Annotated in this window: 54 protein-coding genes and 2 tRNA genes (2 of these 56 running past the window's edge); 17 read left to right on the top strand and 39 right to left on the bottom strand. The window is 66.3% G+C overall.

Going from position 1 to position 55,963, the window contains the following annotated elements; genetic code table 11:
• Both TVD_RS05855 and TVD_RS05850 read right to left on the bottom strand, forming a co-directional pair.
• Positions 1 to 439 carry the 5' portion of a cyclin-dependent kinase inhibitor 3 family protein gene (locus TVD_RS05855; protein ID WP_047251059.1) on the bottom strand. It extends 107 nt beyond the left edge of the window, so the window shows 439 of its 546 coding nt (coding positions 1–439); it begins with the start codon at positions 437 to 439; its stop codon lies off the left edge, out of view.
• A gap of 34 nt (positions 440 to 473) precedes the next feature.
• Positions 474 to 1,742 (bottom strand): phospholipase D-like domain-containing protein, encoded by a 1,269-nt coding sequence (locus TVD_RS05850; RefSeq protein WP_047251058.1) that lies wholly within the window; start codon positions 1,740 to 1,742, stop codon positions 474 to 476.
• Between the two features lie 183 nt (positions 1,743 to 1,925).
• On the opposite strand from TVD_RS05850, the gene TVD_RS05845 reads away from it, so the two are divergent.
• Complete coding sequence (locus TVD_RS05845; RefSeq protein WP_047251057.1) at positions 1,926 to 5,084, top strand: error-prone DNA polymerase; 3,159 nt, start codon at positions 1,926 to 1,928, stop codon at positions 5,082 to 5,084.
• A 17-nt stretch (positions 5,085 to 5,101) separates the two neighbouring features.
• On the opposite strand, the gene TVD_RS05840 is transcribed toward TVD_RS05845, so the two are convergent.
• The 5 genes from TVD_RS05840 to TVD_RS05820 form a co-directional block, all read right to left on the bottom strand.
• Positions 5,102 to 6,151: a glycosyltransferase family 10 domain-containing protein gene (locus TVD_RS05840; RefSeq protein ID WP_205622089.1), complete on the bottom strand. Its 1,050-nt coding sequence runs from the start codon at positions 6,149 to 6,151 to the stop codon at positions 5,102 to 5,104.
• Positions 6,148 to 7,113, bottom strand: coding sequence for a GDP-L-fucose synthase (gene fcl / locus TVD_RS05835; RefSeq protein ID WP_047251056.1), 966 nt, complete (start codon positions 7,111 to 7,113; stop codon positions 6,148 to 6,150). Before fcl ends, TVD_RS05840 begins: the two co-directional genes overlap by 4 nt.
• Positions 7,106 to 8,191, bottom strand: coding sequence for a GDP-mannose 4,6-dehydratase (gmd, locus tag TVD_RS05830; RefSeq protein ID WP_018145793.1), 1,086 nt, complete (start codon positions 8,189 to 8,191; stop codon positions 7,106 to 7,108). The genes fcl and gmd overlap by 8 nt, the downstream gene beginning before the upstream one ends.
• Positions 8,192 to 8,277: 86 nt before the next feature.
• Complete coding sequence (locus tag TVD_RS05825) at positions 8,278 to 9,708, bottom strand: mannose-1-phosphate guanylyltransferase/mannose-6-phosphate isomerase (RefSeq protein ID WP_047251055.1); 1,431 nt, start codon at positions 9,706 to 9,708, stop codon at positions 8,278 to 8,280.
• Between the two features lie 5 nt (positions 9,709 to 9,713).
• The gene (locus tag TVD_RS05820) at positions 9,714 to 11,057 is read right to left on the bottom strand and encodes a phosphohexomutase domain-containing protein (RefSeq protein ID WP_047251054.1); all 1,344 of its coding nucleotides are present in this window, start codon (positions 11,055 to 11,057) and stop codon (positions 9,714 to 9,716) included.
• A 183-nt stretch (positions 11,058 to 11,240) separates the two neighbouring features.
• On the opposite strand from TVD_RS05820, the gene TVD_RS05815 reads away from it, so the two are divergent.
• Positions 11,241 to 12,002, top strand: coding sequence for a class I SAM-dependent methyltransferase (locus tag TVD_RS05815; RefSeq protein WP_018176861.1), 762 nt, complete (start codon positions 11,241 to 11,243; stop codon positions 12,000 to 12,002).
• Between the two features lie 109 nt (positions 12,003 to 12,111).
• Here TVD_RS05815 and TVD_RS05810 read toward each other — a convergent pair whose 3' ends face one another.
• The 4 genes from TVD_RS05810 to TVD_RS05795 all read right to left on the bottom strand — a co-directional run bounded on the left by TVD_RS05810 (position 12,112) and on the right by TVD_RS05795 (position 15,737).
• Positions 12,112 to 13,386, bottom strand: coding sequence for a sensor domain-containing diguanylate cyclase (locus TVD_RS05810; protein WP_047251053.1), 1,275 nt, complete (start codon positions 13,384 to 13,386; stop codon positions 12,112 to 12,114).
• An 84-nt stretch (positions 13,387 to 13,470) separates the two neighbouring features.
• Complete coding sequence (locus TVD_RS05805) at positions 13,471 to 13,863, bottom strand: CBS domain-containing protein (RefSeq protein WP_018145798.1); 393 nt, start codon at positions 13,861 to 13,863, stop codon at positions 13,471 to 13,473.
• 11 nt (positions 13,864 to 13,874) lie between these two features.
• The gene (locus TVD_RS05800; protein ID WP_018145799.1) at positions 13,875 to 14,222 is read right to left on the bottom strand and encodes a P-II family nitrogen regulator; all 348 of its coding nucleotides are present in this window, start codon (positions 14,220 to 14,222) and stop codon (positions 13,875 to 13,877) included.
• A gap of 3 nt (positions 14,223 to 14,225) precedes the next feature.
• Positions 14,226 to 15,737 (bottom strand): DUF1538 domain-containing protein, encoded by a 1,512-nt coding sequence (locus tag TVD_RS05795; RefSeq protein WP_047251052.1) that lies wholly within the window; start codon positions 15,735 to 15,737, stop codon positions 14,226 to 14,228.
• A 345-nt stretch (positions 15,738 to 16,082) separates the two neighbouring features.
• On the opposite strand from TVD_RS05795, the gene TVD_RS05790 reads away from it, so the two are divergent.
• Positions 16,083 to 16,787, top strand: coding sequence for an SDR family NAD(P)-dependent oxidoreductase (locus TVD_RS05790; protein ID WP_047251051.1), 705 nt, complete (start codon positions 16,083 to 16,085; stop codon positions 16,785 to 16,787).
• 94 nt (positions 16,788 to 16,881) lie between these two features.
• Positions 16,882 to 17,544: an OmpW/AlkL family protein gene (locus TVD_RS05785; RefSeq protein ID WP_047251050.1), complete on the top strand. Its 663-nt coding sequence runs from the start codon at positions 16,882 to 16,884 to the stop codon at positions 17,542 to 17,544.
• Positions 17,545 to 17,571: 27 nt separating this feature from the next.
• Here the strand turns inward: TVD_RS05785 and TVD_RS05780 are convergent, their stop codons facing one another.
• From TVD_RS05780 to TVD_RS05770, 3 genes are read right to left on the bottom strand one after another with little or no spacing between them, the layout of a single operon-like run.
• Complete coding sequence (locus TVD_RS05780) at positions 17,572 to 17,994, bottom strand: HIT domain-containing protein (RefSeq protein WP_019568331.1); 423 nt, start codon at positions 17,992 to 17,994, stop codon at positions 17,572 to 17,574.
• Positions 17,984 to 19,948, bottom strand: a complete 1,965-nt coding sequence (locus TVD_RS05775; protein WP_047251049.1) for a M1 family metallopeptidase — start codon at positions 19,946 to 19,948, stop codon at positions 17,984 to 17,986. Before TVD_RS05775 ends, TVD_RS05780 begins: the two co-directional genes overlap by 11 nt.
• Before the next feature lie 3 nt (positions 19,949 to 19,951).
• Positions 19,952 to 21,109, bottom strand: a complete 1,158-nt coding sequence (locus TVD_RS05770; RefSeq protein WP_047251048.1) for a ChaN family lipoprotein — start codon at positions 21,107 to 21,109, stop codon at positions 19,952 to 19,954.
• Between the two features lie 160 nt (positions 21,110 to 21,269).
• Between TVD_RS05770 and TVD_RS05765 the strand changes: the two genes are divergently transcribed.
• Together TVD_RS05765 and TVD_RS05760 are read left to right on the top strand one after the other, a co-directional pair.
• A complete protein-coding gene (locus TVD_RS05765; protein ID WP_047251047.1) occupies positions 21,270 to 22,049 on the top strand; it encodes an FkbM family methyltransferase in 780 nt (259 codons plus the stop codon).
• 45 nt (positions 22,050 to 22,094) lie between these two features.
• A complete protein-coding gene (locus tag TVD_RS05760; RefSeq protein ID WP_047251046.1) occupies positions 22,095 to 22,898 on the top strand; it encodes a creatininase family protein in 804 nt (267 codons plus the stop codon).
• A 16-nt stretch (positions 22,899 to 22,914) separates the two neighbouring features.
• Here TVD_RS05760 and ribA read toward each other — a convergent pair whose 3' ends face one another.
• Positions 22,915 to 24,060, bottom strand: a complete 1,146-nt coding sequence (gene ribA, locus TVD_RS05755) for a GTP cyclohydrolase II RibA (protein ID WP_047251045.1) — start codon at positions 24,058 to 24,060, stop codon at positions 22,915 to 22,917.
• Positions 24,061 to 24,209: 149 nt separating this feature from the next.
• Here ribA and TVD_RS05750 point away from each other — a divergent pair, with 149 nt between their 5' ends.
• A complete protein-coding gene (locus TVD_RS05750; protein WP_018145809.1) occupies positions 24,210 to 24,995 on the top strand; it encodes a RibD family protein in 786 nt (261 codons plus the stop codon).
• 52 nt (positions 24,996 to 25,047) lie between these two features.
• On the opposite strand, the gene thrC is transcribed toward TVD_RS05750, so the two are convergent.
• The 3 genes from thrC to alaC form a co-directional block, all read right to left on the bottom strand.
• Complete coding sequence (gene thrC, locus TVD_RS05745; RefSeq protein ID WP_026289478.1) at positions 25,048 to 26,190, bottom strand: threonine synthase; 1,143 nt, start codon at positions 26,188 to 26,190, stop codon at positions 25,048 to 25,050.
• Positions 26,191 to 26,229: 39 nt separating this feature from the next.
• A complete protein-coding gene (locus TVD_RS05740) occupies positions 26,230 to 27,543 on the bottom strand; it encodes a homoserine dehydrogenase (RefSeq protein WP_047251044.1) in 1,314 nt (437 codons plus the stop codon).
• A 73-nt stretch (positions 27,544 to 27,616) separates the two neighbouring features.
• Positions 27,617 to 28,840 (bottom strand): alanine transaminase, encoded by a 1,224-nt coding sequence (gene alaC, locus TVD_RS05735; protein ID WP_019563739.1) that lies wholly within the window; start codon positions 28,838 to 28,840, stop codon positions 27,617 to 27,619.
• 189 nt (positions 28,841 to 29,029) lie between these two features.
• Between alaC and TVD_RS05730 the strand changes: the two genes are divergently transcribed.
• A complete protein-coding gene (locus TVD_RS05730) occupies positions 29,030 to 29,404 on the top strand; it encodes an Mth938-like domain-containing protein (RefSeq protein WP_018145813.1) in 375 nt (124 codons plus the stop codon).
• Positions 29,405 to 29,426: 22 nt separating this feature from the next.
• On the opposite strand, the gene rpoS is transcribed toward TVD_RS05730, so the two are convergent.
• Genes rpoS through surE form a run of 5 tightly spaced genes read right to left on the bottom strand, consistent with a single transcriptional unit; the run spans position 29,427 to position 33,368 of the window.
• On the bottom strand, positions 29,427 to 30,503 hold the full coding sequence (rpoS, locus tag TVD_RS05725; protein WP_018937713.1) for an RNA polymerase sigma factor RpoS: 1,077 nt from the start codon (positions 30,501 to 30,503) through the stop codon (positions 29,427 to 29,429).
• 23 nt (positions 30,504 to 30,526) lie between these two features.
• Positions 30,527 to 31,297 (bottom strand): peptidoglycan DD-metalloendopeptidase family protein, encoded by a 771-nt coding sequence (locus TVD_RS05720; protein WP_018169644.1) that lies wholly within the window; start codon positions 31,295 to 31,297, stop codon positions 30,527 to 30,529.
• 1 nt (position 31,298) lies between these two features.
• The gene (locus TVD_RS05715) at positions 31,299 to 31,883 is read right to left on the bottom strand and encodes a YqaA family protein (protein ID WP_047251043.1); all 585 of its coding nucleotides are present in this window, start codon (positions 31,881 to 31,883) and stop codon (positions 31,299 to 31,301) included.
• A 59-nt stretch (positions 31,884 to 31,942) separates the two neighbouring features.
• A complete protein-coding gene (locus TVD_RS05710; RefSeq protein WP_018169643.1) occupies positions 31,943 to 32,608 on the bottom strand; it encodes a protein-L-isoaspartate(D-aspartate) O-methyltransferase in 666 nt (221 codons plus the stop codon).
• Positions 32,598 to 33,368: a 5'/3'-nucleotidase SurE gene (surE, locus tag TVD_RS05705; RefSeq protein WP_018145818.1), complete on the bottom strand. Its 771-nt coding sequence runs from the start codon at positions 33,366 to 33,368 to the stop codon at positions 32,598 to 32,600. Before surE ends, TVD_RS05710 begins: the two co-directional genes overlap by 11 nt.
• A gap of 110 nt (positions 33,369 to 33,478) precedes the next feature.
• Here surE and TVD_RS05700 point away from each other — a divergent pair, with 110 nt between their 5' ends.
• The 3 genes from TVD_RS05700 (at position 33,479) to TVD_RS05690 (ending at position 35,528) form a co-directional block, all read left to right on the top strand.
• Positions 33,479 to 34,036 carry a Smr/MutS family protein gene (locus tag TVD_RS05700; protein WP_018650212.1) on the top strand — a complete coding sequence of 186 codons (558 nt, stop codon included), beginning with the start codon at positions 33,479 to 33,481 and terminating at the stop codon, positions 34,034 to 34,036.
• 251 nt (positions 34,037 to 34,287) lie between these two features.
• Positions 34,288 to 34,896: a Tll0287-like domain-containing protein gene (locus tag TVD_RS05695; RefSeq protein WP_047251042.1), complete on the top strand. Its 609-nt coding sequence runs from the start codon at positions 34,288 to 34,290 to the stop codon at positions 34,894 to 34,896.
• Between the two features lie 200 nt (positions 34,897 to 35,096).
• A complete protein-coding gene (locus tag TVD_RS05690; RefSeq protein ID WP_018169641.1) occupies positions 35,097 to 35,528 on the top strand; it encodes a PAS sensor domain-containing protein in 432 nt (143 codons plus the stop codon).
• A 7-nt stretch (positions 35,529 to 35,535) separates the two neighbouring features.
• Here TVD_RS05690 and truD read toward each other — a convergent pair whose 3' ends face one another.
• From truD to mrcB, 5 genes are read right to left on the bottom strand one after another with little or no spacing between them, the layout of a single operon-like run.
• On the bottom strand, positions 35,536 to 36,591 hold the full coding sequence (gene truD, locus TVD_RS05685; protein ID WP_047251041.1) for a tRNA pseudouridine(13) synthase TruD: 1,056 nt from the start codon (positions 36,589 to 36,591) through the stop codon (positions 35,536 to 35,538).
• Positions 36,592 to 36,605: 14 nt separating this feature from the next.
• Positions 36,606 to 37,289: a tRNA (adenosine(37)-N6)-threonylcarbamoyltransferase complex dimerization subunit type 1 TsaB gene (tsaB, locus tag TVD_RS05680; RefSeq protein WP_018169639.1), complete on the bottom strand. Its 684-nt coding sequence runs from the start codon at positions 37,287 to 37,289 to the stop codon at positions 36,606 to 36,608.
• Positions 37,280 to 39,241, bottom strand: coding sequence for a DNA repair helicase YoaA (locus tag TVD_RS05675; RefSeq protein ID WP_156167565.1), 1,962 nt, complete (start codon positions 39,239 to 39,241; stop codon positions 37,280 to 37,282). Before TVD_RS05675 ends, tsaB begins: the two co-directional genes overlap by 10 nt.
• 19 nt (positions 39,242 to 39,260) lie before the next feature.
• Complete coding sequence (locus TVD_RS05670) at positions 39,261 to 39,833, bottom strand: tetratricopeptide repeat protein (protein ID WP_047251039.1); 573 nt, start codon at positions 39,831 to 39,833, stop codon at positions 39,261 to 39,263.
• The gene (mrcB, locus tag TVD_RS05665; protein ID WP_156167508.1) at positions 39,830 to 42,184 is read right to left on the bottom strand and encodes a penicillin-binding protein 1B; all 2,355 of its coding nucleotides are present in this window, start codon (positions 42,182 to 42,184) and stop codon (positions 39,830 to 39,832) included. Before mrcB ends, TVD_RS05670 begins: the two co-directional genes overlap by 4 nt.
• A gap of 140 nt (positions 42,185 to 42,324) precedes the next feature.
• On the opposite strand from mrcB, the gene TVD_RS05660 reads away from it, so the two are divergent.
• From TVD_RS05660 to TVD_RS05645, 4 genes are all read left to right on the top strand, one after another.
• Entirely contained in the window at positions 42,325 to 43,887 is a 1,563-nt protein-coding gene (locus TVD_RS05660; protein ID WP_047251917.1) for a bifunctional aminoglycoside phosphotransferase/ATP-binding protein, read from the top strand.
• A 166-nt stretch (positions 43,888 to 44,053) separates the two neighbouring features.
• A complete protein-coding gene (locus TVD_RS05655) occupies positions 44,054 to 44,854 on the top strand; it encodes a hypothetical protein (protein WP_047251037.1) in 801 nt (266 codons plus the stop codon).
• Positions 44,832 to 45,383, top strand: a complete 552-nt coding sequence (locus TVD_RS05650) for a C40 family peptidase (protein WP_167540811.1) — start codon at positions 44,832 to 44,834, stop codon at positions 45,381 to 45,383. Before TVD_RS05655 ends, TVD_RS05650 begins: the two co-directional genes overlap by 23 nt.
• A 99-nt stretch (positions 45,384 to 45,482) precedes the next feature.
• Positions 45,483 to 46,001, top strand: coding sequence for a DUF302 domain-containing protein (locus TVD_RS05645; RefSeq protein ID WP_047251036.1), 519 nt, complete (start codon positions 45,483 to 45,485; stop codon positions 45,999 to 46,001).
• A 115-nt stretch (positions 46,002 to 46,116) separates the two neighbouring features.
• On the opposite strand, the gene secF is transcribed toward TVD_RS05645, so the two are convergent.
• The 5 genes from secF to queA form a co-directional block, all read right to left on the bottom strand.
• A complete protein-coding gene (gene secF / locus TVD_RS05640) occupies positions 46,117 to 47,064 on the bottom strand; it encodes a protein translocase subunit SecF (protein WP_047251035.1) in 948 nt (315 codons plus the stop codon).
• Positions 47,065 to 47,078: 14 nt separating this feature from the next.
• Positions 47,079 to 48,947 (bottom strand): protein translocase subunit SecD, encoded by a 1,869-nt coding sequence (gene secD, locus TVD_RS05635; RefSeq protein ID WP_018937723.1) that lies wholly within the window; start codon positions 48,945 to 48,947, stop codon positions 47,079 to 47,081.
• A 21-nt stretch (positions 48,948 to 48,968) separates the two neighbouring features.
• Entirely contained in the window at positions 48,969 to 49,298 is a 330-nt protein-coding gene (yajC, locus tag TVD_RS05630; RefSeq protein ID WP_018145833.1) for a preprotein translocase subunit YajC, read from the bottom strand.
• A gap of 84 nt (positions 49,299 to 49,382) precedes the next feature.
• Positions 49,383 to 50,498 (bottom strand): tRNA guanosine(34) transglycosylase Tgt, encoded by a 1,116-nt coding sequence (gene tgt, locus TVD_RS05625; RefSeq protein WP_018937724.1) that lies wholly within the window; start codon positions 50,496 to 50,498, stop codon positions 49,383 to 49,385.
• Complete coding sequence (gene queA, locus TVD_RS05620) at positions 50,488 to 51,564, bottom strand: tRNA preQ1(34) S-adenosylmethionine ribosyltransferase-isomerase QueA (RefSeq protein ID WP_047251034.1); 1,077 nt, start codon at positions 51,562 to 51,564, stop codon at positions 50,488 to 50,490. Before queA ends, tgt begins: the two co-directional genes overlap by 11 nt.
• Positions 51,565 to 51,668: 104 nt before the next feature.
• On the opposite strand from queA, the gene TVD_RS05615 reads away from it, so the two are divergent.
• A tRNA-Leu gene (locus TVD_RS05615) sits at positions 51,669 to 51,755 on the top strand.
• 68 nt (positions 51,756 to 51,823) lie between these two features.
• Positions 51,824 to 51,899, top strand: a tRNA-Thr gene (locus TVD_RS05610).
• 51 nt (positions 51,900 to 51,950) lie between these two features.
• Here the strand turns inward: TVD_RS05610 and TVD_RS05605 are convergent.
• From TVD_RS05605 to TVD_RS05580, 6 genes are all read right to left on the bottom strand, one after another.
• Positions 51,951 to 52,514: an RDD family protein gene (locus tag TVD_RS05605; protein ID WP_047251033.1), complete on the bottom strand. Its 564-nt coding sequence runs from the start codon at positions 52,512 to 52,514 to the stop codon at positions 51,951 to 51,953.
• A gap of 85 nt (positions 52,515 to 52,599) precedes the next feature.
• A complete protein-coding gene (gene tadA / locus TVD_RS05600) occupies positions 52,600 to 53,094 on the bottom strand; it encodes a tRNA adenosine(34) deaminase TadA (RefSeq protein ID WP_047251032.1) in 495 nt (164 codons plus the stop codon).
• Positions 53,084 to 53,593, bottom strand: a complete 510-nt coding sequence (locus TVD_RS05595; protein WP_047251031.1) for a glutathione peroxidase — start codon at positions 53,591 to 53,593, stop codon at positions 53,084 to 53,086. Before TVD_RS05595 ends, tadA begins: the two co-directional genes overlap by 11 nt.
• Positions 53,590 to 54,261 (bottom strand): PqiC family protein, encoded by a 672-nt coding sequence (locus TVD_RS05590; protein WP_047251030.1) that lies wholly within the window; start codon positions 54,259 to 54,261, stop codon positions 53,590 to 53,592. Before TVD_RS05590 ends, TVD_RS05595 begins: the two co-directional genes overlap by 4 nt.
• 3 nt (positions 54,262 to 54,264) lie before the next feature.
• Positions 54,265 to 55,278: an MlaD family protein gene (locus TVD_RS05585; RefSeq protein WP_019594098.1), complete on the bottom strand. Its 1,014-nt coding sequence runs from the start codon at positions 55,276 to 55,278 to the stop codon at positions 54,265 to 54,267.
• On the bottom strand, positions 55,275 to 55,963 hold the 3' portion of the coding sequence (locus tag TVD_RS05580; RefSeq protein ID WP_019563526.1) for an ABC transporter ATP-binding protein. Its footprint extends 115 nt past the window's final position; the window shows 689 of its 804 coding nt (coding positions 116–804); the start codon falls outside the window, past its right edge — the gene reads right to left on this strand; its stop codon occupies positions 55,275 to 55,277. Before TVD_RS05580 ends, TVD_RS05585 begins: the two co-directional genes overlap by 4 nt.

Raw genomic sequence — 55,963 nt, 5'->3', positions numbered from 1 at the left:
CGCGTTCGATGAGGGTCAGGGCGGCAATGGTGCCCGCACGGCCCTGACCACCCCCGCAGTGGAACACCACGCGCTCGCCGGCCCGCAACCGCTGGTGGACCTGCGGCCCGACATCCTGCCAGCCCTCTTCCCAGGGCCGATCGGGGGCGGCCATGTCGCCGATCGGAAGATGCAGCCAGCGCACCCCCGCCGCCTGAACGCTCTTCCCGAGATCCGGGACACCCAGATCAGTTAGCTCGGACCCCTGATTCAGGGTCACGAGTACGCTCGCACTCCAGCCCCACAGCGCCGCCAGATCCGCCTCCACGTCCTGCGCCGCGCAACTCGTTCCATCCGGCCGCTTGCCGGGGCAACGAGTCATGCCAATCGCCCCGCCCTCGGGCAGATGAATGACCCCGATGTCGAGCGAAGGGGTCTGGCCGGCCTTGGGGGATGTCATGGCGTGCTCCTGCCGTGGGGGTCGAAATGGCGCATCAAAGATAGGGACCAATCAGGTGCGTAATCCACCCCGCCAGGCGGCGCCGCAGCGGCCGGTTCTCCCAGTCCTCGATGGTCAGGCGCTCGGCATCGGCCTTGTCCACCTCGATCAGTTCGCGGATCTCGCGGGCGAAGCCTTCGTCCCAGATGTTCAGGTTGGCCTCGTCGTTCAGCCGAAACGACCGGTTGTGCAGATTCGCGGAGCCGATACTGGCCCAGCGGTCGTCGATCGCCATCAGCTTGGAGTGGTACATGCGCGGATGATACTCGTACAGTTCCACCCCGGATTCGAGCATCGGCCGCCAGCGATTAACCGATGCATGACGGAAGAAACCGAAGTTCATGCTGTCGCCCGGGACCAGTACGCGAATACGGACGCCCCGGTCGGCCGCCTCCTCCAGCACCTCCAGGAACCGCGGATCGGGATAGAAATAGGCCGTGCCGATCGTGATGTGCTCTTCCGCCGCGGCAATGGCATGCAGAAACATCAGGCGTACCCGGTGACGCCCCTCGCGCGGGGCACTGTTAACCATCTGGGCGTCGCGATCCCCCATGTCGGACAGCTCGGGGAAATACGCCTCGCCGGTGGGCATCCGCCCCGTGGCGTCCAGCCAGGTCTCCAGGAACACCGCCTGCAGATTGCCGACCACCGGGCCCTGGATGCGGAAGTGATTGTCGCGATAGCCATCGCGGTCGTCACCGTCAACCCAGGGATCGGCCACATTGGCTCCCCCGATGAAGCCGGTATGACCGTCCACCACCAATAGCTTGCGGTGCGTGCGGTGATTGAAGCGCGACAACTGGTACCAGGACGGCTCGCGCCAGCGCACCAGCTCCACCCCGGCCTCTTCCATGCGCTCGAACATCTCCGGGTCAGCATCGCGCGAACCAAGGAAATCCAGCATGGCATGCACCCGAACTCCGCGTTCCGCCGCACGCGCCAGGACCTCGGAGAAGATCGCCGCCTGCTCGCCCCAGTACTCGTACACCTCGAAGGTGACCGAATGCTCGGCGTTTTCGATCGCCTCGATCTTGGCCGCGTAGATGGCCTCGCCGTCCTGTAACAGGTCTATGCGGTTGCCGCTCACGATCGGCTGCTGCAGGAGCAGGCCCATGTCCCGCCGGAACTGCTCCGACGAAGTCCCGTACTCCAGCGCCAGCGGCTCTTTCAGCCGGTCGGGTTTCGGCAACGCATTGAACAGCACCACATTCCCCAGCGCAAAGATCAGGGCAATCAGCACCACCGGAAGCAGGACGTAGCGCATGGGGTCTCCAGGCACGCAGCGAATACATGAGGATTTTCGCTCAGTGTACACAGCCGATTACAACAAACTGGGGAGCGGTTCGTCAGAGGCCTGGAATCCCGGCACCACGCTCAAGCGTAATGGGTTGGCGATCCCTGCGGTCATTGTGGAACGGATTCCATATACTGTATATATCGACAGTATATGGAAATCGAAGCCCATACCCCCACTCGCAAGCATCCTGTCGCCCCCCCGGCCTATGCCGAACTGACGACGCTCAGCAACTTCTCGTTCCTGCGCGGGGCTTCGCACCCGGAGGAACTGGTCGAACGGGCGCAGGCGCTGGGCTATCGCGCGCTGGCGCTGACCGATATCGCCTCGCTGGCTGGTGTAGTACGAGCACACTCGGCAGCAAAGGAATGTGGGTTGCACCTGATCCTGGGGGCGACCTTCCGGCTGGCCGATGGCCCCACCCTGACGCTTCTGGTGCGCAATCCCACGGGATACGCCGCCCTGTGTCGATTGATCACTCGGGCCCGCGGCGCGGCGGACAAGGGACACTACCACCTGACGCGCGCCGACCTGGATGCCCTGCCCGCCGAGAGCCGCACCGGCTGGCACAGCCTGCTGCGGGTCGACGCCGACAGCCCAGGGACGGCGCTCGCCGCAGCGGCCCACTGGCTGTCCGGATGGGCCGCCCCAGGTCAGGGCCACCTGGCCGTGAGCCAGTTGCGTACCCCCGAAGATGCCACCCTGACGGCCCGCGCCCGGGCGCTGGGAACCGCCACTGGACTCCCGCTCGTCGCCTGCGGCGACGTGCACATGCACCGGCGCGGCCGGCGCGCCCTGCAGGACGTGCTGACCGCCCTGCGCCTGCGTACGATGGTCGCGGAGGCGGCGCAGGAACGCTTCCCCAATGGGGAACGCTGCCTGCGCCCGCAGGCCGAGCTGGCCACGCTGTATCCCGCCGCCTGGCTTGAGGCCAGTGTGGCCATCGCGCGGGACTGCGACTTCTCGCTGGACGCGGTCACCTACCGCTACCCCACCGACCCGTTGCCGAAGACCATGACCCCGTCCGCCTACCTGCGCGAGGAGACCCTCAAGGGTGCTCGCCAGCGTTGGCCCGACGGCATCCCGCCGACAGTGCAGGAACAGATCGAACGCGAACTGGGCATCATCCGCGAGCTGGGCTACGAACCGTACTTCCTGACCGTCTACGACATCGTGTGCTTTGCCCGCGGCCGCGGGATCCTGTGCCAGGGGCGCGGCTCGGCCGCGAACTCGGCGGTTTGTTACGCACTCGGCATCACCGCGGTCGATCCCTCGCGCTCCAGCATGCTGTTCGAGCGCTTCGTCTCCGCCGAGCGCGGCGAGCCGCCGGACATCGACGTCGACTTCGAGCACGAACGCCGCGAGGAGGTGATCCAGTACATCTACCGGCGCTACGGCCGCGAGCGCGCCGCGCTGGCCTGCACGGTAATCCGCTACCGTCGCCGCAGCGCCCTGCGCGACGTCGGCCGCGCGCTGGGCATCTCGCGCGCGCGGCTGGATGCGCTGACCGCCAACCTCGCCTGGTGGGACGACGGCATCCCCGCCGAGCGCTTGCGCGAGGTCGGGCTGGACCCGGACGGCGCTCTGGCCCGGCAGTGGCAGACGCTGACCGCCGAGCTGCTCGGCTTCCCGCGCCACCTGTCGCAGCACACCGGCGGCTTCGTGATCGCCGACGGCCGGCTGGACGAACTGGTGCCCATCGAGAACGCGGCGATGCCGGAGCGCTCGGTGATCCAGTGGGACAAGGACGACCTGGACGCGGTGGGCCTGCTGAAGATCGACGTGCTGGCGCTGGGTATGCTCTCCTGCGTGCGCCGCGCTCTGGAGCTGATGGCGCATCACCGGGGCCGCGACTGGGGCCTGGCCGACATCCCCGCCGAGGACCCGGCCGTCTATCGCATGCTGCAGAAGGCCGACACCCTGGGCGTGTTCCAGATCGAGTCGCGCGCGCAGATGAGCATGCTGCCGCGCCTGAAGCCCGCGAACTTCTACGACCTGGTGATCGAGATCGCCATCGTGCGCCCCGGCCCGATCCAGGGCGAGATGGTGCACCCGTATCTCAAGCGCCGCGCCCACCCGGAACGGGTGCGCTATCCGAACGAAGAGGTCAGGCGCGTGCTCGGCCGCACCCTGGGCGTGCCGATCTTCCAGGAGCAGGTGATCGAGTTGGCGATGGTCGCGGCCGGTTTCTCCGCTGGCGAGGCGGACGGGCTGCGCCGCGCGATCGGCGCCTGGCGCCGCACCGGCCAGCTCGCGCGTTACCGTGAACGCCTGATGGACGGCATGCGCGAACGCGGCTATCCGGAGAAATTCGCCGAGCAGCTGTACAAGCAGATCCTCGGTTTTGGCGAATACGGCTTCCCCGAGTCGCACTCGGCCAGCTTTGCGCTGATCACCTATGTCTCGTCCTGGCTCAAGTGCCACGAGCCCGCGATCTTCGCCTGCGCCCTGCTGAACAGCCAGCCGATGGGCTTCTACGCCCCGGCGCAGATCGTCGCCGACGCCCGCCGCCACGGCGTGGAGGTCCGCCCGGTGGACGTGCGCCACAGCGACTGGGAGTGCACGGTGGAACCGCTGGCCGGGAGCGACGCGCTGGCCCTGCGCCTGGGCCTGAACCGCGTCAGCGGGCTGGCGCGCGACGTCGCCGAGCGCGTGGTCACCGCCCGCGTTGAGCGGGCCTTCGCGGACGTGCCGGACCTGGTGGCCCGCGCCAGGCTCACCCGCGCCCAGGCCAATCGCCTGGCCCGCGCCGACGCGCTGAAGGGCCTGGCCGGCAACCGCCACCAGGCGCGCTGGGCGACCGAGGCGGTGGAGGAGCCCCTGCCACTGTTCGCCGAGGGGCCGGGCGAGACCGTGCGCGAGGCCGACGTGACCCCGTTGCTGCCCCGCCCGGATGCCGTGGACGACCTGGTGCAGGACTACGCCACTACCGGGCTAAGCCTGGGTCCGCACCCGCTGGCACTGATGCGCCCGTTCCTGGAACAGCACCGGTTATCCACCGCCGCCCGGCTACTCGAACAGCCCGGCTACAGTGGCGCGCGCTACGCCGGGCTCGTGATCACCCGCCAGCGCCCCGGCTCGGCCAACGGCACGGTATTCCTGACCCTGGAGGACGAGACCGGTACGTTGAACCTGATCGTCTGGCCGGACCGGGTGGAACGTTTTCGCGCCGAGGTCCTGCACGGCCGCCTGCTGGAGGCCCACGGCGAGTGGCAGTACAGCGAGGGCGTCGGCCACCTGATCGTGCAGCGCCTGATCGACCGCAGCGCCTGGCTCGGCGAACTCGCCACCCACTCCCGCGACTTCGGCTGAACCGCAAAGCGGCCAGTTCAGATACGTCCGGCGAGGTGGCCAACGCGCTGGCTGACCTTCTCCCAGGCTCCTTCCAGAGCGGCCAGCGGATCGCGGCGCCGCAGGGCGCGACGAGAATGGATCCACTGCCCCGTGGGACCAGCCGGCTCGGTGTCGTGTGCAGCCTCGATAATCCGCGAGACCACGGCGAACTGGTTGTACTCCTCCAGCACCCGGCGCCGGGCCTCGAGGATGTGTGGCAGGCGCTGTTCATACTCGTTGTCGCGGATGGCGCGGCGAATGCGTTCCGCCGTCCCCTCCACGTCATCGATATCAACCGCGATGAAGCTTTCCGGCGGAAAATAGTCCGCCGCATTGGGCGCACCGTAGTAAAACGGGAGCGTCGCGCCGAGAAAGGCGTCCGCCAGCTTCTCGGTCCAGTGGTGCGCACCCACGTAATTTTCCACCGCCAGATGGTACCGGTACGCGTCCAGGCACTCGGCCTTGTCATCCAGCGGCTGCACCCCCTTGCCGAAGATCTCCAGTTCCGGCAGCTCGGCCTTCAGCGCCCAGGTGAAGTCATAGCGCCGCCGGTGCAAGGTGTGGCGCTGGCGTTTCGCCGAACACATGGTGGCGATCTCGCGGGTCTTCTCCAGCGGCGGCTTCGCGTGCATCTCGTTGTACGCCCGCTCGCCCTGACTGCCGAAACCGTAGTACCAGAGCATCCCCTGCTGGGAATGGATACGCCGCCGGTGCTTGAGAGCCCATTCCGGGTGCGAGGTCAGCACGCGCCCGAACTGCCGGGTAAAACGCCGGCCGTAGGACTTGATGGACGGCGGCTCCATGGTTACCAGGAGCGTGCGCTCGGCCCCACAGGTCAGCTGTTCGCTGTAGTGCCGGTTGCGCCCGGTGTTGGAAGGAAATTCGTCGTAGACCACCAGCCAGTCGTAGTCCGTTACCGCGGGGTCGAAAACGAACTCGCAGCGCCCCCAGCGCGCCTCGCCGTCCGGCAACTGGTGGCGCCAGATACCCTCGCGCATGGTCGAGAGAAACTTGACCCGAATCGGACGCGAGGTGGGCTCGGTCACGGCCGATCTCCGCCGCGTTCCAGGAACTCGGCATAGGCCCCGGAGAGCCCCTCTTCAAGTTCGATTCGGGCCTTCCATCCCAGCGCCGCGAGTCGCGAGACATCCAGCAGCTTGCGCGGCGTCCCGTCCGGGCGCGAGGTGTCAAAACGCAGTTCGCCGGCAAAGCCGACCACCCGCGCCACCAGCCGCGCCAGGTCGGCGATCGCAAGATCCTCGCCGGTGCCGACGTTGATATGGCTCAACATCGGTTGCGTGTGTTCTGCGTAGGTCACGTGATCGAGGTTCATCACGTGTACACAGGCCGCCGCCATGTCATCCACGTGGAGGAACTCCCGGCGCGGGGTGCCACTCCCCCAAACGGTCACATGCCCGGCTCCGGCCCGCTTCGCCTCGTGAAAGCGCCGGATCAGCCCGGGAATCACGTGGCTGTTCTCCGGGTGATAGTTGTCACCCGGGCCGTAGAGGTTGGTCGGCATCACCGAGCGGTAATCCGTTCCGTACTGCCGGTTGTAGCTCTCGCACAGCTTGATGCCGGCGATCTTGGCAATCGCGTAGGGCTCGTTGGTCGGCTCCAGCGGCCCGGTCAGCAGGGCCTCCTCGGGGATCGGCTGCGGCGCCTCGCGCGGATAGATGCAGCTGGACCCGAGAAAGAGCAGCCGCCGCACGCCCGCGATGTGCGCGCCATGGATCACGTTCGTCTGGATCGCGAGGTTGTCGCGGATGAACTCGGCCGGATAGGTGTTGTTGGCATGGATGCCCCCGACCTTCGCCGCCGCGAGGTAGACCCGATCCGGACGCTCCACGCGCATGAAGGCCTCGACCGCCGCCTGATCGGTCAGGTCCAGCTCCGCATGGCTACGGGTCAGCAGTTCCACACCCGGCCAGTCCTCGAGCTGGCGACAGATCGCGCTGCCCACCATCCCGCGGTGTCCGGCGACGAAGACGCGTTGCGAATTACTCATGGCGGCTCAGGGTCCGGTAGCCGTGGTCGCGCACCAGCTCGTCCCGCTCGGCGCTCCTGAGGTCCTCGCGCACCATCTCGGCCACCAGTTCGTCAAAGCGAATGCGCGGTTCCCAGCCCAGCTCGCGCTTGGCCTTGCTGGCATCCCCCAACAGGGTCTCGACCTCGGTGGGACGAAAATAGCGCGGGTCCACCGACACGATGCAGCGGCCCTTTTCGTCGAATCCCTGTTCGTCCACGCCCTCGCCGCGCCATTCGATACGCATGCCCAGCTCGCGCGCCGCGGCATCCACGAAGTCGCGCACGCTGTGTTGTTCGCCGGTGGCGATCACGTAGTCGTCCGGGGTTTCCTGCTGCAGCATCAGCCACTGCATCTCGACGTAGTCACGGGCATGCCCCCAGTCCCGTTTGGCATCCAGGTTGCCCAGATAGAGCCGTTCCTGCAGCCCCAGCTTGATGCGGGCCAGGGCGCGCGTAATCTTGCGGGTGACGAAGGTTTCGCCACGCACCGGCGATTCGTGGTTGAACAGGATGCCGTTGCAGGCATACATCCCGTAGGCCTCGCGGTAATTCACCACGATCCAATAGGCATACAGCTTGGCCACCGCATACGGGCTGCGCGGATAGAACGGGGTGGTCTCGTCCTGCGGGGTGGCCTGAACCTTCCCGTAGAGCTCCGAGGTGCTGGCCTGATAGAAGCGCGTGGTCTGCTCCATACCGAGGATGCGGATCGCCTCCAGCACACGGAGCGTGCCCAGGGCATCGGAGTTGGCGGTGTACTCCGGCTCCTCAAACGAGACCGCGACATGCGACTGCGCGGCGAGATTGTAGATCTCGTCCGGCTGCACCTGCTGAATGATGCGGATCAGGCAGGTCGAATCGGTCAGATCCCCGTGATGCAGGATGAACCGGCGATCACTCTCGTGCGGATCCTGATACAGGTGGTCGATACGATCGGTATTAAACAGAGAGGAGCGGCGCTTGATGCCGTGCACCTCGTAGCCCTTGTCCAGCAAAAACTCGGCCAGGTAGGCCCCGTCCTGCCCGGTAATCCCGGTGATCAATGCCACTTTGGCCATGCCAACTCCCGCTCGCAGGCCACGCCCCGTCCGCGCGCCGCCCAAAAGGGCGGATCATAGCATTCCCGGAACCACCCGATGCCCGGTCACGCGCGGCCGTACACGTCCTCCAGGCGGACAATGTCATCCTCGCCGAGGTAGCTGCCGGATTGCACCTCGATCAATTCCAGCGGGAGCGCGCCGGGGTTCTCCAGGCAGTGAACCTGGCCAATCGGGATGAAAGTCGATTCGTTCTCGGTGACCAGGTAGTTCTGCTCGCCATTGGTCACCCGCGCGGTGCCGCTGACTACTACCCAATGTTCGGCCCGATGATGGTGCATCTGCAGGGAAAGACGCGCACCGGGGTTCACGGTGATGCGCTTGACCTGATAGCGCGCCCCGGTATCGATGGATTCGTAGCACCCCCAGGGACGATAAACCGCTGTGTGATTGACGTGCTCGCTGCGGTTGTCGGCTTTCAGGCGCTCAACGATGAGTTTGACGTCCTGGACGCGGTCGCGGTCGGCAACCAGTACGGCGTCACGGGTGGCGACCACGGCCAGGTTGCGCAGGCCAATGCCGGCGACCAGCAGGCCGTCGGCATCCACCACGCAGCCTTCGCTATCTTCCAGCAGGCAGTCCCCGCGCAGGGTGTTGCCCTGCTCATCCACCCCACGCACGCCCGCCAGAGCGGACCACGAGCCGATGTCGCTCCAACCGGCGGCCAGCGGTGTGACGGCGGCGTGTTCGGTGCGCTCCATCACCGCGTAATCCACCGAGATGTTCGGGGCCGCGGCGAAGGCCTCCGGGTCCACCCGCAGGAAGTCGAGGTCCTCGCGGGCGCCCTCCAGCGCAGCGCGACAAGCCTCGACGATGCCCGGTTCGAAACGCTGCAACTCCTGCATGTACAGCGAGGCGCGGAACACGAACATGCCGCTGTTCCAGAGGTAATCGCCACTGTCGACGTACTCGCGCGCGGTGGCGGCATCCGGCTTCTCGACGAAACGCGCCACTCGCGCCCCGGCCTCCCCCAGGGACTCACCCTGCTGGATGTAGCCATAACCGGTCTCCGCAGCGGTAGGCACGATCCCGAAGGTCACCAGGTGGCCCGCCTCCGCCAGCGTCATGGCTCGCGCCACGGCGGCCTGGAAGGCCTCGGGATCACCGATGTGGTGGTCCGCCGCCAAGATCAGCAACAACGGGTCGCGCCCTTCCGCCTGCGCCTGCAATGCCGCCAGGGCGATCGCCGGGGCGGTATTGCGCCCCTCCGGCTCCAGCACGATGCGGGCATGCTCCACACCTGCCGCCCGCAACTGCTCGGCCGCCAGGAAGCGATGCTCGACGTTGGCCAGCACCAGGGGCGCCGACGCGCCCAGGCCGTCGAGCCGTTCGGCCGTCTGCTGCAGCAACGTCTGCTCCCCGGTCAGGGGCAGGAACTGCTTGGGGTAGTGACTGCGCGATACCGGCCACAGCCGAGTCCCCGATCCGCCGGCCAGTATCACCGGCTGCAGTTCCGTCCGGCTTTGCGTAGGTTCCATCGGCCTTACCCCCGTATCAGGCGTGAAATCTCGTCCACGCGGCGTTCCAGCAGGGCCGGATCGGCGCGGGTCTCCACATTCAACCGCAACAGCGGCTCGGTATTGGAACTGCGCAGGTTGAAGCGCCAGTCCGCGAATTCCAGGCTGACGCCATCCGTATGATCCAGCCCCACGGCTTCCGACGCGTAGGCCTGCATCACCCGATCGGTGGCGGCGGCGGCGTCCTCGACCTCGAAGTTCAGCTCGCCGCTGCAGGGGAAGCGCGCCATGCGCTCGGCTACCATCTCGCCCAACGCCTGGCCGCGTCGGCCCATGAGCTCGGCCACTCGCAACCAGGGCAGCATCCCGGTATCGCAGTAGTAGAAGTCCCGGAAGTAGTGGTGAGCACTCATCTCGCCCCCGTAGATTCCATCCTCGTGGCGCAGCCGCTCCTTCATGAAGGCGTGTCCGGTCTTGGACTGGATGGGTTCGCCCCCCGCGGCACACACCATCTCAATGGTGTTCCAGGTCAGGCGCGGATCATGGACGATGCGCTCCCCGGCGTGCCCCTCCAGGCATGCCTCGGCCAGCAGGCCCACGATGTAATACCCCTCGATGAAGTTGCCTTGGGCGTCGAACAGGAAGCAGCGATCAAAGTCGCCGTCCCAGGCCACGCCCAGATCGGCGCCGTGCTTGCGCACCGCCTCCGCGGTGGCCGCGCGGTTTTCCGGCAGCAATGGATTGGGAATGCCATTGGGGAAACGCCCATCCGGTTCGAAGTTGACGCGGATCAGCTCGAACGGGAGATGCGGCTCCAGGGCCTCCAGCACCGGCCCCGCCCCCCCGTTGCCGGGGTTCACGACCACCTTGAGTTTCGGCAAGGTCTCGCGGTCGACCGAAGCCAGCAACCGGGAGATGTAGTCCGCCCGATGATCCAGGTGCCGGACCTGCCCGTGGGGCATGGGCCGGAAGTCACCGCGCTCGGCGCGAGCGCGAATCGCCTGCAGCCCGGAATCCCCGCTGATCGGGCGCGCATCGCTGCGAACCAGTTTCAGCCCGTTATAGTCCAGCGGATTGTGGCTGGCCGTCACCATGATCCCGCCACCGGCCCCATAGTGCGCGGTGGCGAAATACACCTCTTCGGTGCCACACATGCCTATATCGGCAACATCACTCCCGCCCGCCGTAAGCCCTTCGGTGAGCGCCCGCGCCAGTTCCGGGCTGGAAAGGCGGATATCGTGCCCGACGACCGTCCGTCCCGGCCGGATCTCCTCGGCAAAGGCCCGCCCGATCGCTCGCACCACCTCCGGATTGAGCTGGTCCGGCACCCGGCCACGTATGTCGTAGGCCTTGAAACAGTCGATCTTCATGCACGCCCCTTACCGGCATCATTCGATTCCCGCATCGGACGGAAACCCGCTGCGTATACCTTCATGATACATAGCCAAAGGGCTCCGCGAGGCGATGCCAGCATCACTGGCGTGAGTGCCGTTACTTGACGCTCTACACGCATACCCCCGAGCATGGTGGGTTTATACAACGAGGAAAAGCCGATGAGTGAGCCGCAAGTGAAGACCGAGGAGAAGAAACAGCATTTCGACGATATCTACGTCGCCGAGACCCCGGTGCCGTTCAAGGAGCGCATCATCGACGCGCTCGACTACATCTCCGACGACTTCAACCGGCAAACCTTCGACCGGCTGATCCTTCCCTGGGCCGAGCAGCAGGCCGCCACCGGCAAGACCCTGAACTACGTAGATCTGTGCTGCTGTTTTGGCAACACCACCATGGCCGCCATCCACAATATGGATGTCGAGGCGATCCGCGCCAACTGGGCCGACGAGCAGGCCTGCAAGACCGTCGCCGCCCCGCGCCGTCTGCCGATGAAGACCACCGGCATCGATATCTCGGGCAACGCGCTGGCCTATGGCAAGAGCGCCGGGCTGTTCGACGAAACCTTCGAGGCCGACCTGAACCAGCCCGCACCGGAGACCCAGGCCGCGATCGAAAAATCGATGGCCGACGCGGACATCGTGATCTCCACCGCATCGCTGGTCTATCTGGACCCGCCGGCAATCGAGAAGCTGATCCGCTCCTTCGCCGAGACCCCGCGCGAGGGCTACATGCTGGTCAACTTCCTGAACCCCTTCGCCCTGGAAAAGGCCGACGCGACCAAGCGTCTGCTGCTGGAACACCTGGAATTCGTCGGTAGCACCGCCAGCCGCCATCGCCGCCTGTCGCCGCTGGAGCAGGAGAACTATCCGGGCGAAGACTGGGCCCTGCTGGAGATCTGGGTGCTGCGCCGCCGCGCGTAGTCCGGACGCTGCCAATCTCGGGGCATGGCATCCCCGACAGGACGGGCCGGCCCTTTTGGGGTCGGCCCGTTTTCGTTGGGGCCGCCGCCGCACTACCGGAACCACGGCCTTAGAGCAAGACGACGCGGTTGCGCCCCGCCTCCTTGGCCTGATACATCGCCTCGTCCACGCGGCGGGCGAAGGTCTTGGGGGTATCGCCCTGGCGCATCTCGGTCACCCCGAAACTGGCCGTAACCGACACCGGGCACGCCGTTTCCATGACCGCCACGGCCTTGCGCAGCTTTTCGGCCATGGCCTCGGCGCCCGCGCCAGGGGTCTCCGGAACGACGACCATGAACTCCTCCCCGCCCCAGCGCCCCAGGGCATCCGCCTCGCGCAACGCGCCCTGAACCGTATCGGCCAGCCGCTTGAGGACGTCATCTCCGGTCTCGTGGCCGTAGTCGTCGTTGAAGTCTTTGAAATGGTCGATATCGAACATGATCAGGGAAAGGGGCCGTCCGTAGCGGCGGCTGCGCTCCATCTCCGCCTCCAGCGTGTTGCCCAGGCTCAGGCGGTTGGCCAGCCCCGTCAGCCAGTCGGTATGCGCCAGGCGCCGGATCTCGTCCTCCATGCGCACTCGATCGGTCACATCCTTGCTGATCGACACGTAGTGCGTCACCCGGCCATGGGCATCGGTCACCGGACTGATGCTCTGCTCCATGTTCATCAGCGTGCCGTCGCGGCGGCGGTTCACGAACTCGCCACGGAAGGCTTCGCCGCGCGCGAGTGTTTCCCACATCCCGCGATAGAACCCGGGCTCCTGCTGACCGGACTGAAGGAACCGCGGATTCTTGCCTACCGCTTCATTCCGGCTGTATCCGGTCTGCTCCTCGAAGGCCGCGTTCACATAGGTGATCGTGCCGTCCGGGTCGGTGATCAGCACGGGGTCCACCGACACCTCAAGCGCGGTCGACAATAGCCGCAGCTCGTCATCCCGCCGCCGCTCCTCGGTAATGTCCTTTTGCACCGAGACAAAGTGGGTGATGTCACGGTCGTTATCGCTGGCATATACGGGCGAGATGTGCCAGCGAACCTCGTACGGGGAGCCATCCTTGCGGTAGTTGACCGTTTCGCCCTCGAAATACTCGCCACTGACGAGGGCCCCGCGCAACCTGTCCAGAACGGCGCGCGAGGTTGCCGGGCCCTGAAGGATACGCGGGGTTTTCCCCAGGGCTTCCTCCCGCGAATACCCGGTCATGCGCTCAAAACCGGCATTGACGTAAACGATCCGCGGACCGCCGTCCAGATCGGCGTCGGTAATGACGACCGAGTTGTACGATTGCTCGATAGCGGCATCCAGCAGTCGGAGTTTCTCGAACCCCTCGATGATCGACACGGACGCCATATCGGGCCTTCTGCAAAAAATGAACGCACGACACGGGGTCATGCGCGAGGTCACTGAAATCCGACCCGCTTGGGGCTGCGCGGTTCAGTCCATGTCCGCCATCTCGAGGATCGACCCGACAATGTCGCTGGTCGTCACGATCCCTTCCAGCTCGTTGCCCTTCAGAACCACCAGCCGCCGGATCCCCTGGCTCACCATGAGCCGCGCGACGTACTTCACATCCATCTCGGCGGGCACCGTGATCACCGGTTTCGTGCAGACATCATAGACATTCGAGAGGTCGATATCGCCCTCTTCCGCCACGATCGTCTTGAGGATGGTCGTATAGGTGATGATGCCGTAGGCATCGTGGGCGTGCTGCTTCTCCACCACCAGCGACTTGACGCCATGCTTGCGCATCAGCTGCATCGCCTCGCGCAGCGGTGCCAGGGGAGACACCGTGACGACATTGGGTCTTAGAATTTCGCTTACCAGCATGTTGCTCTCCGTCAGAGTTCTTCCTTGACCTGTTCCTGGAACTGCTCGATCTGCTTGCGCCCGATACCGGCGAGATGGGCCACATCCACCGTAAAGGCCACTCCCCGGGGGTCATTGGCCAGGTCCAGCTCCCTCGAGATGCACTTGAGCACGTCCAGGGCCACCTTTTTCTCCAGCACCCACAAGAGGACCGACTGACTGCCCTCGTAGGTCATGCCAAGAAACGTCCTGCGGGCCTCGGCGCCAATCCCGCGCGCATCCATGATGGTCACGCCACCTGCGCCCGCTTCCTTGGCCGTGGCAATCGCCTGTTCCTCCAGATCATCCGAGAGGACGGCCACCAGTGCAGAAAATCGCATTGCTCACTCCTCCTGCCGCTCGTCGCGAGCGGACCAGCGTTCGTAAAGATCCACGGCGATCGCATAGAGCATCACCGTGACGATGGGAAATATCGACGCGAACGCGATCAGACCGAAGCCGTCGATCAGTACGTTGCGATCCTCCAGGTGCGTCGCCAGGCCGATCCCCAGAGCCGTCACCAGGGGCACAGTCACCTCGGAGGTGGTCACCCCGCCAAGATCGAAGGCCAGTGCCACGATCTGCTTGGGCGCCAGGATCGTGAGCACGATCACCAGCAGGTAGCCGCCCATGATGTAGTGGTGGATGGAGTCCCCCGCCAGAATGCGGTGCACTCCGATGGTGATGCCAATGGCCACGCCCAGCGCCACCAGGATGCGGATTACATTGCCGCGCAACGAACCGCGAGCGGCCTCCTCGGCCTTCTGGCCGATCGCGATCAGCGCCGGTTCCGCCATGGTGGTCGCGAACCCGATGGAAAAGGCAAACAAATAGACCCACATGAACAGTTCGTTGGTAATCAACTGCTCGGCCATGCTCTCGCCGATCGGGAACAGGCCCAGCTTCAGCCCCACCACGAAGGCATAAAGCCCCAGCACCACCAACACGAAACCGAACATCACCCGCGGCAGATACGGGATGCGCTTGCGCAGCACGAAATACTGGAACACCACGATCACCGCGATGATCGGTGCCACGTCACGCAGCATCAGCAACAGGTCCATGCCCATCGCGGACAGCCAGTGCCGCTCGCCTGCGCCTGGCAGATCGGTTCCCGGATCCATGGCCGCTGTCTCGGCGCCGGTTGGAGCCGCGATCTCCGCTCCTGTAAACACGATGATCCCGTAGATCTGCACCGTGATCATCGGCACCATCACCGCCAGCGCCACCAGCCCGAAGCCGTCGCGCAGCGGGTTACGCCCGCTTATGGAGGCCGCCAGCCCCAGGCCCAGTGCCGCCACGAGCGGCACCGTCACGATGTTCGTGGTCACCCCGCCCGAGTCGTAAGCCAGGCCCACGATCTCCTCGGGGGCGAAGAAGGTCACCAGCACCACCAGCACATATCCGGTCAGGATGTACCAGTGCAGCGGATGTCCGAGCACCGTGCGCAGGATCCCCAGCGCCACCACGGCCCCTACCGAAAGCGCGACAATCAGCCGCAGCACCATGCCCTCGATGCGGCCCTCGCTGATCACCTCCGCCTGCTCCGCCACCGCGATCAGTGCCGGCTCCGCGATCACCGTCGCAAACCCGAGCGTAAAGCCGAAGGCCATCAGCAACAGCAACGATCCACGCCGCGCCAGTGCGTTGGACAGGTTCTTGCCGATGGGGAAGATCCCCATCTCCAGGCCCTGCAGGAACAAGGCCACGCCGAACACCACGATGGCCAGGCCCACCACCATCGACAGCAGGCCATCCGGCACCGTGCGCAGCACCAGCGCCTGGAACACCGCCACCACGATCACGATCGGAGCGAGGTTGCGTGCCGCATGACCCAGGGTGTGGAGAAAATTCATGCGCTCCCTAGGGAAACACTGATTAATGTACACACTCGCGCTCGAGTCGCTTTTGCGTGCGAACAAGGCGCGGCGACCGCCGTGCAGTCATTCTGCACAAGGGAACCGCAACGCCGTTCCCACGCAAAAGCGGCCGAGCCCCTGCTTTGCAATGGCTTGTGGGGTTGGCACCCCAGGTTCCCCGATCCTGCGTTGCGCCGCTTGCGGGTAGAACCACTACCCGCTGCACGACACGCCTTGTCTCGGAAAACCTGGGGTATCAACGCGAGTGTGTACATTAGTCAGTGTTTCCCTAACCGAGGCGCCGCCCCGGAATCAATCGCAAGCGTAATGGTCCTACGCTGCATGGAATCCCTGCAGATACCCTATCGCGCTGTGGTCATCGGCGCCACGGGCGGCCTCGGTGCCGCGTTTGTCGATCACCTGGAGAACGACCCGAACTGCGAACACGTGGTCGGCCTCGGACGCCAAAGCACCCCGCCCGTGGACCTGCTCGACGAGGCCAGCATCGAACACGCTGCCGCGTGGCTGCGAGACCAGGCAGCCGAGTGGGACCTGATCCTCGACGCCACCGGGATCCTGACCATCGACGGCCACGGGCCGGAGAAGCGCCTGCGCGATCTCGACCCGACGATCATGGCCCATGCCTTCGCCATCAACGCCATCGGCCCGGCATTACTGTTCAAGCACCTGGCACCCCTGCTCCCGCGGGGCCGCAAGGGCATCCTGGCCACCCTCTCGGCCCGGGTCGGCTCCATCGAGGACAATCACCTGGGCGGCTGGGTGAGTTATCGCGCCTCCAAGGCCGCGCTCAACCAGATCGTGCGGACCACGGCCCTGGAACTACGCTTCAGCCATCGCCATGCGCTGGTGATTGCGCTTCAGCCTGGCACCTGCGACACCCGTCTGTCGGAGCCGTACCGGTCACGCGCCCCGGAGGTCCTCAGCCCCGAATACGCAAGCGAACGTCTGCTCGGTGTCCTGGACCATCTGGAGGCCGACCAGTCCGGCAGCTTCCACGACTTCGAGGGCCAGCGCCTGCCATTCTGAACGCTCACCCGCCACAACCATGATCTGCATCAACAACCGCTAATACCGATGGCGGGATAGTGCCTGCGAACATACACCGATTCGGAGGCTCGACATGCAACGTTCCACCACCCTGCGCGCTCTGACCCTGGCCGGGCTGCTGGCCCCCGCGGCCATGATCCCGGCCCACGCGACCGCTGCCAACGCCGATGTCTCCGCTGGCGACTGGCTGCTGCGCGGCGGCCTGACCCACGTGGCCCCCAAGTCCGACAACGGCAATCTGGATGCAAGCGGATTGGGCCTGAGTGCTAACGCGCCGGCCGATGTCGGCTCCAACACCCGCCCGTCTGGCAACATCACCTACATGATGACCGACAACCTGGGCCTGGAGCTTCTGGTTGCCATCCCGTTCAAGCATGATCTGAACGTGGGCGGTGTCGACATCGGCAGCACCCGCCACCTGCCGCCGACCCTGAGCCTCCAGTACCACTTCAACACCGGAACGGCCGTTCGACCCTACATCGGCGCCGGCATCAACTACACCCACTTCTTCGACGAAGATACGGCTGACGTGACGGGGCAGGATATCGACCTGGATGATTCCTGGGGAGCCGCGGTGCAGGCCGGGATCGACTTCGCCGTGGACGAAAACTGGTTCGTCAACGCCGAGGTTCGCTGGATCGACATCGAAACCGACGTGTCGCTGGGCACCGCCGACCTGGGCACGGTCAAGATCGATCCCTGGACCTTCGGGATGAACGTCGGCTACCGCTTCTGAGGCTAGCCACGACCGTCTGACGCCGGCCTAGCCGCCGACGTCTCCGACGAGGCCGAGGACCCGCGCAATGCGGTCCTCGGCCTCTTGCGTTTCCAGCCCGCGCGATTTCGGGGCACCCCACACGGGACCGGGCCACGCCGGGTCCCCCTCGCGGCGCGCTACATGATGCAGGTGCAGCTGCTCCACGATATTGCCAAGCTTGGCCACGTTCAGCGCCTTCGGAGCGAAGGCCTGCTCCATCGCCCGCGCCAATGCACCGGACTCGCGAGCCAGCTGGATGGCATCCTCGGGGGCCAGTTGATGCAGTTCGCGCACATCGGCGCGACGCGGCACCAGGATGAACCAGGCATAGTCGTGATGATCCATCAACCGCAGCCGCGAGAGTGGCCACTCGGCCACAGCCCAGGTATCGGCCTCCAGGCGTGGATCCAGCAGAAATTCATTCGTCATCATCAAACTCCTGCCATATTCCCGGCTGGGACCAGAGGCCGGTCTGCCATTCGCCGTTCGCGCCGGGCAACAGGTAACTGTAGTGGGATCGATGCCGCAATGCGGCCAACACCTCGCGCCGTGTACCCGCATCCGCCCCGCTGATCACAACTAACCGGGTATCCGGTACAGCCCAGGCCCGCGCACCCGGACCGATCTCGCCTGCATTCGCCAGTGCGACCGGGTCGCTCGGCAAGTCATGCCGCCCCAGCCAGCCGGCCACGGAGGAATGCGAGCCCAGCACGATCCGCATGCCTTCTGCGTCGTGCGCGGAGCCCGGCACTCGACCCAGCCAGGGGGCGACCTCGGAGGGTTCCGCATCCTCCAGCGCCACCACCCGGGCTTCCGGGTCCAGCGCCCCCTGACGCAGGATGGCGGGCGACTCGTCCGCTGCCAGATGGCGGAACATTCGCCAGTCGGGGTCGATGGCAATGGCCAGGGGTCGGCTGGAGGTCTCCAGCGAAATCCCCTTCTCTACCGCATTCAGCTCGACCCAATGCGTCTCGCGGCCGTTCTCGGTTTCCAGCTCCAGCGGCACATACAGCTCCCAAGGGGCCTGCTCGTCGCGTTGTTGCAGCCGGCCCTGTACTCGCCAACCGTCTCCCCGCGCCTCGCGGCGCAGTCCCGTCAGTTCCAGCGCAGGCGCGCCAGCGCGCTCTACCCACTGGGAAAAGAAGGGCCGCAGGTCTTCATCCGTCGTTCCGTCGAACGCCCCGATCACGGCGTCCCAGTCCGCCTCGCGAAAGCGCCATTCGTCGTACAGGGTCCGCGCACCCGACAGCAGCGCCTCGCGCCCGATTCGATCCTCCAGCATTCGCCACAGCATCGCGCCGCGGTGATAGCCGGCGATGCGAGCCGCCCCGGAATTGCCACCCCGGAAGCTCCCGTGCGCGCGATCTTCCCCGGCCGGCAAGGCCGCGTAATCTCGCAGCCACTGGCCCCGTTCGTCCCGCCCTTCGCCGCGGTCACGCTTGAACTGATAGTCGGCCATGTAGGTCGTCAGCCCTTCCGACCAGTTGCCTGCGGAATAATCCACGTACACCCCGGTTCCCCACCAGGCGTGCAGGACCTCGTGGCCCAGCGAGGTGTGCGGAATGAATGGCAGCGGAATCACACGCTCCCCCAACAACGTAAAGCCGGAAAACGCCAGCCCCACGGGCTGCGGACTCGCGGCGATCGTGAAGGTCGCAAACGGGTACGGGCCGATCTCGTCATTGAAGCGCTGCAGGTATTTGGCCGCCTGCTCGCGATAGGTCTCCCCGAATCGCTCCTCGAGGCCGACCGGAAACAGGGTGCGTACCTCCACATCTCCAACCCGCAGCTCGGCCGGCTCCCAGGGGCCGGTAGCGATCGCCAGGGCGCGACCAGCGGGGTGCTCGAACGTGGCATGGTATTCGTCACCCCTGCGCTCCTCGGCCACGCGGGAGCCGGAAGCCACCCCGAGATGGCCACCAAGGCTCTTCAATTCGATACGCACTGCGTGGGGCTCGGCATCGGGACGGCGCGGATACCAGTCGGCGCCCGGCGGCAGATACCCGCCGTCCGGACCCAGGTATCCGCTCCCGGGACGTGCCTGGTCCGGTGCCGAAAGACGCGCCCCATAGCGGATCGCCAAAGGCCCGTCATCCGCACCCGGCTCGCGCGCCAGTTCCAGCCAACCATCCTCGCTGCGGTCGAACTCGACTACCTGCCCGCCAAGCGTCACCGCATCCACGGCAATGCCCGGATCCAGCCGGAACCGGCGCAGCGAGGCCGGATCGATCCGGGCCGGATCCGCCTCGAACCGCCCCTCCAGCCGCGCCTGGCTGGGATCCAGTTCCACCTCCAGCGTCACACCATCGTATGCCGTGTCGGCCGAAGCCGCTCCACCGGCCAGCCACAAGACAACACTGCACACCCACAACCCCGGGCGCATGCGTCAGTCCTCGCGCGGGAAGCGTGCCACGCGCTCTAGCCGCTTGCCCTCACGCTCGATCTGCAGTGGCAGCCACATGCCCGGTGGCGTCGCTTGCACCACGCGTTGCAGATCGCCAGCGGCGCGAATGGTCTGTTCGCCTGCCCGCAAAACCCGATCTCCAGCCTCCAGGCCGGCCGCCTCACCGACTGACCCCTCCTGCACGCGCAGGATGCGAATCCCCGGCGCGTCATCGGACTCCAGGTGCACGCCCAGCATCAAACTCGAACGTTCAAAACGCTCGTCGTGTGGCACACCGAAGACGGCGTCCGCAAGCGCCGGATCGCTGTCCGCACAACCGCCGGGCTCGCGCGGCAACAAGACCGCGGCCTCGCTCACGCCCAGATCGGCAAGTTGATGCGGCACCCCATAGCCGTATTCCAGGTGCCCGGAGCCAATGATCGCGGCCACCAGTGGCGGCGTATCGCCGCCCGCCTTGATGCGCGCCGCAATCCCGCCAGCCATCATCCGATCCCACGCCAACTGCGTCGCGATAAACCGCTCCGAATCCGGTCCCATGCCCGCTGGATGACGTTCCAGCACGGCTTCCAGATAGTCACGGTAGCCCTGGCTCGCCGCGGCCGGGGCCGACACCCCATCGCGCGTATCGGCGTCCACGGTATCCCAGCCCTCGTGACCCAGACGCTGGATATATTCCCGTTCCAGGTTCAGCGCCAGCAGCGGCACGTCGTGGACGCGGGCAAAGTGCAGGATCGGCCAGTACAACTCCGGGTCGAAACCCCAGTGCTCGTACCAGCCGCTCTTCTTCAGGAATGCCTCCGGGTCCAGCTCGCCCGCGACCCAGGCATCCAGCACCGGCTGCCTGGAGCGGGGCAGCATCTCCAGCCCGATCACCATGTCCGGGCGCTGACCATGCAGCGCAGAAAGCGTGCCCAACTGCCAGCGATGATGATCCATCCGGTCGTGGCGCTCGCCCAGCAACACCACCTCGCGGGTGGCAAGGTCGGCATACAGCTCGGCGGCATCCAGCGGCTCGCCCGCCGGCGTGGACCACGCCCCCGGAGCTGGACAATCACTGCCCGCCTTCACGGTACCCGCCAACAAGGCCGTCAGCAGGCCAACCGCGCCCACCCATGTCCCAAACCGAAAACCCGCCTGCATGCAGTACTCCTCGTTGCGAACCCACTACGCGCGGGACCATTTTCCAACGCCCACTCTTCCACGAACCCGGAGACCGGGTCCCGGCACGGCCAAACTATCCAGAAGACCCTGTGGCGCCTCCAGCGTTCCCCCGAGACCTTCGCTCGGTTAGCCTGCAAGGATGAGCACACCCCCACAAAACCCGCACCACCTGGCCTGGCTCGATCAGACCATCGGTGTCCTGCGATCCCTGATCATCTATCGCCGCCCCGGACGCCAGCGCGGACTACAGCATATGTATGCCCCGTTTATTCAGTCCGGGGATCTGGTATTCGACATCGGAGCCCATGTCGGCGACCGCACCCGCGCCTTCGCCGATCTTGGCGCGCGTGTGGTCGCTCTGGAACCGCAACCGCAGCTCCTGCCCTGGCTGCGCCGCGCGGTGCGCGGGCGCCCGGGCATCTCGATTCGGCGCGAGGTGGCCGGGCCACGCCCAGGTACCGCACAGCTGCAAGTCAGCCGACGCCACCCGACCGTCTCCTCCGCCTCGCGTTCCTGGGTGCGATCACTGCGCACCCGCAACCGCAGCTTTGAACACGTACGCTGGGACGAAGAGATCGCGGTACCCATGGTCACCCTCGACCAACTCATCGCCGAATACGGGCTTCCAGCATTCTGCAAGATCGATGTGGAGGGCATGGAGGCCGAGGTTCTGCGCGGCCTGAGCCACCCCATCTCCGCCCTGTCCTTCGAGTTCGTGGCCAGCGCGCTGGACGTCACCCGCGACTGCCTCGACCAGCTGGCAGAACTGGGCACGTACGAATACAACCTGATCCGCGGCGAACGCCGCCAGTATCAATTCGCCGACTGGCAATCCTCCGCAGCGATCCTTGCCTGGCTGGAGCGGCACGGCGAAAACCTGGGTTCGGGCGACCTGTACGCCCGCCGACACGATGCTTGATGGGGTCGCCTTGACGGAACCAGTGCGAGCGGCAAGGCTGGGCCTATGAACGCCGACAACCTCCCCTGGTGGCAACACCACACGAGCGACGGGATCGCCGCGCTCGCCGCCCGCGATGCGGTCGCGATCCTGCCCCTCTCGGCCATCGAACAACACGGCCCCCACCTGCCGCTGGATACCGACTACCGCATCGGGCTGGGCCTGCTGCAGGCCGCCTGCGAGACCATGGCGGAGGACCTTCCGCTCGCGGTCCTGCCGCCGGTGGCGATCGCCACCAGTACCGAACATACCGGCTTCCCGGGCACCCTGAGCCTGCAGCCCGAAACCGCATTGGCCACCTTGCGGGACATCGGCGACAGCGTGTCCCGCAGCGGCCTGCGGCGCCTGCTGCTCGTCAACAGTCACGGCGGCAATACCGGGATCTGCGACCTCGCTGCCCTGGAGTTGCGCCGGGCCCACGGCATGCTTGTGGTCAAACATCACTATTTCACCCAGCCCCCGCCGGACGCGTCCCGCATCGCGCCCGACGAGCTTCGCCACGGCCTGCACGGCGGGCTGATCGAGACCGCGATGATGCGGTTTCTCGCCCCGGAGCACGTGCGCATGGAGGCGGCCGCGGACGCACCGTCGCTGGGCGCGGAGCTCGCAGAAAAACTGGAAGTGCTGGAGCCCGAAGGGCGCGCGGCTTTCGCCTGGATGGCGGGCGACCTCCACCCGTCCGGCGTGGTCGGGGATGCCCGCGGCGCAACCGCCGAGTTGGGACGGCAATTGGTGGAGCACTACGCTCGCACCCTGGCCGCGACGATCCGCGACGCCGCGCGGTTCGACCTGACGCATCTCGCGCCCTGAGAGGGAGCGAGATGCGTCAGCCGCGCTCGGCCTCCGAGGCCAGCAGCTCCTGGAGCCAGTGGCCGCCACGGTCGGCCTTGGTGCTGAGATAGCGCAGGTTGTGCGGATTCAGCTTGCCATGCACCGGCTCGCGTGCCACCACCTCGATGCCACCGGCACGCAGGGCATCCATTTTTCCGGGATTGTTGGTCAATAGCCGCACGCTGTCGATGCCGAGGAACTCCAGCATCTCCACCGCCGCGTCGTAGCGCCGGCCATCGGCCTCGAAACCCAGCTGGCAATCGGAATCGATGGTATCCAGCCCGGCCGTCTGCATGGTATAGGCGCGCAACTTGTTGGCCAGTCCAATACCACGACCCTCCTGCGCCAGATACAACAGGACACCGCCGCCCGAGTCATTGATGGTCTTCACACCCAGGCGCAGCTGATCGCCGCAGTCACAGCGGAGGCTGCCGAACAGATCCCCGGTCAGACAGGCCGAGTGCAGCCGGACCGGTACCGCATCCGGCCAGTCGCGGGGCTCCCCTATCAGCACCGCGACGTGCTCCAGGATCCCGTTGCCCTCGCGGAACAGCATGAATCGGGTGACCGGCGCGTCCGCCAGCGGCACCGGGGCCTCGCTGACATAGGCCAGTTCCAGGCGCGGGTGCTTGGCCACCGCGCGCGCCTCCTGCTCGTCGACGTCGAGGAACATGCCGTCCGCCAACGCCGTGCGAATGGCCTCCGGCACCGGCTCGGGGACCGGCGCGGCCACCACCGCCGGCAACAGACGCCCCGCACGCACCAGCTCCAGGGCCGCGACCTCTGCGGGAAGCGCACGAACCACCGTGGGCTGCCCAATCGCGGCGTACGGGTGGGTCGTCTCGTTCGAGGCCTCCGGGGCGCTGGCCAGTGTAAACAGGGCCTCGGGATCGGTATTCGGAGCGAATTCCAGGGCCACGCCTTCCCAGCCTTCCTGCAGCGGCTGGGACCAGCCCATTGCAGAGGCGCGGTGCGCGGTTAGAATCAGTCGAGGCGCGGACCCGGTCATGTGGGTCAGGCGATCCAGCAACACAGGGGTCAGCCCCTCGACGGCCGCAACGAGTACACTCGACTGCGAACCACTCACCAGGACCGGATGGCCCCGGCGAAGATCAAAGATCCCGCGATCGGCGTTGTGCATCGGGTGCTTCCATACGGAGTTTTGTTTATGACCAGCCCGCAAACCGCGAATTCCCCGGAGGCGGCTCCCGGCTTGGCCAGGCAGGTCGAAGACGGCGTTAGCCTACCCCAACTCGCTACTTGCGGTCCCGTAACCCCGGGGATTGCGGCATGACGGCCTATCCGGTAACCGAGGAGCAGGCCTGGCGCTGGCTGCTGGCACAACGGGCCGATCCCGGGTGCTGCCCCCTGCCCGGCCCCCTGGCACCGGGTGCCCACGAGCTGCTGGATCTCTACGGCCCGATCGTCGAGGCCCCCAGCATCACCGTGGCCCAGCTCGGCCAGAGCCTGGACGGGCGCATTGCCACCGCGAGCGGCAAGTCGCACTACGTCACCGGCCCCGAGGATATCGAGCGCCTGCATCGCCTGCGGGCCCTGGTCGATGCCGTGATCGTCGGCGCCGGCACGGTCGTGGCCGACGACCCTCGCCTGACCGTGCGCAAGACCGAGGGCCCCAACCCGGTCCGCGTGATCCTGGACCCCGATGGCCGCATTCCCGCTGATGCCCATGTCTTTCGCAATGCCGAGGTCCGGACCATTGTCCTGCACGCAGCCGGGTATGGACCCTGCGGCCTGCCCGAGCATGTCGAATGCCTGGAGATGCCCACCGGGGCCGACGACCGCTTCGACCCCGCCAGGATCCGCGGCCAACTCGCGGAGATGGGCCTGCATCGCCTGCTGGTCGAAGGCGGCGGCCAGACGGTCTCGCGCTTTCTCGAGGCCGACACCCTGGACCGGCTGCACCTGACCATTGCGCCCATGCTGATCGGCTCCGGGCGTCCGGGTGTGACCCTGCCGGAGATCGACTCGCTGGATCAGGCGTTACGCCCGCCTTGCCGTATCTTCCGCCTCGGCGGCGACACCCTCTTCGACCTGGACCTGCGCAGCAAGCCCTGACCCGACCCAGATTCGCTCTTCGCCATCGCGTCACGCGCGATGGCGGGGTGCCTCAAACCAGGTTGTCGCGGATCGCGCGGGAGACCGCGTCCAGCTCCGCCGGGACCTTGGCTGGCTGAATCACGCTCTGGGCGATGGCCGTATCCGGGTCCTTCAGGCCGTTGCCCGTAAGGGTGCACACCACAGTGGAGCCTTCCTGGATCTTGCCCTCGCGGATGTCGCGTAGCGCACCCGCCAGCGACGCGGCAGAAGCCGGCTCGCAGAACACGCCTTCCTTTTCCGCCAGGAGCTTCTGCGCAGCCAGAATCTCGTCGTCCTGGCACTCGTCGAACCAACCGCCGGATTCCTCGCGGACCTTCCAGGCCATGTCCCAGGACTGCGGATGGCCGATACGGATCGCGGTCGCCACGGTGTCCGGGTTATCGACCATCGCGCCACGCATGAACGGGGCGGATCCCGCCGCCTGATAGCCGACCATGTGCGGACGGTTACCCACCATGCCGCCACCCGCGTACTTGCAGTGGCCCTTGCAATAGGAACAGGCTTCGGTCACGTCGTCGCTGCTCTTGGCCGCCATCTCGCTGTACCCGATCCAGTGCGCGGTGATGTTCCCCGCGTTGCCCACCGGCAGGCAGTGGTAGTCCGGGGCACGGCCCAGTTCCTCGACGATCTCGAAGGCGGCCGTCTTCTGGCCCTGCAGGCGATAGGGGTTCACCGAGTTCACCAGCGTCACCGGCGTATTGGAGGCAACCTCCTTGACCAGACGCATGCCGTCGTCGAAGTTGCCCTCGATCTGGATCACCGTGGCGCCGTGCATCATCGCCTGGGCGAGCTTGCCCAGGGCGATCTTGCCGTCCGGTATCACCACGAACGCGGTAATGCCCGCACGCGCCGCATACGCAGCGGCAGCGGCCGAGGTGTTGCCGGTGGAGGCACAGACAATCGCCCGCGAGCCCTCCTCGATGGCCTTGGTCACGGCCATGGTCATCCCCCGGTCCTTGAACGATCCGGTCGGGTTCAGCCCCTCGAACTTGACGTAGATCTCGACCTCGCGCGTGAGCTCGCGCGGGATGTTGTTCAGACGGATCAAGGGCGTGTTGCCCTCGCCCAGCGAGATGATGCGCGTGTCGTCGTGTACCGGCAGGCGGTCACGGTAGCGCTCGATCAGTCCGGTATAGCGATGTCCAAAGGCCATGGTGTTCTCTTCGTCGTTGCGAAAGGGATAGAGCGCCAACTAGCGCGCCAGTCCTTCCATGCGGATACGGGTAATCGGGGTCAACAGATGATCCAGGGCCTCGATCGCGGCAATCGCCTCGTTCATCGCGCCCTCGCGAACCTTGTGCGTCAGCATGATGATCGTGGCCTCGCCGCGCTCCGGGTCCGGCTCGCGCTGCAGGATCGCCTCGATGCTGATGCCGTGCTCGCCCAGAATACGGGTAATGTCGGCCAGAACGCCGGGCCGGTCCTGGGTGCGCAGGCGCAGGTAGAAGGAGGTCTCCACCTCGGCAAGGTCCAGCACCGGCTTGTCCGACAGGGCATCCGGCTGGAACGCCAGATGCGGCACGCGGTTCTCCGGATCGGTGGTCAGGGCACGCACCACGTCGACCAGATCGGCCACCACTGCGGAGGCGGTCGCCTCGGCCCCGGCCCCGGCGCCGTAATAAAGCGTCGGGCCGACGGCGTCGGCATGCACCAGCACGGCGTTCATCACGCCGTCGACGTTCGCGATCAGCCGGCGCTCCGGGATCAGCGTCGGATGCACCCGCAGCTCGTAGCCCTTCGGCGTCCGCCGGGCAATGCCCAGGTGCTTGATGCGATAACCGAGTTCGGCGGCGAAGCCGACATCCTCGCGGGTGATATCGCTGATCCCCTCCACCGCGACGCGGTCGAACTGGAGCGGGATGCCGAAGGCGATCGAGGCCAGGATCGCCAGTTTGTGCGCGGCGTCGATCCCCTCCACGTCAAAGGTCGGATCGGCCTCGGCGTAGCCCAGTGCCTGGGCCTCGGCCAGCACGTCCTCGAAGTCGCGACCCTTGTCGCGCATCTCGCTGAGGATGAAGTTTCCGGTACCGTTGATGATCCCGGCCAGCCACTCGATCTGGTTGCCGGCGAGACCCTCGCGGATCGCCTTGATAATCGGAATGCCACCGGCGACTGCCGCCTCGAAGGCCACCATCACGCCCTTCTCCTGGGCGCGCTCGAAGATCCCGTTGCCATGCAGCGCGATCAGGGCCTTGTTGGCGGTGACCACGTGCTTGCCCGCGTCAATCGCGGCCAGTACCAGGCTCAGGGCGAGATCCGTCCCGCCCATCAGTTCGACGACAACCTCGACCTCCGGGTCGTTGACGACCTCGGCCGGATCGGTGGTCAGGCGGATCTGCGAGCAATCGCATTCGCGCTCGCGCTGGATGTCGCGCGCGGCGGCCGCCACGACCTGAATGTCGCGACCCGCGCGGCGAGCGATCTCGGTGCCGTTGCGCGCGAGCACGTTGATCGTCCCGCAGCCGACAGTTCCCAGTCCCAGAATTCCGATCTTTACCGGCGTCATAGCCTTGCTGTCCTTGACGTCGGGCACCAGCGGCGCCCCGTGTTCATTGCGTTGAGGGTCTGCGGCGCTCGAACTAGCTGCCCGAACCCGGATTTTCCTCGGAGGCGTCGGCCAGGATCGAGTCCGCGCGGAACATCGCCTTGATCCCGCGCAGGGCCTGACGCGTACGCTGTTCGTTCTCGATCAGGCTGAAGCGCACGTGGTCGTCTCCGTAGTTGCCGAAACCCACCCCCGGCGAGACCGCCACCTTGGCGTCGCTCAGCATTTTCTTGGCAAACTCCAGCGAGCCCATCTCGCGGTAGGGCTCGGGGATCGGCGCCCAGACGAACATGGTCGCCTTCGGCTTCTCGACCTGCCAGCCGAGCTTGTTCAGCCCCTCGCAGAGGACATCACGGCGCACCCGGTAGAGCTCGCGAATCTCCTCCACGCAGTCCTGCGGGCCCTCCAGCGCAGCGATCGCAGCGACCTGGATGGGGGTGAAGGTGCCGTAGTCGAGGTACGACTTGATCCGCGCCAGCGCCGCGACCAGGGTCGGGTTACCGCACATGAAGCCGACGCGCCAGCCCGGCATGTTGTAGGTCTTGGACAGGGTGTAGAACTCCACCGCAATGTCCTTCGCCCCCGGCACCTCGAAGATCGAAGGCGCCTTGTAGCCGTCAAAACTGATCTCGGCATAGGCCAGGTCGTGCACGATCCATATGCCATGTTCCTTGCAGATCGCCACGACCCGCTCGAAGAACTCCCGATCCACGCACTGGGTGGTCGGATTCGCCGGGAAGTTGAGGATCAGCATCTTCGGCTTCGGCCAGGAGTCCTGGATCGCCCGCTCCAGCTCGGCGAAGAAGTCGACATCCGGCGTCAACGGCACATGGCGCACGTCTGCCCCGGCAATCACACAACCATAGGGATGAATCGGATAGGCCGGATTCGGCACCAGCACCGCATCGCCCGGCCCCAGGGTCGCCAGCGCAAGGTGCGCCAGGCCTTCCTTGGAACCAATGGTCACGATCGCCTCGGTCTCCGGGTCCAGATCGACGTCGAACCGGGTCTTGTACCAGCGCGTGATCGCGCGGCGCAGCCGCGGGATACCCTTGGATACGGAATAGCGGTGGGTATCGCCGCGTTGCGCCGCCTCGCACAGCTTGTCCACGATGTGCTGCGGCGTCGGCTGGTCCGGGTTGCCCATGCCGAAGTCGATGATGTCCTCGCCGCGGGCGCGGGCCTCGGCCTTCAACTGGTTCACGATGTTGAAGACGTAGGGCGGGAGGCGCTCGATACGGGGAAAGACGTCGGTCACGGATTCTGGGTCCTGGTTGGGGCCTTGGGGATCGCTTTGCAGGGCCAAAACGGCCCCTCCGGATGCCGCACCGGAAAGCGCGCCAAAGTATAACCCGGGCCCCCGGCTGTCAACGAACCGAGGTTCGGACACCCCGCCGGACGGGGATGGAATCTTGAGCCTTTCGCGGGCTCGGAGTAGCGTAAAGGGATGCTGTTTTCCGAAGTCACCAGCGAAGACTCCTACATCGTGACCGGCTATGAGTCGGGGCGCGTCGGAATCAACCAGATTGCGCACAGCCGCAGCCTGATCGTGCGCCCGCACGAACTGCGCACCGACTGGCCAGTCGACTCGGTCGAACAACTGGGCGTGGATCACCTGCAAGCAATACTGGACGCGCCGCCCGAGGTCCTGCTAATCGGCACCGGTACGGTCCAGCAATTCCCGGACCGCGCGGTCTGGCGTCATCTGCGCTCGCAGGGCCTGGGGGTGGAAATCATGGATACCGCGGCCGCCTGCCGCACGTACAACCTGATCATGGCCGAGGGCCGCGACGTCGCCGCTGCCCTGATCATTAACGGATAAGCGACCCGCCCCGGCAACCCTCTCAGGAACTCGGCAGGACCTCGTCACCCTTCATTCCACGCGACTCCAGCAGCTTCCGCAGCCGCTTCAGCGCATCCATCTGAATCTGCCGCACCCGCTCCCGGGTCACGCCGATCTCCGCCCCGACCTGCTCCAGGGTCGAGCGCTCGAAACCGTGCAGCCCGAACCGGCGCACCAGCACCTCGCGCTGTTTGTAGTCCAGTTCTTCCAGCCAGGCATCCACCAGATGATGAAGATCCTGATCCTCCAGCAAAGTGGAGGGCTCGGGCGCATTCACGTCGGCAAGGATATCGGCCAGCGAGCGATCGCCGTCCGGGCCCGACGGCAAATCCATCGAGGTGGAGGGTTCGGACATCGCGCGCAGCTTCTGGATCTCCGCCACCGGCCGGCCCAGGCGCTCCGCCAGCTCTTCCTCGGTGGGGTCGCGGCCAAGTTCCTGCGTCAGGTTGCGCGCAATCCGCGCGTGCATGCGCAACTCCTTGCTCACATGCACCGGAATGCGGATGGTCCGCCCCTGATTCATCAGGGCCCGTTCGATGGTCTGGCGGATCCACCAGGTGGCGTAGGTGGAAAAACGAAAGCCGCGCTCCGGGTCGAATTTTTCCACCGAGTGCATGAGGCCGAGATTGCCCTCCTCGATCAGGTCAAGCAGCGGCAGACCCCGGTTCAGGTAGCGACGGGCGATCTTGACCACCAACCGAAGATTGCACTCGATCATGCGCCGGCGGCCACTCTCGTCTCCCTCGCGCGCCAGACGCGCGTACTTGCGCTCTTCCTCGGGGGTCAGCAGCGGGCGGTATTCGATATCGCGCAGGTAGATCTGGATCGCATCCAGTTCCGCGGGACGGGCGTCGCGCAGGGTTTTCGGCCGTACCGGAGCGCCTTCTTCCGGTTTCAAGCCGGCGGTGACGTCGGGTAGCACCGCCTCCGAGACGTCTTCCGGATCTTCGGATTCCTCGATCTTTTCAACCGGATGGGCCAGATCCTCGGGCACCTGGGTCGCCTCCTCCGGATCCGGCTCGTGGGTCAGGTTGTCGTTGTGCAGTTCCGGAGCGGCCGGTTGCCGGGTCTTGGCCATGTAGTGTCCTGCTCTCGATCGAGTCAGCGGTCCGGGAGGTATCGCGCCGGGTCTACCGGCGTCCCGTCCACCCGGATCTCGAAGTGCAACATCGGGCGCTCGGCCCCCGATGACCCCAGACGCGCGATGGTGTCGCCCGCCTGCACCTGGTCACCCTCGCTCACCAGCAATTCATCGTTGTGCCCGTAGGCACTGAGGAACCGCGCGTCGTGCTTGAGGATGATCAATCGACCATACCCCACCAGGCCGCCACCTGCATAGACCACTTCCCCGGCCCGCGTTGCCCGTACGTGATCCCCCCGTTCGCCGCCGATCGCAAGCCCTCGGCGCGTGCCGCTGCTGGAGAATCCGCGCAGCACCTCGCCCGCCGCTGGCCATTGCCAACCACCCGGATCGGAGGGCGGCGGACTCGAAGTCGACGAGCTTGAGGTAGAGCCGGACGAGGTTCCGCCACCGCTGTCGCGGCCAGAGGCGCCCGAGGATGGTTGCCGCGTGCTCGGCGCTGAAGAGGCCTGTGGCGCGCTGGGCGGCGACGAGCGCGCCGCACCTCGCAGCCGCAGGCGCTGACCGGGATGGATGACATAAGGGGCACCGATGGCATTGCGTCGGGCCAGATCGCGCCATTCCAAGCCGTAGCGCTGGGCAATGCGATACAGCGTCTCGTTGCGCTGCACCACGTGGGTGTCCGGCATTGAGGCCCCGCTGGGCGCACGCGCCGCACAACCGGCCAGGACACTCGCAACCAGGACCAGCACCAACCCCGTCACCAACCCCTGAACCATGCGCCGGCGCATGTCAGTCCATTACCAGATAGATCGCCATGGCCACGGCCAGCAGGATAATGGCCGCCCAGCCCAGACGCTCCATATACGGTCGCAGATGGCGCTCCGCACGCGGCCCGGCCCAGGCCATGAACAACGCGACCAGGAAGAAACGCAGCCCGCGCCCCACCAGCGACGCGATCAAGAACGGCAACAGGGCCATCGAAAGCGCCCCGGCGGTCACGGTGAACAGCTTGTAGGGGATCGGTGAAAAGCCGGCGACCAGGACGACCCAGACTCCCCAGGTGTCAAACCAGGCCTCGGCCTGGCTTAACTCCTCGCCGTACCCGACCTGATGCAGCCAGGGCCCGATCCACTCGAACGCCAGCCACCCGATCAGGTACCCGAGCAAACCGCCAAGCGCGGAAAACAGGGTGGTCAGCGCGGCCAGCCGCCAGGCGGAACGTGGCTGCGCCGCCGCCATCGGCGCAAGCATTACGTCCGGGGGGATGGGGAAGAACGAAGACTCGGCGAACGAGAGCCCAGCCAGATAACGCGGCGCATGAGGATGGCGGGACCAGGCCATCACCCGGTCGTAGAGCGGCTCGAAGAGCTTCATCGATGCCGTACCGCCGCGACCAGTTCAGTCACAAATGCCTCGACCTGCACGGTCCGCCGTCATTGCTCGGCCCCCGGAAGCATCGGCACGAACATCACCGCGTCCAGGATATCGCGCACATAGGCCTCTTCCGTCCGGGTATAGCGCACCAGCTGCTGACGCCCGTCCGGGCCTTCCACGGGCGCGACCAGGCGCCCGCCCAGCGCCAGCTGGGTCAGCAACGCCTCGGGAACCTCCTTCGGTGCTGCGGTCAGGATGATGCCGTCGAACGGCGCCTTGTCTGGCCAGCCGTCGGCCCCGTCACTGTGCCGAAGATTGACGTTGTTGATGCCCAGACGGCTCAACAGTTCACGGGCGTTCCGGCTGAGCGCCTGAATGCGTTCCACCGAGAACACCCGATCCACGATCTGCGCCAGGACCGCCGCCTGATAGCCGGAGCCGGTCCCGATCTCCAGGACCGTCCGGGGGCGCTCGCCCTCGAGCAGTGCCTCGGTCATGCGCGCGACGATAAAGGGCTGGGAGATGGTCTGGCGGTGTCCGATCGGCAACGCCGTGTTCTCGTAGGCGCGATGGCTCAGCGCCTCCTCCACAAACAGGTGGCGGGGAATCGAACGGATCGCCTCCAGTACTCGCGGGTCGCGGATCCCCTGCCCCTCCAGCAACCGGACCAGCCGGTCACGGGCACGCTGCGAGGTCAGACCGGCGCCGGTGGCGTCAGGAACCATGTCCAGCCTCCGGGAGCGAGTCGTCCAGCCAGCGTCCCACCGTGTCGATGGCGTCAAAGCGCGTGAGGTCCACCTGGATCGGCGTCACCGAGACGTAGCCCTCGCGCACCGCGTGGAAGTCGGTACCCGGGCCGGCGTCCTGTTCCGACCCGGCCGGCCCGACCCAGTAGATCGGGCGCCCGCGGGGGTCCTCGTCCGCGATCATCGGCTCCGCCCGATGGCGATGTCCCAGGCGCGTGGCCTGCACACCACGGATCTCCGAGCGCGGCAGATCGGGGACATTCACATTCAGGATGGTGGCCGCCGGCAGCGGCACGCGGTTGATGCGGTCCAGCAATTCAACCACTACGCTTGCCGCAGCGTCGTAGTGCTGCAGATCCGGACCCACCAGCGACACCGCAATCGACGGGAGCCCCAGAAAGCGTCCTTCCATCGCAGCTGCCACCGTGCCGGAATACAGCACGTCGTCGCCCATGTTCGCACCGGCATTGATCCCGGAGATGACCACATCCGGCTCCTGCTGCAACAACCCCGTGATCGCCAGGTGCACGCAGTCCGTCGGGGTCCCGTCGACCTGTACATCACCGCTCTGGAGGTGACGCGCCCGCAGCGGCCGCACCAGCGTCAGGCTGTTGCTGGCACCGCTGCGATCCCGGTCCGGGGCCACCACGTGCACCTCGGCAATCCGCCGCAGATGCGTCGCCAGGCACTGGATGCCCGGGGCGTGAATTCCATCGTCGTTGCTAACCAGAATGCGCATGCAGAAACAGGGCCGTTGGGAGGGCATTCAATATACTGGAAACCGTCCAGGGAGACGCTCTCGAATCGACTCGATCGCGCCCGCCCCCCGAAAAGTGCGAGTATCCTGCCATGAACTCCGGGGATGATCCCAACGATTTCGACGAATTCCTGCAGGCCGTTGGCAACGTGCGACGGCTGCACAGTGATCAGGCCGATGTCCGTCCCCCGCCTCCCGCAGCCCGGGCACGCCAGCGAGAGGCCGACGAGGCGCGCGCCCATGCCGACTGGCTCAGCGATCCGCTTAACGCCGCCGATCTGCAACCGGGCGATGAACTCCGCTTTGCCCGCCCCGGCATCAGCCCGCGCGTCTTCCGCAAGCTGCGGGGCGGACACTACCGCGTACAGGACGAGATCGACCTGCACGGCCTGTTCGCCGACGAGGCGCGCCGCGCCATTGGCCTGTTCCTTGACGATGCCCGCCGGGGCGGCGCGCTGTGCGTACGCATCGTGCACGGCAAGGGCCTGCGCTCACGCCACAAGGGCCCGGTACTCAAGGGGCTGACCGACCACTGGCTGCGCCAGCGCGACGATGTCCTTGCGTTCTGCTCCGCGCGGCCGACCGACGGCGGCACCGGTGCCGTCTATGTCCTCCTCAAGCGGTCCCGGAGCCCGGATCCCGGCCGCTGAAACCCGCATCCAGAGACCATCTTCCACGCGACAAACGGCGCCCTCACATACGCCTTTCGATATATTCGCATTTTGCGATTTGGATGCTTAGACTGGATCCAGACCCGCAAGGCGGCCCCGGAATCCTGACCCGGATTCATCTATCATTTGGTGAACACCGACCTTGCGCTTTATCCACGATCGGTCCATGCTTTGTACAGGTCTTGTACAGACACAGGACGCAACGGACTCTGCACTACGAGGTATTTGCCATGAAGAACTGGAAGCTTGCCCCCCTGGCCCTCGGCCTGATCGCCTTCTCTGCCGCCAGCGGCCAAGCGGGCGCAGACAGCATGCCGCAGCTCTCTCAGGACGACCTGCAAGAGCGCATCGCTGCCAATCGTGACGCCATTCAGAAATTTGCCAGCACCCTCCAGGGCGAACTGATGACCGCCATGCAGTCCGGCGGCCCCACCGAGGCGATCCAGGTGTGCAACGAGCGCGCCCCGGCCATTGCGCGTGACATCTCGGCGGAAACCGGCATCGAGATCGGCAGAACCAGCCTGAAGCTGCGCAACCAGGACAACGCCCCCGACCGCTGGGAACGCCTGACCCTGCAGGGTTTCGAGGCCCAGCATACGGCTGGCACTCCAGCCACGGATCTGCCGCCGCGCTTTGGCGTGGTCGAATCCGATGATGGTGACCCGAAATTCCGCTTCATGGCGGCCATCCCGACCGGCGGCGCCTGCCTGACCTGCCACGGCTCCGACGTCAGTGGCGACGTGAAGCACGCGCTGGAACGTCTCTACCCCGACGATCAGGCGACCGGCTTCCGCGAGGGTGACGTGCGCGGTGCCTTCACCGTGACCCAGGAAATGTAGACATCCCGGGACCATCGGAAGAGGCCGCCTCCGGGCGGCCTTTTTTGTGGCCGGGACAATCCCGGAGCACCCACCACAGGCACCATTCTTGAGCACAACCGCACCGGAACGTGCTATTTTCGTGCCATGGAAGCCGAGATGGGCGCCCAAAAAACGCCCCTCCGCGCGCACGACCCGCAGACCCGACCGAAACGCCATATATGACGCGAACCATAGATGCCGAACTGCTTGCCCTCGCCGTGGATGCCTCCAATGACGGCATCGTGATCGCCGAGCGCGAGGGCGACGACAACATCCTGATCTACGTGAATCGCGCCTTCGAGGAACTGACCGGCTATCGCTCCGAGGAGATCCTCTACCGCGACTGCCGCTTCCTGCAGGGCGAGGATACCGACCAGGACGTGCGCCAGGAGATTCGTGCGGCCATCGACGAAAACCGGCCCTGCCGTGTGACCCTGCGCAACTACCGCAAGGACGGCAGCCTGTTCTGGAACGAGCTGTCACTGACCCCGGTGTTCAACGACGAAGACCGACTCACCTACTACATCGGTATCCAGAAAGACATCACCGACCGCGTGGAAGCCGAGCAGCGCGCCGAACGCGCCGAACGCAAGCTCAAGAACTCCGCCTGACGCCGACTCAGGCGCGATCCGCCGCCCGCGGGACGCAGATCGCCTCAAGCACACCGGTCGCATACTCCCCGGCCCCCAGCTCCAGCGTCAGCCACAGGTCGTGCCCCTCCCAGCGCCACTCCACGGCGCCTGGCACCATGCGCAGCGCGCGCCGCGCCGCCTTCACGTCCGCCTTCTCCAGTCCTTCCGCCAACGCCGGCTCGCCAGCGGCCATCGTCGTCTCCAGTGCCTCGACCTCGCCTGCCGTCGGCATCGCACCCTTGCCCCACAGCGGCCCCGTCGGATGGAGATCCAGCCGGGCAGCGCGCGCCTCCAGCTCGGCATCCACCTCCGCCACCGGAAACACGCTGCCCGAGCCTTCGAGATTGGCCACGTCACCCGGCAGCAACCGGTCCCAGTCGCCGCGGCGGACCCGCTCGGCCAGTACCGCGTTGAAGATCGCGGAACGGGCGGCGGACAAGAGCAGACTGCGCTGGTTGCGGCTGCGCGGCGCGCGACCGCCCCCCAGCCAGGCCCGCGCCTTGGCCAGGTTGTCGCGGCCAAAGCGTTGCGCCCCGAAGTAGTTGGGAATCCCCCCGCTACGGATCGCCTCGAGGATCTGTTCCGCGGCCGCGCGATCGCCCTGCACATCACCCAGACGGATCTCGAAGCGATTGCCCGCCAGGTGCCCAGTACGCAACTTGCGCGCATGGCGGGCAATCTGCAGCACCCGCATCCGGCCCGCCTCCTCCCCGCCTTCCTGGGCGGCATTCCAGGCCTCGGCACGGGCCGTCCAATCCGGCTCGGACTCCGGCGGGCATTGCACGCTGAACCACTGGAGCGTCACCGCCTGGCGGTCCTTGCGCCCGGCGTAGCTGACCTTGCCCCGGCCTGCGCCCGACTCGCGCGCCAGCCACACCGCCACGTCCTCGCTGTTCAGCAGGCGCTTCTCGATCTCCAGCCAGACATGTTCCCCCTCACCTTCGGGCGTCGTTGCCGGCAATTCCTCAACCCGGAAATCTTCCGGGCATGCCTTGATCATCGCGGTCAGGGGCGGGTGCCAGGGGTAGGGTGTCGCGTTCATCTCGGGCTCCTGACTCATCGGGGGGATGCCGGCCGGGCAACATCGTCACGCACATAGACCGGCTGCGCGTCTTCAGGCGCCACCGCCTCGCCACGCTCCCAGGCATCCACTGCCAGCAGCGCAACCTCTTGCGCATCGGGCAACGCGTCGGCGTCCACCGCCTCGCTCGCCAGCCCCTGGGCGGCGGCCAGATCAGGGAAGGTGGCGAAGGCCGACCCCAGCCCATAGCGCTCGCCCACCGGCCAGGCCACGACCAGGCTCTCCGGTGCGGCCACCTGCTCCGGCCCAAGGCCCACGCGCTCGCCCTGAACCGGACAAAGGCTCCAGTACACCTCCCCCATGCGAGCATCCAGCGCCGCAAGCACGGCCGCCGGCCGGCGATCATCGCGCAGCGCCTGTTGGGCCAGCGCCTGCAACGTGGAGACCGGAACCACCGGACGGTCCAGGGCGAAGGCAATCCCTTGCGCCACGCCCAGCCCCAGGCGTACACCGGTAAACGCCCCCGGCCCCCGTCCGACGGCCACGCCATCCAGACTGCTGCGCGGCACGTCCGCCTCGCGCAGCAATTGCTCGATCTGCCCCAGGATCAGCTCGCCATGCCGGCGCGCCGCGCGCTCGCGCACACAATGGATCTCGCCATCAAGATAAAGGGCTGCCGAACACTGTTCGGAAGCGGTCTCCAGTGCGATCAAGCGCATGTGTTGCGTCCCCGGGCCTGCTCGAGAAAACGCAGCGCGGCGGCCGGCTCCCGCGTACGGTGAAACGCCGGCAGGCTGGCCAGAAAGCGCCGGCCGTAGGATTTCCCGGTTAGCCGCGGATCACACAAGGCGAGGATGCCCGCATCCTCGGCGTCCCGAATCAGCCGCCCCGCGCCCTGTTTCAGCGCCAGCACGGCCTGCGGCAGGGTGAATTCCATGAACGGGGAACGCCCCTCCGCCTCCAGCGCGGACGCGCGCGCCTGCAGCACCGGGTCATTGGGCGCGGCAAACGGCAAACGATCAATGATCACCACCGACAGTGCCTCGCCGCGGATGTCGACGCCTTCCCAGAAACTGTGCGCCCCCAGCAGCCACGCATTGCCCGACTCGCGAAAACGCGCCAGCAGGTCGCCTCGCGGCTGCTCGCCCTGCACCAGCAGTTCGCGATCGGCCGGCAACTCCGCACGCAGGATCGCCGCCGCTTCCTGCAATGCGCGATGGCTGGTAAACAGGAAGAATCCGCCGCCCGGGTTGTCACGCAAAAGCGGCCAGGCCCAGGCGATGCAGGCACGGGTATAGCCCGGGTCGTTCGGATTGGGCAGCGGGGGCTGTGGGTGGACCAGGCAGGCCTGATTGGGGAAATCGAACGGGCTGTCCAGGCGTTCGCTTGCGACATCGGCCGGCAGGCCGAGTCGGCGCGCCGCATGGCCGAAGTCCTCGCCCACCGCCAGGGTGGCCGAGGTAAAGATCCACGCCGCCGGCCGCGCGGCGCGCCGCTGTGCCAGCGGCCGTGCCGCATCCAGCGGCGTCCGGTGCAGGATCAGGCTCTGACTGAAGCGCTCCGCCCAGGCCACCGTGTCCGGGGTCTCCTCGCGCCAGTCGCGCAGGCGTTCCAGCAACAGGGCGCTGCGCCCGCGCAGCTGCTCCAGGCCTGGTGCCCGTGCGGCCGCGGCCTCCAGCGCGTCGCCGACAAAACCGAGATTCGTATCCAGCCGATCCAGCAACGGATCGAGTTCGCCGCCGGGACTGACCGTATCCCAGCTGGAGCGGCCCTCCCAGGTGCGCGAGGCATCCAGCAGTTCGGCCACACTCGCCTCCAGCTCCGCGATGCGCTGGCGGATATCCAGCATCTCCGGGGCATTCTGTTCCTGCTCGCGCCGGGTGTCTCGAGCCAGTTCGCGTAACGCGCGCGTGCCGACCGCAATGCCAAAAAACGACCCGGCGATATCCGGCAGCTGATGAGCCTCGTCGACAATCACCGCGTCGACCTCCGGCAGGAGTTCGCCGAAGCCCTCTTCTTTCAGGGCCATATCCGCGAGCAACAGGTGATGATTGACCACCACCACGTCGGCCTCCTGTGCGCGCTTGCGGGCCTGCACCACGAAGCAGTCGTTGTAGCTCGGGCATTCCCCTCCCAGGCAGTTGTCCACGGTCGAGGTGACCTGCGGCCACAACCTGGAGTCCTCCGCGAGGATCCCGGCCTGCCCCAGGTCGCCGGTAGGGCTTGTACGCGCAAACCGCTGCAGGGCCTCGATGACCGGCAACTGCTCGCGGCGCACGGGGCTGCCGGTCGCACCCCCGGCCTCGGCCGCGGCCAGTTCCAGGCGGTAGTGGCACAGATAGTTGGCGCGGCCCTTCAGCAGCGCAGCCCGCGGGCGGTATCCCAGGGCCTCGCAGACCACCGGCAGGTCGCGATCGAAGAGCTGATCCTGCAGGGTCTTGGTTCCGGTGGAGATCAGGGCACGCCGACGCGACTGCAGGATCGGCACGAGATATGCGAAGGTCTTGCCGACGCCGGTCGCCGCCTCGACCAGCAGGGCGGTGGGCGCAGTCGCCAGCGCCTCTTCGACCGCCACGGCCATGCGTTGCTGCGGCTCGCGCGGACGGAAGCCTGCGACCGCAGTGGCCAGGTCCCCGCCCGGGCTCAGGGCCCGTACCGCCGCCGACTCCACCGTTACCGCGTTCGACGAGTCAGACAATGTCGGCTTCCAGGCGGCGGATCGCCTCGCGGGCCTCGTCGGCCCCGGCCGCGTCGCCCTGCGCTTCGCGGGCCTTCAGGATCAGTCGCCAATTCTGCAGGGCCAGTTCGCGGTCCGCACCGTCCACCATCTGCAACGAACGACCGGCCAGCCGCTCGGCCTGCTGATAGCGCCCCTGTTCCATGCGCAGCGCGGCCATCTGGTGCCACAGCCCGGCATCCCGCGGCGCAATCCGCAAGGCGCGCTCCAGACGCTGCTCCGCGCGCGCGGTGTCCCCGGCCTGGCGCGCGGACTCGGCCTGCTGGGCCAGGTTCAGGGCCGCGGCGGGTGTCGCCGCGCGTTCCGGCTCACGGGGTTCGGCCCGATCTTCGCTGGGCGCTGCATCCTCCCCGGTGATCTCCCCGTCGTCAGGCACCGGGGCACTCGCATCCCGGGGCGCCGGCGTCGCACAGGCGGCGAGGAGCGCGGCCAGCGCAACAGCACCCAGCCACTGCGCCGGGCGCCACGCCGAACCGGCGGGCAGCGTGACGCGAAACGGGGATCGTGCGGTACACAACATCTTCACCGGAATAGCCTCTCGAACCAGCCTTGCGGGCTGGAATCACTGCGCAGATCACACTCGGCGCGTGTCTCGGGGCTCGAATTCTGCCAGAACGGCAGCCTCTTCACCGACTCGCAGGCGTGGTCATCGCTTTCCACACGCAACCCGGAGGCAAGATCGACCCCCTGATAGTCGATGCCGGGGTGGCCCTCCAGGCGCAGGGATTGCACCCCGATCCCCGCCATGATCTCCGCCCACACCGGCGCGGCGGACACCCCACCGGTCAGACCGGTGGGACGGTTATCGTCCATACCCAGCCAGACCACCGCCACATGGCGATCATCAAATCCTGCAAACCAGCTATCGCGAAAGTTGTTGGTGGTCCCGGTCTTCCCGGCCACGACCTCACCGTTCAGGCGCGCATTGATCCGGCTCCCAGTACCTTCCCGGGTCACGTCATGCAGCGCGTGGGTCAACAAACGCACCGCACCATCCGACACCGCGCCCTGCAGGGACAGCCCGTAGTGCGAGAGCATCTCGTCGTCCTGATCCAGCACGTCGCGGATCACCCGGGTTTCGGTCGCATAGCCACCGTTCGCCAGGGCCTGATAGAGCCCGGCCACCTCCAGTGGCGAAAGCTCGATCGCACCCAGCGCCAGCGACGGCAGCGGGGCCGGCGTGCGCTGCAGACCCAGCGTCTGCAGCAAGCTGACCACTTGCGAAATCCCGATATCCTCGGCCAGACGCACCGTAGCGATGTTGTAGGACTGCACCAGGGCCTCCCACGCGGTCACCGGCCCCCGGTATTCGCGGTCAAAGTTGCGCGGTGTCCAGGGCTCGCCATGCGGCAGCTGCAGGGTCAGCGGGCTGTCGTCGAGGAGCGTCGCAAGGGTGTATCGGTTCGGGTTGGTCAGGGCCGCGAGGTACACGAACGGCTTGATCACCGAGCCGACCTGACGCTGGGCCTCCACCGCACGGTTATAGCCGGGATAGCGCGGGTTGCGATCCCCGACCACCGCCAGCACCTCGCCGGCCTGCGGGTCGGTCACGACGGCCGCGGCCTGCAGATCGTCCAGGTCGCTCCCGCCCCCGCGACGCCGGACCAGGTCGTCCACGCCACGTACCAGCCGTTCCTCGAGACGCATCTGGACGACCGGATCCATGGTGGTGAAGATCCGCAGGCCCTCGCTGCGCAGGTCCTCGTCCGCGTAATCGGCGCGCAGCTCGCGGCGCACTAGATCCAGGAATGCCGGGAAGCGGCTGCGTCCTTCCGGCATTACCGGGGAGACGTCAAGTGCCGTCGCCAGCGCCCGGTCCACCCGGTCGCGCTCGGCCAGTCCCGTCTCGGCCATCGCCTCCAGCACCCGGTCCCGGCGCTGCGTGGCACGCTGCGGATAACGTCGGGGGTCGTAGTAACTGGCCCCGCGCGCCAGCCCCACGAGCAGCGCCAGCTGGTCCAGACGCAACTCGTTCAACGGGCGCTGATAGTAGAACTGCGCAGCCTGACCGAAACCGTGGATCGCCCGTTCACCCGTCTGCCCCAGAAACACCTCGTTCAGGTAGGCCTCGAGGATCTCCCGCTTGTCATAGCGGTGCTCCAGCAACAGGGCCATCACCGCTTCGTTCAGCTTGCGCGTCAGCGTCTGGTCACGGGTCAGGTAGAAATTCTTCACCAGCTGCTGGGTCAGGGTGCTGCCACCCTGCACCGTGCGTCCGGCCCGCAGGTTCGCGACCGCGGCCCGCCCGATGCCGACCGGGTCCACCCCCCGATGGGACATGAAGCGGCGGTCCTCGATCGCCAGCAAGGCCCCGATCAGCTCGCGCGGCACCTCGTCAATGTCGACCAGGATACGGTCCTCCCCGTGGGTCGGATAGATACTCCCGATCAGCAGCGGCTCCACTCGCATCAGGTCCACATTGCGCCCACTGGACTGCTCGGTGACCGACTCCACGCGGCCCTCGGACAGGCGCACCCGCACCGAATGCGCCGGCTCCCGACCGTCGCCAAAGGTGAACGGCCGGGTGGTCAGGCGCGCGCTACTGCCTTCGATGCGGAACTCGCCGGGCCCGGCGCCATCCGGGGTCTGGCGATAATTCAGGGTGCGCAGCTCGGTCTCCAGCGCATCCGTGGTCAACGGCCGCCCCGCATAGAGCTCCAGGGGCCGCGCATACACCCGCGCCGGCAGCGCCCAACGCTGCCCCTCGAACCGTTCACGAATCTCGCGGTCCAGTTGATGTACATAGATGCCACCCACCGTAAGGCCGGCGAGCAGCAGCCCCGCCAGGGTCCAGCTGCCCGCACCGAACAGGCGCCGGAGTCGGCCCCTTCGGGGCGCGCTTCGCTTGCGGGAACGTGTGGTGGCTTTTCGCGGCATGGCGTGTGATGGGCGAGGTGACCGAAACGGCAGCAATGGTAACCTGATGGGTAAGCGAAAACGGGTGCATGGCCGGCGATTCCGGAAAAAAGACCCGGCTCCCGATGCCCAACACCCCCATGGCCTACTGCGGAGCCCCGATGACCGAACTGGAACAGCACCACAAGCGCCTGCACCAACTGGTCGCGGACCGCGGATTTCCCGCCCCGGTGCCGGATGCCAACACCGTGCGCACCATCGAAACCCACATCTCCACGGTCATCCTCGCGGGTGAGGACGCCTACAAGTTCAAGAAGCCGCTGAACCTCGGTTTCCTCGACTTTTCCACCCTCGATGCTCGCCAGCACTACTGCGAGACCGAGCTGGAGGTCAATCGCCGTCTGGCACCCCAGATCTACCTGGAGGTTGCCACCCTCAATGGCGACGATGCCCACCCCGTCATCAACGGCGAGGGCCCCATCCTCGACTACGCCGTGCATATGCGCCGGTTCGACCGCAAACGGCAGCTGGACCACCTTCTGGACAAGGGCCAACTGCCCGCCGCCGCCATGGATGCACTGGGGCACTACATCGCCGCCTTCCACGAACGCACCGAACGCACCGATGCGCAGTCCGAGTACGGCACCGCAGAGGCCGCCACCCAACCGATGCTGGACAACTTTCCGGCCCTGAAGGAGACCGTTCGTGGTGCGTCGGACCGGGCACGCCTGGAACGGCTGGAACAGTGGACGCGATCCGAAATCCATCGATTGAAGGCTACACTTGAAGCTCGGCATGACGAGGGTTTCGTGCGCCATGGCCATGGCGACCTGCACCTGGGCAACCTGGTTTATGTCGATGACGAGAACGGCGAGGAAGTGCCGGTCGCCTTTGACGCGATCGAGTTTGACCCCGCCCTGCGCTGGATCGACGTGATCTCCGAGATCGCCTTTACCACCATGGATCTTCTGGCCCGTCAGTCGCGCGCCCACGCCTGGCGGCTACTCAATGCCTACCTGGACGGGCGCGAAGACTTCGACGGTCTCGCGCTCCTGCCGTTGTACCAGGTCTACCGTGCGCTGATCCGGGCCAAGGTCCAGGGCATTCACGGGGCCGAGGCGCAGCTCCCTTCCGACGAACAGGCGGCCCACCAGGCGGAGATGGCCCGCTATCTAGCCCTCGCCGAGCGCCTGACCGAACCTGGATCCCCCCGCCTGATCCTGATGCATGGCGTCTCCGGCAGCGGCAAGACCGTGATCAGCACACAGATCATCGAAGCCCTGGGCGCCGTGCGCCTGCGCTCGGATATCGAACGCAAACGCCTGTCCGACGCCGTCTCCTACAGTGCCGACGCCCGGGCCCAGATCTACGGCCATCTGCGCGAGCGCGCCCAACGCCTGCTGGCGCTCGGCCTGACCGTGGTGGTCGACGCCACCTTCCTGACCCAGGACCAGCGCGCCCCGTTCCAGCGTCTGGCACTGGAGCAGGCGGCCGGCTTTGCGGTGGTTGCCTGTCGCGCCCGGGACGAAGTACTGCGCGAACGACTCGAGGCCCGCACCCGTGCGGGCCGTGATGCCTCGGATGCCGGCGTCGAGGTGATGGAACAGCAACAGCCGCAGCAGGAATGGCCCGCCCCCGAGGAGGGCTGCATCGAGGTGGCCCCGGAGGCACCGCTGGATCCGGACGCGCTCGCCCGCCAATTGCTGCAACCCGTCGCAAGCTGAGCGACCGCGTACAATCAGCGATAGACAGACCCCGGATACTCCGTCAACTTCGAGACACAGGAACTGGCACGCTCGCCCTCGAGCCCGGAACCCGGAACCCGGAACCCGGAACCCGGAACCCGGAACCCGGAACCCGGAACCCGACCAGGAAACCGCAGGAGCCCCCATGCATCATCACCGCCCCGGTCCGCTCGACCGAATCCGCCGCACCCTCACGCCCATTGCTGTCGGCGGGTTGCTGGCCATCGGCTCCACCGCCCAGGCCGATGCCCTGCTGCACTACGTCGACGACGAAGGACTGGAGAGCCAGATCCTGGTGCGCGGCGACATCGTGCGCATGGAGCTCAACGAGTCCATCAGCGGCACCTCCGGCTACATGCTCTTCGACGCCAGAACCGACCAGCTGACGGTTGTGGACGACACGGAACAGACCTACACCCCGCTGACTCGCGAGGTGATGGACCAGCAGATGCGCGCCATGACCGACATGGTCAGCGACCTGCGCCGGCAAATGGAGCAGCTCCCGCCCGAGGTGCGCCAGCAGCTCGAGGAGCAGCTGGGCATCGGGGCGGAAGGTTTCGATGCCGAGATCGACACCCGCGCCACCGGCGAACAACGCGAAATCGGGGACTTCGTCTGCGACGATTACGAGGTGCTGATCGACGGACAGGTGCAAAGCACGGTCTGCGTAACGGAGCCGGATACCCTGGGCCTGGGCAGCGCGGATTTCGCGACCCTGGGTGCCCTGATGGATCGCCTGTACGAGCTGTCCCTGAGCGCCCTTGAGGCCGGCGGGCCAATGGCCTCGCAGATGGGCGCCTCCCTGCTTCCGCGCGTCGACGGCATCCCGCTGCAGGTCAGTGAAAAGGGCGGCGTGACCACGCGGCTTGCCGGCATCTCCACCGACGACCTCAGCGCCGCACTCTTCAGCGTCCCCGACAGCTATGCCGAACGCGATCTTTTCTGACACCTGGCGCCGACGGCTGCCGCTTGCCCTGGCCGGCCCCGGGCTTCTGCTGCTTGCGGCCTGCAGTGCGGGCCCCGAACCCCGCGGAGGAGATACCGCGCCCGTTGCCACGCACGAAGGCCTTGCGGACGGCCCAATGAGCCCCACGCCCGAGGCTGGCCTGGAACGCTCCGAGGTCGTGCTGACCGCCCTCGGTCACCTCGACACCCCGTACCAGTACGGCGGCACGGATGCCACCGGGCTGGACTGCTCGGCCCTCGTCCAGCGGGCCTACCGCGAGGCCGGGCGCGCCGTCCCGCGCACGACACGCGACCAGGCCCGCGCAGCGACCCGACGCGAGGGACCGCCCACCCCGGGTGACGTGGTGTTCTTCGCCATTAACGGGAATCAAATCGACCACGTCGGGGTCTACGTGGGAGACGGCCGCTTCGTGCATGCGCCCAGCGCACGGGGTCAGGTTCGCATCGAGCATCTGGACAACCCGTACTGGGCACCCCGAACCCGCTTTGCCGGTCATTTCTTCAACTGACCGCGATCAGAGCCCGCCCGTCGTCGCCAAACTCACCGCTGACGGCGGGCATACAACCCCATCCTGGCCAGGCCTGGAATCACAATAGAGGAAGGAACCATGAAAACACTCACCGGTATTTCGCGCACCCTGCGCCACTCCGCCCTGGCGATCGGCCTGGGCCTCGGTCTCGCCGTCGGCGGCACCGCCAGCGCCTATGAGACGTTCATGGAGACCGACGAACGCGTCATCTTCACGACCGAGGGCGAATACGACTTCTACTTCGAGATGGTCGAAGAGGCCATCACCGCCGAAGGCCTGGTCATCAACAACGTCGGCTACATCGCCAACATGCTGGACCGCACTGGCGGACAGGAAAGCGGCGAAGGCATCTACCTCAACGGGCAATCGGTCGACTTCTGCAGCGCCACCTACTCGCGCGCGACCATGGAGGCCGATCCGCACAACATGCTCTTCTGCCCCTACATCATCACGGTCTACGAGCTCTCCGAGGAACCGGGCACCGTTTACATGGGCTACACGCCGGTCCCCGAGGTGGGCGACAAGGACTCGAAGGAAAGCCTGCGCGCCGTGAACGAACTGGTCGAGCGCATCATCAAGGAAGCCCTCGCCTTCTGATCCCAGGGACCTTTGTCGCAACGAAAAATGCCCGGCAGCCTTGCGGCCCCGGGCATTTTTATGCCCCCTGTCCTACATGGCTAGGACAGGGTGATTCGGACAGGCGTGAACCGGGTCAGGGTGTCTGATCCTCTTCCGCCCCTTCCTTCTTCACCGGCAGCAGGACCTGACGGTCGACACCCAGCATCAACGCCGCGGTCGCCGCGATGAAGATGGACGAGTACGTCCCCACGACCACCCCGATGATCAGCGCAATCGAGAAGTTCTGCAGGGCCGCCCCACCCAGGAAGGCGAGCGAGAGCAACACCAGCAGGGTGGTCATGCTGGTCACGATGGTCCGCGCCAGGGTCTTGTTCACCGCATTGTTCATCACCTGTTCCGTGCTCTGCTTGCGCAGCACACGGAAGTTCTCGCGTATTCGGTCGTACACCACGATGGTGTCATTCAGCGAGTAGCCAATCACCGCCAGCACGGCGGCGAGCACCCCCAGGTCGAACTCCATCTGCAGCAGCGAGAAGATCCCCAGCGTGATCAGCACGTCGTGCACCAGGGCCAGCACCGATCCAATGGAGAAGCGCCACTCGAAACGCACTGCCACATAGATCAGGATGCCGGCCAGCGCATAGATCATCGCCAGACCGCCCTGCTCGCGCAGCTCCTCGCCGACGGCCGGACCGACGAACTCCACGCGGCGAAGGTCCGGATCCGACGGCCCACCATCCTGCAGGGCGTTCAGGACCCGGTTGGACAACATCGCCGGGTTGTCGTCGTCTTCGCTTGGCGGCAGGCGAATCAGGACATCGCGCGAGGTGCCGAAGGTCTGCACCTGCGCCCCCTCATAGCCGCCCGCCGACAGGGTCTCGCGGATCGTATCCAGCTCCACCGCTTCGGGGTAGCCCACTTCCACCAGGGTCCCCCCGGTGAAGTCGATCCCGAAGTTCAGCCCGCGGGTGGCCAGCAGCGCCACCGAGATAATGATCAGGACCAGCGAGATCGCGATCGTGATCTTGCGCTTGCCGAGGAAATCGATGTTCGATTCAGCGAAATTCAGATGCGGAAGCATAGTTTTCTCCGCGCTCAGATGGCCAGGCGCGTCAGCCGACGCTGGCGCCCGTAGGTCAGATTGACGATTGCGCGGGTCACGATGATCGCGGTGAACATCGACGCGATGATCCCGATCGACAACGTGATGGCAAAGCCCTTGATCGGCCCGGTACCGAACAGGAACAGCACCAGCGCCGCGATCAGCGTCGTCACGTTGGCGTCCGCGATGGTGGTGAACGCTCGGTCATAGCCCGACGAAATCGCCGCCTGGGGTGACAGTCCGTTGCGGATCTCCTCGCGTATGCGCTCAAAGATCAGCACGTTGGCGTCCACTGCCATGCCGACAGTCAGCACGATCCCCGCAATCCCCGGCAGGGTCAGGGTCGCCTGCAGCATCGACAAAACCGAGACGATGAAGATCAGGTTCAGCGCCAGCGCCACGTTCGCGATCAGTCCAAAGGCGCGGTAGTAGAGGATCATGAAGATCATCACGAGGATGAATCCGATCACCACCGACTGCATGCCGCGATCGATGTTCTCCTGGCCCAGGCTCGGACCCACCGTGCGTTCCTCGACAATCGACATCGGCGCGGCCAGCGCACCGGCGCGCAGCAGCAGCGCGAGGTTGCGCGCCTCACGCGTGGTATCCAGACCCGAGATCTGGAAGCGTCGGCCCAGCGGCTCGTTGATGCGCGCAACGTTGATGACCTCTTCGCTGCGCGAGGTACGCATGACCTGCTCGCCGTCTTCCTCCACCGTCTCGGTGGTCGTCTCGATGAACACCGACGCCATCAGGCGGCCCACGTTATCCGAGGTCACCCGCGAGAAGATGCGCGCCCCCTGGCCATCAAGATTGATGAACACGGCCGGGCCGCCACTATCCTGGGCAATCCCGGAAGAGGCGTCGGTAATGTAGTCACCGGTGAGCATCACCTGGCGCTGCAGCAGCACCGGGGTCCCGTCACGCTCGCGGTACAGACGCGTCCCGGACGGTGCGCGGCCAGATTCAGCGGCCTCCATCGGGTCACCGGCCTCGGAGACCAGGCGGAACTCCAGCGTGGCGGTCGCGCCGAGCACTTCCTTGGCCCGCGCAGTGTCCTGCACGCCGGGGAGCTGAACCACGATCCGGTGCTCGCCCTGCTGGGCAATGATCGGCTCGGCCACGCCCAGCTCATCCACGCGCGAGCGCAGGGTAGAGATGTTCTGCTGCAGGGCCTGACGGCGCAGCTCGGTCAGGTGGTCATCGCTCAGGGTGCCCACCATGCGGGTGGTGTCGCCGCTACCGCGGATCTCCCATTCCAGCTCGCCGCGATATTCACGGGTCAGCCAGCTCTCGGCTGCCGCGAGGTTTTCCTCGTCCGCGAACATCACGGTCAGGTCACTGGAACTGCGCTCGATCGTGTCGAACGTCAGACGCTCGTCGCGCATCCTGCCGCGCAGCTCGTTGGAGTAGCGTTCCATCGCCGTTCCGATCACGGCATCCAGATCCACCTCCATCAGGAAGTGCACCCCGCCGCGCAGGTCCAGACCCAGTGCCATCGGCTGACCGTTGATCGCGCGCAGCCAGTTCGGCGTCGCCGGGGCCAGATTCAGGGCGACGGTGTGGTTGTCATCCAGGGCATTGCGCAGGATCTCCGCGGCGAGCGACTGCTCGTCGCTGGTCTCGAAGCGCAGGAGTAGCTGCCCGTCGTCCTGCTCCTCCACCTGTTTCGGCGTCACGCCCTGGGCACCCAGGATGGTGCCCATCAGGTCACGGATGTTCCCGTCGATCTCGCCGGTGACCGGATTGCCGATCTGCACCGACGGGTCTTCCGGGAACAGGTTGGGCGCGGCATACAGCCCCGCGCCCAGAACGACCACGACGATCAGGGCGTACAGCCACGCCGGATAGGAATTGCGCATATCAAAAACCCTGGAGGGCGTTTAGAGATCTTTCAGCGTGCCCTTGGGCATCACGGAGGCGACCGACTGCTTCTGTACCGCCACGTTCACGCCGTCGGCAATGTCGACCTTGATGAAGTCGTCGCTGACTTCGGTAATCTTGCCGGCCACACCGCCGTTGGTGACGATCTCGTCGCCCTTGGACAGGGCCTCGACCATGGAGCGGTGCTCCTTGGCGCGCTTGCTCTGCGGGCGGATGATCAGGAAGTACATGATCGCAAAGAAAATAACGATCATGATCAGGAACTCGATCATGCCGCCGCCGGCCGCACCACCTTCCTGGGCATGCGCTGCAGAAATCAGAAAGTCCATCGAAACACTCCGTCTTCGGTTCAGATTCGGACGCCACCGGGGAGCTCGGGCCACACCCGGCGAGCGAAAAAAATACCGCGCGGATTATGGCACAGGCGGGATCGCCATGCCGCGTCGGCCGTAGAAATCGGCCACGAACTCGCTCAGCGCGCCGGCCGCGATCGCCTCGCGCAATCCGCGCATCAAATCCTGGTAGTAATGGAGGTTGTGGGTCGTCGCCAGGCGCGAACCGAGGATCTCGTTGCACTTGTCCAGGTGTTTCAGATACGCCCGCGAATAGTGACGACAGGTGTAGCACCCGCATTCCGGATCGACCGGGCCGACATCGTCGCGGAAGCGCGCATTGCGAATGCGCAGCACGCCCTCGCGAGTATAGAGGAACCCGTTGCGGGCATTGCGGGTCGGCATCACGCAGTCGAACATGTCCACGCCGCGTCGCACGGCCTCGACGATGTCCTCCGGCCGGCCCACCCCCATCAGGTAGCGCGGACGATCCTGCGGCAGCAGCGGCAGGGTGGCATCCAGGGTCTGCAGGCGCTCGTCCTCCGGTTCGCCCACCGACAGCCCGCCGATCGCGTAACCGTCAAAGCCGATCGCCTGTAGTCCCTCGGCCGACTCCCGCCGCAGGTCCGGGTACATCCCGCCCTGCACGATGCCGAACAGCGCCGCCGGGTTGTCCCCGTGCGCCGTGCGCGAACGCGCTGCCCAGCGCAGTGACAGCTCCATCGACTGGCGCGCCTCGTCCGCGGTGGCCGGGTATGGCGTGCACTCGTCAAAGATCATCACGATGTCCGAGCCCAGCTCGCGCTGCACCTGCATCGAGGACTCCGGCGTCATCAGCACCTTCGAGCCATCCACCGGTGACTGGAAACGCACACCCTCCTCGCTGATCTTGCGCATCTCCGCAAGCGAGAAGACCTGGAATCCGCCGGAATCGGTCAGGATCGGGCCCTCCCAGTGCATGAAATCGTGCAGGTCGCCATGCGCCCGGATCACCTCCGTGCCCGGGCGCAGCATCAGGTGGAAGGTGTTACCGAGAATGATCTCCGCGCCCAGCTCGCGCAGCTCCTCCGGCGTCATCGCCTTGACCGTGCCGTAGGTTCCCACCGGCATGAAGGCCGGGGTCTCCACCGTCCCGCGCGGGAAGTGCAGACGGCCGCGGCGCGCCGCGCCATCGGCGGCCAGATTCTCAAACTCCATCGGACTCTCCCGCGGCGGTGGTCATACTCGGGGGCAGATCATCGCCCTGCCCCGGCGCCAGCCACATCGCGTCGCCGTAACTGAAAAACCGGTAGCGCTGCGCCACCGCGTGGGCATACGCATCCAGGATCCGGCGATAGCCGGCAAATGCCGCCACCAGCATCAACAGCGTGCTCTGCGGCAAATGAAAATTGGTCACCATCCGGTCCACCACCCGAAATCGATCCCCCGGCTGGATGAATAGCCGCGTCTCGCCCTGGAACGGCGCCAGTTCTCCCCCAGCGGCCGCGGTCTCCAGCGAGCGCACGCAGGTCGTACCGACCGCGACCACACGCCCGCCACGCGCCTTGCAGGCCGCTACCGCCGCGCAGGCCTCGGGGGACACCTCCAACCACTCCGCATGCATCTCATGCGCCGCGGTGTCCTCGACCTTCACCGGCTGGAAGGTCCCCGCCCCGACGTGCAGGGTCACCGTCGCGGTCTCCACCCCCGCCGAGCGCAGGCGCCCCAGCAGGGCATCATCGAAATGCAGGCCCGCCGTGGGGGCAGCAACCGCGCCCTCGCGCGCCGCGAACACGGTCTGGTAGCGATCGGCATCATGCGCCTCGTCGGCGCGCTCGATATAGGGCGGCAGGGGGATGTGCCCATGCTCGCGCAACAAGGCGAGCACATCGTCGGCATCAACCAGGGCCAGGCGGAAGAACGGGCCCTCGCGGCCGGTCACTTCGACGGTAAAGGCATCCGCCAGGCGTAGCCGGGCCCCGACCTTCGGCGCCCGGCTGGCGCGGACCATCGCCAGCACTTGGCCGGGCGACTCGATTCGTTCGACCAGAACCTCCACCTGTCCCCCGCTCTCCTTGCACCCGAAGACACGCGCCGGAATCACCCGGGTATCGTTCAGCACCAGCAGGTCACCCGGCCGCAGAAGATCCTCGATCTCTGCAAAGCGCGCGTCCCGCGGGCGCTCTTCCTCCAGGATCAACAGACGCGAACCCGCCCGGTCCGGTAGCGGATACTGTGCAATCAGCTCCGGCGGGAGCTCGTAATCGAAATCGGCAACACGCATGGCGCGCGATCCTACCACGCACCACTCGACGCGGCGCGGAGTGCCGAAGATCGCTCTGCCCCGTTTGTGCCGCAGAGAACCTGCGCTACACTACGGCCCCACAAGCCGGGATGGCGGAACTGGTAGACGCGCCGGATTCAAAATCCGGTTCTGGCAACAGAGTGCGAGTTCGATTCTCGCTCCCGGCACCAAATTTTCTCGGGCCCGCCGCCAGGCCCAAACCCCAGGGAAGCATTCAATGATGCGCCCCTGGCACCAGGCCGGTGTAGCTCAGTTGGTAGAGCATCTGATTTGTAATCAGAGGGTCGCAGGTTCGACTCCTGTCGCCGGCTCCATTTTTCTCGGGGAACACCCCGGCATCGGCCGGATCACCCGCAATCCGCACCTCATTGCAGGGCCGGTCGTACTACCAGAGTGGATGCCACCATGTCGTGCAGTCCTTGCTTGCGTTCGGTGAACGCGACCATCAAAAAACCGATGTAGAGGGTCATGGCGGAGAGGATCTTGGACCAATAGCGAGCGTTGGCTCGCCCGAAGCCGATCCGCTGGCCATCCGCATCCGTGACTCGCAGGCCCAGCATCCGCTTGGCTGGTGTCGCCTGCCAGCCGGACGCCTCGAAAACCGTGACGTAAAGCCAGAACACAGCCGTCCCCATCACGATCCCCAGCAAAGCCCCGGCGCCAGCAATCACCTCGGGTTCTTGGCCCACCATCGTCATGCCCAGGACAAAGCTCAGGGGCAACACGACCAGCATCCCCAGGATATTGGCGAGCACCCAGTCGATCAACAACGCCAGCGCCCGATACCAAAATCCGGCGTATTGGGCGAAAGCCCGGGGCGTCGCAACCTCGCACTCGGCGCCCAACGCCTGCGGCTTTATCGCCGTCCCGCACCCGTGACAGAACCGCGCTTCCTGGTGGACTTCCTGTCCGCATTGCATACAGAACATCTCACTCTCCTTGTGTCATGCCCGTTCCCGGGCCCATCTGAAGGCCTTCTCCTTGGTCTGGCATCCGCCTGAAACGCGCGCGCCATCACTTGTCCCGCCGAGCGCGGAAGAAACGGCGCAGTCGCTCTCCGGCCACGTCCCCGAGCACTCCACCTGTCACATCGATACGGTGGTTGTGCGCGGGGTGGCCGAATAGCTCCAGGGCGCCTCCGGCGGCTCCGGTACGGGGGTCGCTGGCACCGAATACCACGCGCGCTAACCGGGCGTGGATCATCGCGCCGGCACACATGCTGCAGGGTTCAAGGGTCACGTAGAGCGTCACACCCGGGAGCCGGTAGTTCTCCAGGCGCTCACCGGCGGCCCGGAGCGCCCGGATTTCGGCGTGCGCGGTCGGGTCGTGCAGCCCGATCGGCGCGTTGTGGCTGGCCGCCAGGCATGTGCCATCGGCGGCCACCAGTACCGCCCCCACCGGGACCTCGCCGACCTGTGCCGCTTGTTCGGCCTGTTCCAGGGCCTTCTCCATCCAGTAGTCATCGGCCCCGGGTTGACCTGGCGCGAGGCCGGCGCCGCTAGGATACATTCGTCGCGCTTGGGCGACGTTCACCCAGCGCGGCCTCGATGGCGCGGGTCAGATCCGCAGGCTTTTTCTGCGGGGCGAACCGGTCGATCACGCGGCCGTCGCGGCCGACCAGGAACTTGGTGAAATTCCACTTGATGCCCTGCGTGCCCAGGGCACCCGGCGCCTGTGCCTTGAGGTGCCGGTAGAGCGGATGCGCACCGTCCCCGTTCACTTCGATCCTGGCGAATACCGGGAACGAGGCCCCGAATTTCACCCCGCAGGCCCGAATCTGGTCCGCATCGCCCGGCTCTTGCCCACCAAACTGGTTGCAGGGAAATCCCAGCACCCGGAGCCCTTGTTCGGCGTAGCGATCATGCAGGGCCTGCAGGCCCTCGTACTGGGGGGTAAAACCGCACTCGCTCGCGACGTTCACGATGAGCAGGACATCGCCCCGCCAGTCCGCCAGCGGCTGCTCGCCTCCCTCCGGCAACGGCGCGGAAAAGTCGAAAACGTCGCTCATTCGCGGGCCTCCCCTTCGGCTTCGCGCAGCAGTTCGTGCTCCAGCTCCGCGAGGACATCAGCGGTCGCCTGCGACAACGCGGAGACCAGGCGCGCCGCCGAGCGCCGGTCGATGGTGTGCTGTACCTCCATGTGGACCAGGCGGGAACGCTCCGCCGTGCGCAACTGGGTACGCAGGCCAACGCGGCCCATTCCCCGCACAGGTTGTTCGGCATCCGCCGCCGGAAGCGCGTCCAGGTTCGCGGCGTCGAGATCGCCGTAGAGGGCCGTCACCAGCAGGTGAAGCTCCACTGCGGGTCGCCCCTCGGCCCAGGCGTCGGCCGCGCTACCGACCAGTTCGACGGCCGCACCCTCCCGCGTCCAGCGTTCGCGCAACAGCTGCTCGATCTGTTCGCCCGGGGTCAGAAACCATTCGTTGTAGTAGTCGGATTCGTAACGATGGTCGCCCAGGCGGTAGACCAACCCCTTGCCGGAGTAGGCCGGCGCCACGCGCACCGAGCCCAGCTCGACCGCCAGGGGACGATCCGTTTCGGCCTGCAGAGGGGCCGGTTCGGCCGGTAACTCCAGCAGGAACCATGACCGGTCCACCGCATCGCGCTCGGGAATCAACGTGCAACCGCCCAGAAGCCAGGCCGTCAGCAGTACGGCGGGTAAGGCCCATCGGATCATCAGTTACTCCTCGTCCATCGTGCTGCGCGGCGGCGGCGCACCAAACAGTGCACCGCCCGGATTACGGCGAACATCGTCCGACAGACTACGCAATCCACCCATCGCGGCCTGCAGTTCGTCGAGGGTTTCCAGCAACTTGCCCTCGCTCACGTCCATTCCACGATTCAGGCGCTCCACCATCGAATCCATCCGGTCCACCAGACGTCCGACATCGGCGGCCTCGGCGGTCTCGCGCAGCTCGCGCAGCGCGGCGCGGGTCTCGCTGGGCAGGGCCTGGGTATCCGGGTGTTCGACCAGACGCTCCACCGACTCCATCACCCGGTTCGCCGTGCGGGTCGTGGTCTTCAGCTCTTCGATCATTTCATCCGCCTGTTCCGCCAGGCGCCCGGTATCCAGTTCGCTGAGCGCGGTGTCCACCGTGATCAGCAGGCTGGTCAGGTTATCCACGACGCCCTCGATATCCAGCTCGTCGATGCGCTTGAGCAGGCTTTCTGCATATTCGAGGAACTGCATTGCGGTACTGGGCGCCGACGGGACATAGATCGAATGCGGCTCCCAGTCATGCGCCAATGGGGGATGATTCTCCGGGTCGGAGAAATCCGTCTCCAGGTAGTTCATGCCGGTGATCCCCTGCGCCGCCATGCGCACGCGCAGACCCGCGTCGATCAGGCTCTCGAGAATACGGTTCTCGAATTCGCCTTCCTGTGCACTGGCGGCGAAACGGTCCGGATACAGCCGTGCCCGCACCATCACGTAGCGCCGGCGATCACGCGGGCGCACGTCGGATTCATACACCACCGAGGTAAACGTCAAATCAGTGACCTCCCCGATGTTCACGCCGCGAAACTTCACCGGCGCGCCCACCTCCAGGCCCTGCACCGAGGAATCCATGTACGTCTCGATCTGGATGGACGGACGCAGCAGGTTACCCGCCGTCAGGATCAGCAATGCCGCCACCAGGGCCGCCAGCCCGCCGAGGATGAACAACCCCAGCCGGAAATGATGTCGGGCACTCATGCGGGCCTCTCTTCGTCGGAATCCGTCCGCCGCAGGAACCGCTGCACCCACGGATGATTCGATGTGTCACGCAGGGTCGCCGGGTCGCCCTCGGCTGCAATCCCCTGGCTTTCCTTGTCGAGCATAATCACCCGGTCGGCAATCGCAAAAATGCTGGCCAGTTCGTGGCTGACAATCACCATGGTCATGCCCAGGGTCCGCGCCAGGCGCTGGATCAGCCGATCCAGGTCCGCCGAGGTAATCGGGTCCAGCCCGGCCGAGGGCTCGTCCAGGAACAGGACCTCCGGGTCCAGCACCATGGCGCGCGCGATGGCCGCGCGTTTCTGCATGCCACCGCTGATCTCCGAGGGCATGAAATCGGCAAACGAACCCAACCCCACCAGCTGCAGACGGGCGCGCGCGATGGCGTCCATCGCCTGGCGCGGCAATTTCGTATGCACCTCCAGCGGCAGACGCACGTTTTCCAGCAGGGTCATCGACCCGAATAATGCGCCCATCTGGTACATAACGCCGACCCGCCGCAGAATCGCCTCGCGCTGCGCGCCCTCCGCTTCGGCGATATCCGACCCGGCTACCCAGATATGCCCGGCCTGCGGCCGGTTAAGCCCGATCATGTGCTTGAGAAGCGTGCTCTTGCCACTACCGGAGCCCCCCAGGATGACGAAGATCTCGCCCCGGCGAACAT

Origin of the sequence: Thioalkalivibrio versutus (assembly GCF_001020955.1) — a bacterium.
GTDB lineage: Bacteria > Pseudomonadota > Gammaproteobacteria > Ectothiorhodospirales > Ectothiorhodospiraceae > Thioalkalivibrio > Thioalkalivibrio versutus.
Note: the sequence above shows the minus strand (reverse complement) of the source record. Positions and strands in the feature narration are given on the sequence as shown.

Excerpts from the sequence above, each read along its gene's own strand:
- fcl (WP_047251056.1), bottom strand. The coding sequence starts at position 7,113 with ATGAGTAATTCGCAACGCGTCTTCGTCGCCGGACACCGCGGGATGGTG.
- queA (WP_047251034.1), bottom strand. The coding sequence starts at position 51,564 with ATGCGTGTTGCCGATTTCGATTACGAGCTCCCGCCGGAGCTGATTGCA.
- TVD_RS05845 (WP_047251057.1), top strand. The coding sequence starts at position 1,926 with ATGGAAATCGAAGCCCATACCCCCACTCGCAAGCATCCTGTCGCCCCC.
- TVD_RS05655 (WP_047251037.1), top strand. The coding sequence starts at position 44,054 with ATGCATCATCACCGCCCCGGTCCGCTCGACCGAATCCGCCGCACCCTC.
- TVD_RS05715 (WP_047251043.1), bottom strand. The coding sequence starts at position 31,883 with ATGAAGCTCTTCGAGCCGCTCTACGACCGGGTGATGGCCTGGTCCCGC.
- TVD_RS05700 (WP_018650212.1), top strand. The coding sequence starts at position 33,479 with ATGAACTCCGGGGATGATCCCAACGATTTCGACGAATTCCTGCAGGCC.
- secD (WP_018937723.1), bottom strand. The coding sequence starts at position 48,947 with ATGCGCAATTCCTATCCGGCGTGGCTGTACGCCCTGATCGTCGTGGTC.
- TVD_RS05605 (WP_047251033.1), bottom strand. The coding sequence starts at position 52,514 with ATGTTCTGTATGCAATGCGGACAGGAAGTCCACCAGGAAGCGCGGTTC.
- ribA (WP_047251045.1), bottom strand. The coding sequence starts at position 24,060 with ATGCACAACGCCGATCGCGGGATCTTTGATCTTCGCCGGGGCCATCCG.
- TVD_RS05790 (WP_047251051.1), top strand. The coding sequence starts at position 16,083 with ATGGAATCCCTGCAGATACCCTATCGCGCTGTGGTCATCGGCGCCACG.
- gmd (WP_018145793.1), bottom strand. The coding sequence starts at position 8,191 with ATGGCCAAAGTGGCATTGATCACCGGGATTACCGGGCAGGACGGGGCC.
- TVD_RS05795 (WP_047251052.1), bottom strand. The coding sequence starts at position 15,737 with ATGAATTTTCTCCACACCCTGGGTCATGCGGCACGCAACCTCGCTCCG.
- TVD_RS05760 (WP_047251046.1), top strand. The coding sequence starts at position 22,095 with ATGAACGCCGACAACCTCCCCTGGTGGCAACACCACACGAGCGACGGG.
- TVD_RS05585 (WP_019594098.1), bottom strand. The coding sequence starts at position 55,278 with ATGAGTGCCCGACATCATTTCCGGCTGGGGTTGTTCATCCTCGGCGGG.
- tgt (WP_018937724.1), bottom strand. The coding sequence starts at position 50,498 with ATGGAGTTTGAGAATCTGGCCGCCGATGGCGCGGCGCGCCGCGGCCGT.
- mrcB (WP_156167508.1), bottom strand. The coding sequence starts at position 42,184 with ATGCCGCGAAAAGCCACCACACGTTCCCGCAAGCGAAGCGCGCCCCGA.
- TVD_RS05815 (WP_018176861.1), top strand. The coding sequence starts at position 11,241 with ATGAGTGAGCCGCAAGTGAAGACCGAGGAGAAGAAACAGCATTTCGAC.
- rpoS (WP_018937713.1), bottom strand. The coding sequence starts at position 30,503 with ATGGCCAAGACCCGGCAACCGGCCGCTCCGGAACTGCACAACGACAAC.
- secF (WP_047251035.1), bottom strand. The coding sequence starts at position 47,064 with ATGCTTCCGCATCTGAATTTCGCTGAATCGAACATCGATTTCCTCGGC.
- TVD_RS05710 (WP_018169643.1), bottom strand. The coding sequence starts at position 32,608 with ATGGTTCCTGACGCCACCGGCGCCGGTCTGACCTCGCAGCGTGCCCGT.
- TVD_RS05765 (WP_047251047.1), top strand. The coding sequence starts at position 21,270 with ATGAGCACACCCCCACAAAACCCGCACCACCTGGCCTGGCTCGATCAG.
- truD (WP_047251041.1), bottom strand. The coding sequence starts at position 36,591 with ATGAACGCGACACCCTACCCCTGGCACCCGCCCCTGACCGCGATGATC.
- TVD_RS05650 (WP_167540811.1), top strand. The coding sequence starts at position 44,832 with ATGCCGAACGCGATCTTTTCTGACACCTGGCGCCGACGGCTGCCGCTT.
- TVD_RS05645 (WP_047251036.1), top strand. The coding sequence starts at position 45,483 with ATGAAAACACTCACCGGTATTTCGCGCACCCTGCGCCACTCCGCCCTG.
- TVD_RS05740 (WP_047251044.1), bottom strand. The coding sequence starts at position 27,543 with ATGACGCCGGTAAAGATCGGAATTCTGGGACTGGGAACTGTCGGCTGC.
- TVD_RS05660 (WP_047251917.1), top strand. The coding sequence starts at position 42,325 with ATGACCGAACTGGAACAGCACCACAAGCGCCTGCACCAACTGGTCGCG.
- TVD_RS05775 (WP_047251049.1), bottom strand. The coding sequence starts at position 19,948 with ATGCGCCCGGGGTTGTGGGTGTGCAGTGTTGTCTTGTGGCTGGCCGGT.
- tadA (WP_047251032.1), bottom strand. The coding sequence starts at position 53,094 with ATGTATCCTAGCGGCGCCGGCCTCGCGCCAGGTCAACCCGGGGCCGAT.
- TVD_RS05780 (WP_019568331.1), bottom strand. The coding sequence starts at position 17,994 with ATGACGAATGAATTTCTGCTGGATCCACGCCTGGAGGCCGATACCTGG.
- surE (WP_018145818.1), bottom strand. The coding sequence starts at position 33,368 with ATGCGCATTCTGGTTAGCAACGACGATGGAATTCACGCCCCGGGCATC.
- TVD_RS05770 (WP_047251048.1), bottom strand. The coding sequence starts at position 21,109 with ATGCAGGCGGGTTTTCGGTTTGGGACATGGGTGGGCGCGGTTGGCCTG.
- TVD_RS05690 (WP_018169641.1), top strand. The coding sequence starts at position 35,097 with ATGACGCGAACCATAGATGCCGAACTGCTTGCCCTCGCCGTGGATGCC.
- TVD_RS05720 (WP_018169644.1), bottom strand. The coding sequence starts at position 31,297 with ATGCGCCGGCGCATGGTTCAGGGGTTGGTGACGGGGTTGGTGCTGGTC.
- TVD_RS05730 (WP_018145813.1), top strand. The coding sequence starts at position 29,030 with ATGCTGTTTTCCGAAGTCACCAGCGAAGACTCCTACATCGTGACCGGC.
- TVD_RS05820 (WP_047251054.1), bottom strand. The coding sequence starts at position 11,057 with ATGAAGATCGACTGTTTCAAGGCCTACGACATACGTGGCCGGGTGCCG.
- TVD_RS05800 (WP_018145799.1), bottom strand. The coding sequence starts at position 14,222 with ATGCGATTTTCTGCACTGGTGGCCGTCCTCTCGGATGATCTGGAGGAA.
- TVD_RS05810 (WP_047251053.1), bottom strand. The coding sequence starts at position 13,386 with ATGGCGTCCGTGTCGATCATCGAGGGGTTCGAGAAACTCCGACTGCTG.
- yajC (WP_018145833.1), bottom strand. The coding sequence starts at position 49,298 with ATGGACTTTCTGATTTCTGCAGCGCATGCCCAGGAAGGTGGTGCGGCC.
- TVD_RS05595 (WP_047251031.1), bottom strand. The coding sequence starts at position 53,593 with ATGAGCGACGTTTTCGACTTTTCCGCGCCGTTGCCGGAGGGAGGCGAG.
- tsaB (WP_018169639.1), bottom strand. The coding sequence starts at position 37,289 with ATGCGCTTGATCGCACTGGAGACCGCTTCCGAACAGTGTTCGGCAGCC.
- TVD_RS05785 (WP_047251050.1), top strand. The coding sequence starts at position 16,882 with ATGCAACGTTCCACCACCCTGCGCGCTCTGACCCTGGCCGGGCTGCTG.
- TVD_RS05695 (WP_047251042.1), top strand. The coding sequence starts at position 34,288 with ATGAAGAACTGGAAGCTTGCCCCCCTGGCCCTCGGCCTGATCGCCTTC.
- TVD_RS05590 (WP_047251030.1), bottom strand. The coding sequence starts at position 54,261 with ATGATCCGATGGGCCTTACCCGCCGTACTGCTGACGGCCTGGCTTCTG.
- TVD_RS05805 (WP_018145798.1), bottom strand. The coding sequence starts at position 13,863 with ATGCTGGTAAGCGAAATTCTAAGACCCAATGTCGTCACGGTGTCTCCC.
- TVD_RS05850 (WP_047251058.1), bottom strand. The coding sequence starts at position 1,742 with ATGCGCTACGTCCTGCTTCCGGTGGTGCTGATTGCCCTGATCTTTGCG.
- TVD_RS05750 (WP_018145809.1), top strand. The coding sequence starts at position 24,210 with ATGACGGCCTATCCGGTAACCGAGGAGCAGGCCTGGCGCTGGCTGCTG.
- thrC (WP_026289478.1), bottom strand. The coding sequence starts at position 26,190 with ATGGCCTTTGGACATCGCTATACCGGACTGATCGAGCGCTACCGTGAC.
- TVD_RS05825 (WP_047251055.1), bottom strand. The coding sequence starts at position 9,708 with ATGGAACCTACGCAAAGCCGGACGGAACTGCAGCCGGTGATACTGGCC.